This window comes from Serratia sp. Sp408 (assembly GCF_057180665.1).
The window spans coordinates 1-57,671 of the sequence record NZ_JBXUFT010000007.1 but is presented as its reverse complement, the minus strand read 5'-3'; the positions used below and the strand labels follow the sequence as shown (position 1 = coordinate 57,671).

Here is a 57,671-nt window from a genome sequence, read left to right as displayed (position 1 = left end):
TATCCTGCTGTCCAACGGCGCAGTGATTTCCGGCTTCCCGGCAGCGATCCAGTATCTTGGCAACGGCAGCCTGTTCGGCATTCCACTGGCGCTGTTGCTGTTTCTGCTGGTGGCGGCGGGGCTGTGGATTCTGCTAGAGCACACCACGCTTGGCCGCAGCCTGTATCTGCTGGGCTCCAACCAGCAGGCGACGCAGTTCAGCGGCGTCAACACCGCCCGGGTGCAGATCGCGGTTTATATTCTGTCCGCCCTGCTCGGCTGGGGTGCGGCGCTGCTGATGATGGCAAAATTCAACTCGGCCAAGGCCGGCTATGGCGAATCCTACCTGCTGGTGACCATTCTGGCTTCGGTGCTCGGCGGCATCAATCCGGACGGCGGCTTTGGTCGTATTCTCGGTCTGGTGCTGGCGCTGATCGTGCTGCAAATGATCGAAAGCGGCCTCAACCTGCTCGGCGTCAGCAGTTATCTGACCATGGCGCTGTGGGGCGGCGTGCTGATCCTGTTTATCGCATTACAAAATCGAAAAGCCTAGGTTGTGCTGCGCACTGTTAACCGGTGCAATCTTATACGGAGAAAAATAATGGCGAGTTATTTTATTGGCGTAGACGTCGGAACCGGCAGTGCACGCGCAGGCGTTTTTGACCTGAACGGCCGGATGGTAAGCCAGGCCAGCCGCGAAATTGACATTTATCGGCCAAAGGCGGATTTTGTCGAGCAGTCTTCCGACAATATCTGGCAAGCGGTGTGCAACGCGGTGCGCGACGCCGTCAACCAGGCCGACATCAATCCGATTCAGGTGAAAGGACTCGGTTTTGACGCCACCTGTTCGCTGGTGGTGTTGGACAAGGAAGGCAAACCGCTGACCATCAGTCCGTCCGGCCGCAGCGAGCAAAACATCATCGTGTGGATGGATCACCGTGCCATTACCCAGGCCGAACGCATCAACGCCAGCAAACACCGGGTGCTGGACTTCGTTGGCGGCGTGATTTCCCCGGAAATGCAAACGCCGAAGATGTTGTGGCTCAAGCAGCATATGCCGACCACCTGGGCCAACGCCGGTTACCTGTTCGATCTGCCCGACTTCCTGACCTGGCGCGCGACCCAGGATGCGACCCGTTCGCTGTGTTCGACGGTCTGCAAATGGACCTATCTTGGTCACGAGCAACGCTGGGACAAGAGCTATTTCAAGCAGATCGGGCTGGAAGACCTGCTGGAGCACGACGCGGAAAAAATTGGCAGCGACGTCAAAATCATGGGTGAACCGCTCGGTCATGGCCTGACGCAACGTGCCGCCAGCGAAATGGGCCTGATGGCCGGCACCGCGGTCAGCGTGTCGATCATTGATGCCCACGCCGGCACGCTCGGCACCATTGGCGCCACCGGCGTTTCTGGCGAAGTGGCAGACTTCGATCGCCGCATCGCGTTAATTGGTGGTACCTCGACCGGCCATATGGCGATGTCACGCACCGCGCGCTTTATCGGCGGCGTGTGGGGGCCATATTACTCTGCCATTCTGCCGGAATACTGGCTGAACGAAGGCGGCCAGTCCGCCACCGGCGCGCTGATCGATCACGTGATTCAGTCGCACCCGTGCTATGCAGAACTGCTGTCGCAGGCCAAAGCGCATAACCAGACGATATATGAAGTGCTGAACGCCTTGCTACGCCGCATGGCGGGCGAACCGGAGAAAATCGCCTTCCTGACCCAGGACATTCATATGCTGCCGTACTTCCACGGCAACCGTTCGCCACGCGCCAACCCGACGCTGACCGGCACGCTGACCGGCCTGAAGCTGTCACGCACGCCGGAAGACATGGCGCTGCACTATTTGGCGACCATTCAGGCCATCGCGCTGGGCACCCGCCATATCATCGAAACCATGAATCAGAGCGGTTATAGCATTGATACCATCATGGCCAGCGGCGGTGGCACCAAGAACCCGATTTTCGTGCAGGAACATGCCAACGCCACCGGCTGCGCCATGCTGCTGCCGGAGGAAAGCGAAGCGATGCTGCTGGGCGGCGCCATGATGGCTACCGTGGCGGCCGGGGTGTTCGATACCCTGCCGGAAGCGATGAATGCCATGAGCCGCATCGGCAAAACCGTGACGCCGCAAACCAATGACATCAAGCGCTACTACGATCGTAAATACCGCGTGTTCCACCAGCTGTATCACGATCATATGAAATATCGCCAATTGATGCAGGAGGACGCATGAGCCAACAGGAGTGGCAACGCGCTAGCGAGGCCTGGCAACTGTACAGTCGCGAGCTGGCGCAGCTCGATCAGCGCATCGACGCCGCCGATTGGCAACGCCTGATGACGCTGTTAAGCGGCTGCCGGGGCAAAATTGCGGTAACCGGCGTTGGCACCTCCGGCATTGCGGCGCGTAAAATCGCCCATATGCTGGCCTGCGTCGAACAGCCGGCCATTTTTCTGGACGCGACCGATGCGGCGCATGGCGATCTGGGGTTTTTACGTGCCGACGATCTGCTGATCATGATCTCGCGCGGCGGCAATTCCGAGGAGCTGACGCGCCTGCTGCCGACGCTGGCCGCCAAAGGTGTGACGCTGATCAGCGTCACGGAAAACCCGGACTCCGCCATCGCTCGCGCCGCGCAGCTGGTGATCGCCACCGGGGTGAAAAATGAGGTAGATCCGCTGAATATGCTGGCAACCACCTCGATCGTGCTGGTACTGGCGATTTTCGACGCCGCCTGCGCCTGTCTGATGGTGCGAAGCGGCTACGATAAGGACCGGCTGCTGGCGGTACATCCGGGCGGCAACGTCGGCAAAAGCCTGCGCGAAGAGCATTAACGCTGCCATAAGGCCCGGCACGCCGGGCCCATAGTCCATCAGGCTTTATTGATCGCCGCGATAATCACCAGCCGATCGTTCAACTGCCGCTTCAACTGCGGATCGTCGGTGCCGGCAATTTGCTGTTTTAGCATCGCTTCCTGCTGACGGCGCGCCTGCGGATCGCTGAACAGCAATCCTTTTACGTTAATCGACGCCACGTTGCTGTAACGTCCATCCGCCGTGGTCGGCACGCTGATTTTACCGTCATTCAGCAGTTTTTCGACGATGTGACGTTCACGGTCATAGCCCGTCAGCCCAACCAGTTGCCAGCGCTGCTGCGTACTTCCCTGGTATTGCCCTTGCTTGACCTCGGTCAGATAACGCAGGGTCAGATTACGTATGGTGCCGGCCTCTTCGCCGTACTGCGCCTTGCTGTCGGACAATACCGGAAACTGCATCCCCTCCAGCGCGCCGCCCTGCTGCGTCAGGTGTCCCATGCGGTAACTGTTCATCCCCAGGCGTATCGGCATCTCGTCGGTGACCGGCGTGCCGTCGTTCATTTTCAGCTCGATAATGCGCTGCCCCACCGGCTGGCGCAGATCGATTTTATAGGTGACGCCGTCGAAGAAATCATTGGTGGAGTATTTGGAGGCGCGCCGCTGCGGGTTGAAGCTGTATGTCACGTCGCCGTCGTGCAGTTGATTGAAATAGCCTGCCGACCATTCCATATACTTTTTCAGTTCCTTGCCGCTGAGCTGATAGACGGTAATTTCACCACCGGCGTACTGATAATTAAAGGCAATGTCCTTGGCGGTGATGGTACCGACGTTAAGCTTCGGCCGATCGTTGTCTATCTGCAACGCAATCACCTGCGCCTGTGGCGCGTAATAGCGGCTGGCCTGCTGATACAGCCGGCTGATGCCGGTATCCTGCACGTGAACCTGTGGAATACCCTTCACCGCATCCGGCGGCACCAGATCCTGGCCGGACAGTTGGGCAATCGGCCGGTTGGCATTGGCGCGCAGGATAGTGTGGTACGGCTGATAGATTTGCTCCAGCTTTTTGTCCGACGCAACGCCCTTGATCGGGTAGGTGTAGCTGTCTTTGTTGACCAGCAGGTATTTGCCGTTGTGCTGCTCAAATTGCAGATCGATGCGCGACAGCGCGCGGCCGTACTTATCCGGTTCGGTGACAATCACGCCATTAATCACTTCCTTATCCACCTTGACGTGCATATGGCCGGCAACGATCGCCGCCAGCTCCGGGTTGGCGCGCGCGATATCGCCCACGCCGGTGCCCGGCCGCTGATTCTCGTTGTCGATACCCATATGCGCCACCAGCACGATGGCGTCCACTTGTCCCTGAATCTGCTGAATGACCTGCCTGACCGCCTGCACCGGATCGGTGAAGTTCAATCCCTTCACCCGATCGGTGCCCTTGGCGAATTCGGCGGTCATCGGCGTATCCATGCCGATAATGCCGATCTTCACCCCCTGACGTTCGATGATTTTATATGCCGGCAGATAAGGCTTGCCGCTGTCCCACAGGATATTGCCGGCCAATGCGGTGCCGGTGAACTGATTGAGCGAGGTCGCCAGCGGCTTGAGACCAAAGTCGAATTCGTGGTTGCCCATCACCCAGACGTCATACTCCAGCGCATTAAAACCGAGGATCATCGGGCTGGTTTTTTCGTTTTTAAACGTTTCGACAAAATTACCCTGAATGGTGTCGCCGGCGTCAACCAGGATCACGTTCGGCTGCTGGGCGCGGATCTGCTGGATCTGAGTGGCGATCTGGCTCAGGCTGCCGGCCAGATTTTCGGTGTCGGTGGAATAATCCCAGGGTACGAAGGTACCGTGCAGATCGGAAGTGCCGAGAAGGGTGATATTGACAGGTTCAGCGGCCATCGCGGAGGTTCCCAGGCAAAGCAATACGGCAAGCAGCGTGTTTTTCATTTTTTATCTAATTATAGGCGGGGGAAATGAAAGGGAATCATGCGATCCACTTTGCATTTTATCCAGAGTGTTTTCAGGTTGATTCAGAGAAATGGGAGGTAGCTCAATGAATACTCCTCCCGATATTCGTCAATGCTGTACCAGCGTCGCAAGTACCGGGAGCTCGCCGAAATAATTGGCCTGGCGGCAAGTTGGCGCTGCAGCGTCAAGTATGAAGGGGATCCGGCATATAGATGTCGAAACGGTGATTTTTGGTGGTCGTCGCCGCATGTGCTGGCACGTTCGCCAATGGCGGCGCGTAGTCCGGGCGCTTCACCACGATGCGTTTGGTCGCCAGGCGGCGCGCCGGTGCCAGCAGGCCATCGGCGTCGTCGTCGCTACCCACCAGCGACTGGAATACCCGCATCTCTTTCTTCACCAACGCACTTTTCTGTTTGTGCGGATACATCGGATCGAGGTAGACCACTTCCGGCCGCGGTTCGAGTTCCGCCAGCGCCGTCAGGCTGGAGGCATGCAGCAGCGTCAGGCGCTCACGCAGCCATGGACCGATTTCAGCGTCCTGATAGCCGCGCTGCAGGCCGTCGTCGAGCAGTGCCGCCACCACCGGATTGCGTTCCAGCATGCGTACGCGGCAACCGAGCGCTGCCAGCACGAAGGCGTCGCGCCCCAGCCCGGCGGTGGCGTCCACCACATCCGGTAAATAGTTGCCTTTGATGCCAACCGCCTTGGCTACCGCTTCACCCCGGCCGCCACCAAAGCGTCGCCGGTGCGCCATCGGACCGGTAACAAAATCGACGTAAATCGCCCCGAGCTTCGGCTCGTCGCGCTTGCGCAGCTCCAGCCGTTGCGGCGTCAACACTAACGCCATCAGCGCCTGGTCGTCCGATGTCAGTTGCCAACGATCGGCCAAAATAGACAAGGCGCCGGGATCGGCGCCTGCTTCACACAATAAACACACGCTCACGTGTCGAGTTACCCTTTGATTCCGTAATGGCGCAGCATAGCATCCAGCTGTGGCTCACGGCCACGGAAGCGTTTGAACAGCTCCATTGGCTCTTCCGAACCACCACGCGACAGAATGTTATCCAGGAACGACTGGCCGGTTTCAGCGTTGAAAATACCTTCTTCTTCAAAACGCGAATAGGCATCTGCCGACAGCACTTCCGCCCATAGATAGCTGTAATAACCTGCCGCATAGCCGCCGGCGAAGATATGGCTGAACGCGTGCGGGAAACGGCCCCAGCTCGGCGACGGCACCACCGCGACCATTTTCTTCACCTCGGCCAGCAGCGGCAGGATCTGCGCACCGGTTTGCGGATCGTATTCAAAGTGCATGCGGAAGTCGAACAGGCCAAATTCCAGCTGACGCAGAATGAACAGCGCCGCCTGATAGTTTTTAGCCTCCAGCAGCTTATCGAGCAGAGCGGTTGGCAGCGGCTCGCCGGTCTGATAATGACCGGAAATAAATGCCAGCGCTTCCGGCTCCCAGCACCAGTTTTCCATAAACTGGCTTGGCAGTTCGACCGCATCCCACGGCACCCCGCTGATGCCTGCGACGCCGGCGGTATCGATTTGCGTCAGCATATGGTGCAGGCCATGGCCAAACTCATGGAACAGCGTCGTCACTTCGTTATGGGTAAACAGCGCCGGCTGGTCGCCCAATGGACGGTTGAAGTTACAGGTCAGGTAGGCCACCGGTTTTTGCAACTCGCCGTTGGCTTTGCGCAGGCTGCCAACGCAGTCATCCATCCAGGCACCGCCACGCTTGTTCTCGCGCGCATACAGATCCAGGTAGAAGCTGCCGCGCAGCGCGCCGCTCGCATCGAACAAATCAAAGAAGCGCACTTCCGGATGCCAGGTATCAACGTCTTTACGCTCTTTGGCGCTAATACCGTAAATGCGTGTTACCACTTCAAACAGCCCATCGACAACGCGCTGTTCCGGGAAGTACGGACGCAGCTGTTCGTCGCTGATCGAGAACAGGTGCTGTTTTTGCTTTTCGCCGTAATAGGTAATGTCCCACGCTTCCAGCTGATCGACGCCATAATGCTGTTGGGCAAAAGCACGTAGCTGGGCCAGTTCCTGCTCCGCCTGCGGGCGGGCGCGCTTGGCCAAATCGTTCAGGAAGCCAATGACCTGCTGCGGGGTTTCCGCCATTTTGGTGGCCAGTGATTTGTCGGCGTAGGTCGCGAAACCCAGCAGTTGCGCCAGTTCGTGACGCAGCGCCAGGGTTTCCGCCATCACTTCGCTGTTATCCCATTTGCCCGCATTCGGCCCCTGATCGGAGGCGCGGGTGGTGAACGCGCGGTACATTTCTTCGCGCAGCGCCTGATTGTCGGCGTAGGTCATCACCGGCAGGTAGCTCGGCATGTCCAGCGTCAGCAGCCATCCTTCCTGCTCTTTGGCCTGCGCCATCGCCTGTGCCTGTGCCAATGCGCTGGCCGGCAGACCGCTCAGTTCGGCTTCGTCGGTAATCAGTTTGCTCCAGCCCATGGTGGCGTCGAGCACGTTATTGCTGTAGGTCGAACCCAGTTCAGACAGCCGCGCGACGATCTCACCGTAACGACGCTGTTTTTCCGGCGACAGGCCAATGCCCGACAGCTCGAAATCACGCAGCGCGTTTTCCACCGCCTTGCGCTGCGGCAGGGTCAGTTGAGCGAACGCATCACCTTCCTTCAGATTGCGGTAGGCTTGATACAGCCCTTCGTGCTGGCCTACCCAGGTGCCGTACTCCGACAGCAGCGGCAATGCCTGCTCATAGGCTTCACGCAGTTCCGGGCTGTTTTTTACCGAATTAAGGTGGCCGATAGGCGACCAGATGCGCGACAGGCGATCGTCAGACTCCGCCAGTGGCTGCACCAGATTATCCCAGGTGAACGGCCCCGGCTGCGCGACCACGCGTTCTACCTCGGCGCGGCAATCGTTCAGCGCGGATTGCACCGCAGGCACGATATCTTCAGGGCGAATAGCGGAAAACGGCGGCAGGGAAAACGGTGTCAGCAACGGATTTGTCATAGGGCAGTCCTGATTAGCGTTGGGGCCCGCCGCAACCGACGGGCCTTAAAATGCGTATGATTAACTAACATGGAGCCAAGCGAGGCGAAAATCAATGGTCGGCATTGATGGATAGTGCCTTAAACCACGCGTTAATAGCGCTGTCCGACACCGCTGGAGATGCCGGGTTATCAGAGGGTGCGGCATGAACGCGCCCATCCTGATCCGACAGATAGCTGGCCAGGCGGTGGCCGCGCTGGCATAGCGACAGGCTATCCACCCGCGCGCAACCACCATCACGTTTTTGCCGATACCCCGAGGGTTGCCTTATTCCCTGCGCTAATGCAGTTCAGTTTTTCCCGGCCAGACAGTTTATACTGTGCAGATTATATGCCTTATTGAAAGCTCCTCTCATGGAGCACAAGGAACCGTCACCAGCCATGTTAAGTTATCGCCACAGTTTTCACGCCGGCAACCATGCCGACGTGCTGAAGCACACCGTTCAGAGCCTGATCATCGAGTCGCTGAAAGAAAAAGACAAACCGCTACTGTATCTGGACACCCACTCAGGTGCGGGGCGCTATCAGCTGAGCGGTGAGCACGCCGAACGCACCGGGGAATATCTCGAAGGTATTGGCCTGCTGTGGCAACGTGACGATATTCCGCCAGAAATGGCCGCCTACATGAGCGTGGTGCATAATTTTAACCGCAGCGGCACCTTGCGTTACTACCCGGGCTCACCGCTGATTGCCCGCCAGTTGCTGCGCCCACAGGACAAGATCCACCTGACCGAGCTGCACCCTAGCGACTACCCGTTGTTGCGCAGCGAGTTTCAAAAAGACGAGCGCGCCAAGGTACAGCGCGCCGACGGCTATCAGCAGTTGAAATCACAGTTGCCCCCGACATCGCGCCGCGGGCTGATCCTGATGGATCCGCCTTACGAACTGAAAACCGATTACCAGGACGTGGTTAAAGGCATTCAGGAAGGTTATAAGCGCTTTGCCACCGGCACCTACGCACTGTGGTATCCGGTGGTGCTGCGCCAGCAGATCAAGCGCATGCTGAAAGATCTGGAAGCCACCGGCATTCGCCGCATTCTGCAAATCGAGCTGGCGGTGAAGCCGGACAGCGATCAACGCGGCATGACCGCCTCCGGCATGATTGTCATTAACCCGCCGTGGAAGCTGGAACAGCAGATGAAAAACGTGCTGCCGTGGCTGCACAAGGTGTTGGTGCCATCGGGCATTGGTCACCATCTGGTGAACTGGGTGGTGCCGGAATAATCCTGCATGGCGCGCACTGCGCGCGCCTGATTCCTGCCTATCACAGCCATTGACGCAATCTTTGCGACAAACCCGCATCAGGCGTTAAACTCTTACGTGCTTCAAATTACACAACTCATGGAAAACCCAGATGACGAAACATTACGATTATCTAGCAATTGGCGGCGGCAGCGGCGGTATCGCATCGATCAACCGGGCAGCCATGTATGGCCAGAAATGCGCGCTGATTGAAGCCAAAGAACTGGGCGGCACCTGCGTTAACGTGGGTTGTGTACCGAAGAAGGTGATGTGGCACGCGGCGCAGATCGCCGAGGCCATTCATCAATATGGTCCGGATTATGGTTTCGATACCACCGTCAACGCGTTTGACTGGAAAAAACTGATCGCCAACCGTACCGCCTATATCGACCGTATCCATACCTCTTACGACAACGTATTGGGTAAAAACAAGGTTGATGTAATCAAAGGCTTCGCCCGCTTTGTTGACGCTCATACCGTGGAAGTCAACGGCGAAAAAATCACTGCCGATCATATCCTGATCGCCACCGGTGGCCGCCCAAGCCATCCGGATATTCCGGGGGCGGAATACGGCATTGATTCCGACGGTTTCTTCGAGCTGGACGCGCTGCCAAAACGCGTTGCCGTGGTCGGTGCTGGCTACATCGCGGTGGAAATCGCTGGCGTGCTGAATGCGCTTGGCGCTGAAACCCACCTGTTCGTGCGTAAGCACGCGCCGCTGCGCAGCTTCGATCCACTGATCGTGGAAACGCTGGTAGAAGTCATGAACACCGAAGGGCCGACCCTGCACACCGAATCGGTGCCGAAAGCCATCGTCAAGAACGCTGACGGCAGCCTGACGCTGCAACTGGAAAACGGCAAGGCATGTACCGTCGACAGCCTGGTATGGGCGATTGGCCGCGAGCCGGCTACCGACAACCTGAATCTGGCCGTGACCGGGGTGAAAACCAACGCTCAGGGCTACATCGAAGTGGACAAGTTCCAGAATACCAGTGTGAAAGGCATCTATGCGGTCGGCGATAACACCGGCGCGGTTGAACTGACGCCGGTTGCGGTCGCCGCCGGTCGCCGCCTGTCCGAACGCCTGTTCAACAACAAGCCGAACGAGCATCTGGATTACAGCAATATTCCAACCGTGGTGTTCAGCCACCCGCCAATCGGCACCATCGGCCTGACCGAGCCGGAAGCGAAAGAGAAATACGGCGAAGACCAGGTCAAAGTGTACCGTTCTGCGTTCACCGCCATGTACAGCGCCGTGACCCAGCATCGTCAGCCGTGCCGCATGAAGCTGGTATGCGTCGGCGCAGAAGAGAAGATTGTCGGGATCCACGGTATCGGCTTCGGCATGGATGAAATGCTGCAAGGCTTTGCCGTCGCAGTGAAAATGGGCGCCACCAAGCAGGACTTTGATAACACCGTGGCGATCCACCCAACCGCAGCGGAAGAGTTCGTCACCATGCGCTAACGCGGCAAAGCGGCCATCGGTCGCTGTCGGTGTCTCAACGGTGTGACACCGCTTTCTCTCTAGGCCAACGGCTACGGCAGTTGGCCTTTTTTATCAGCCTGTCCCGCCTAAAACCCGATAATAACTGATGTCAAACACTGCCAGCGGCAACAAGGTAATTATTGTGGTGATTAATAAAAACTTCATATAATAAAAATGACATTATAGAAAAATGAAAGAAATAATATTTATCGGCAAGCCAGTTTGATTTCAAATGCTTAAAGCGTTTTTTCTGTCTTTTACTTTTTGACCAGCGCTGAGGTTAATCCTAATCATTCGGTAACGTTACCTGATACGTTGACAATAAACGGTTGTTGGTTAAGTTTGTTGGTGAATATATCCACTCTCAAACAGGAAGAAAAATGGCAATCGATACTTTTTTAAAGGTTGAAGGTGTTACCGGTGAGTCCCATGATTCCAATCACAAAAACTGGACCGATGTACTGTCATTTACCTGGGGTGCCTCTCAGCCAGGCAATATGTCGGTTGGCGGTGGCGGCGGGAGTGGCAAAGTCAATTACCGCGATTTGGAAGTCCAGGCGCTGATCGATAAATCCACACCGGCCATTTTAAAATTCTGCTCCAGCGGCAAACACGTCAATAAAGTTGAAGTCTCTATTTGTAAGGCCGGTGGTAGCCAGGTGGAATATGCCCGCATTGTGCTGGAAGACGTGCTGGTGACATTGGCCGATTTTACCGGCGTCGGCCATACCGATAATATTCTGGTGAAATACCGCTTCCAGGCGTCGAAAGTCAACCTGCATTATTGGGAACAGACGGATAAAGGCACCAAGGGCGCGGAAACCAAAGCCGGTTGGGATATCAAACAAAACAAAGAAATATAACCTGACCACGGGGGGGTTCTATGGCAGACCCAACACTGGATATCGAATCCGTTTTAAAAGGCAGCCTGCTCAGCCAGGATGACCTGCGGATCATTCTCGCCTTTATTAACGAGCTGGACGAAGAGACGCTGGCGCAGTTCGAAAACGATACCGACTCCGGCATCATGAACAACTTCATGGAGTTACAGCGCGCCAACCAGCGGCGGGAATCGTTGGAGGATTACGGCGCGCCACGCGACGATGAAGCGAGCATCGGCTTGCGCAATATGAATGGCAACGTGTTGCAAGACAACCCGTCGGTTTTCAACAGATACAACACCGCGCTCAAGGGCTACGGCGGTAACGTCTATGACGATACGCAAAAAAGCAATTACTCCATGGCCGCCGCAGCGGTAGGTGCCATTGGCGCACTGTCGGGTTCCGGCGCCGTTTTTGCCGCCACCGCCGCCGCCCAGGCCGGCCAGACGCTGATGACCAATATCTATGTCCGTTACGCCATGACCGCCGTTGGCACGCTGGGAATTTCGAGCGGCTGCGTGCTGGCGGTACGCAACTTTCTGTCTGACCGCCAGGTAGGGCAAAATAAGAAGCTGATAGACGCGATGAAAAAGATGGCGAAAAGCAGAAACAAGCTCACCACCTTTTTCAATGAAACCCGCGTCAAAATCCTCAAAGATGAGGAAAAAGCAAAAAAAAGCGCCATGACCTATATGAGCCGGCGCCCACTCGATCTGGCCAACGGTGGGGATGTCAGAACGCGGATGGAACGGCTGTTTTCTACCGTATTGCTGACCGATACCGCGCCGATGAAGGCGAAAATCCTGTTGCTCAGCAATGAGCAGTACGTTTCTTTAACCGATGATAGCAATCGCCCGACCTATATCTCCAAAAGTGACCTGAAGCTGATGGGTGAGATTTCGGGTATGTTCTAAATCGTCCCTTGCCCTGCTGCATCGAATAGCACGCAAAAGGGTGCTATTCTAACAGCAGGATGCTGTGGATCCCGTCCCAATGGCCGGCTTTGCTGGCCGTTGTCTTTTCTGTGACATCCTCCGGCATGACTCGCTGTTTTTGTCGCCGTTTAGCCTGCTAAATTTATCCATTGACTCTTGCCTGCCGTTGCGGAGAACCCCCCGATGCTGTCAACCATAATCAGAACTATTACGTTGGCGTTATTGGCCCTGATCGCTAGCCAAACCTCCGCGTTGAGTTTTACCCTGGAAGTATCAGGCAATATCAGCCGATTCACCGACCCGGTGAACAAACGTTATGTGTTTACCGACCAAGAGCTGTTCGCCATGCCCATGAGCAGTATTGCCACCACCACTTCATGGACGCCAAAGCGCAAATTTGACGGCGTGGCGGTGGCGGATATTCTGGCCAAGGTCGGCGCCAGGGGGCAAACGCTATCCATGCATGCGCTCAATGATTACTACATTGATATCCCGCGTTCGGACGTGGAGAAATACCATATTATTCTCGCCTACAAAATGGACGGAGAAATGCTGAAGATCAGAAACTTCGGGCCCCTGTTTCTGGTCTATCCGCGCGACGCCGCCGGCGCCGAATTAAATTCGCCTTTATATAACTCGCGCTTTATCTGGCAGGTCAACAGGATTGTGATCAAATGAAGTTAACCCAGTTCAAAAGCGGCGGCCGTCTGGCTATTCCGGCCATCTTCGCCGCACTGTTTCTTGTCGCTTCAACCATCACGCTCTATTACTACAGCGCGACGTTGTCGAAGAAAGGGTTATATGCCATCGCCGGTACGCAGGAGAATTACTCGTGGTCGATCGCCAAATTCTCGATCAAGCTGGCAGAATTTGAAACCTTCGTCGAGCAACAGAAAAATTCGCCCAAGGTTGATATTGAGGCGCTCAGGCTGCGTTTCGAAATCCTGTATTCGCGTTTTTACGTGCTGGAAACGGTCTCCGAGTCCACCCAGCCGCTATATCGCGAACCGGGTTATCCGCAGGTCATTCAACACATGCTGAAAGAAATGGATCGACTTGATCGGCTCATCAGCGCCTCGCCGCTCGATCTGTCCAACATCTCCCAAGCCATGCAGCACATGAAACCCTACGCGATCGAAATGGCCAACCTGGCTGACCATGCGGAAGTGAAACAGCGCACCGTGGCGTATGATGATTACATCGAAAAAAGGCTGATCATTTTTTATGGCCTGGTGATTATCATGTTCTCGGTGATTGCCCTGGTTGCCATTACGCTTATCGTGCTGCGTCAGCAACGTATCACCATTGAGCAACAGGCGAAGGCTATCGAAGCGGAGAAAGCGACCCGCACCAAAAACGCCTTTCTGGGAGCCATCGGCCATGAATTGCGCACTTCGCTGCAAAGCATCATGTCGGCCATCGATGTGTTGATGAACACCAAGGTTTCAGCCGAGCACGTCGATACCTTCCAGCGCCTGGAAACGGCAGCCCAGCAGATTGAAAGTCAGATGAAAGATCTCACCGACTACGCGCATCTGGACAGCGGCATGATGGAGCTGCGCATCGTGCCGTTCAACGCCGAGCGCCTGATCCAGGAAACGGCAGATGAAATCGGTATGCTGACGCGCAAAGCGCATATCAAGCTGCTGTGCGAAGTGGATTTTAGCCACGCGCAGGTGTATTCCGACCCGCTGCGCATACGCCAGATTCTGGTCAATCTGCTGACCAACGCCTATAAATACACCGAAAACGGCTCTATCACCGTGCATGGCTGCCTGCGACGCCAGCCGGGCGGTAATGCGCTGATCATTGAAGTGACCGATACCGGCATCGGTATCGAAGAAGAAAAACTCGGGCAGATCTTCCAGCCGTTCACCCAGCTCGACCAGTCACATACCAAACAATACGGCGGCGTCGGCATGGGGTTGGCGATCGTGCAGGGCCTGGTCTCGCTGCTGCAGGGCAGCGTCACCGTTTACAGCGAACAGGCCAAAGGCAGCACCTTTATCGTCAGCATTCCGGTTGACCTCGGCGACGCGCAGCCGGATCAGGCGGAACACCCGTTGACGCCGGCGGCCACCCGACTGAAAGAGCAGCAGGTTCTGGTGGTGGATGACAATAAATCGGTGGGCGACGCCTTCGCCGCGCTGCTGGATAAGCTGGGTTATCGCCATGAACAGTGTGATTCACCGGAGCGCGCGCTGCAAAAGCTGCTGCGGCGCCCTTATGATGCGCTGTTGCTGGACTTGCAGATGCCCGGCATCGACGGCGCGGCGCTGGCGAAAAAGTTGCGTAACCAGCGCGGCCCGAATCGGCATATTCCGATCATCGGCATCAGCGCCTATACGCCGGAGTTGCTGACCGCCGAGCAACGGGCGATGTTTGATGACTATTTAATGAAGCCAGTACGCATGGACGCACTGTCCAACGCACTGGCGGCGCTGTTCGCTAAAGGTTGAAACAGCGTTGCAATGCGGCTTCAATCACGTGAAGCCGCACCGGTTTCTCGTACGGCCCCAGTACGTCGTAATCACGCATCGCCTGCGCAATCTCGGATTCGCGCAGACCGGTGCCAAGCTGGCCGGTCAGCACCAATACCGGCGCGTCGGGGTTGTCGGAGGCACGAATGGCTTCGATGCACGGCACCGCCGTTTCCTGCCCTATCAGCCAATCCACCACGTAACCGTCGAACAGGCTTTTCGATAACGCCTGACAAAACGCCGCCACGTCATAGAACGCCACCGCATGGAAACCGCGGCTATTGAGGTATTTTGTCAGCTCATCGGCCGCCTGATGGGAATCGTCCAATACCGCAATGCTCAGTCGCTCGTCATCGGCACTGTGCGGGCGGATCTCAATCAGCTCGACGCAATAACGGTTGCCGGTCGGCGCATCATCAACGCGATAAATCACCCATTGATCGTCATGCTGCAACGCCACGTAATCCGATAACCGCCCGCCATTCAGTTCGTGACCAATATAGGCGACACAAGGCAGTTCGACGCCAGCCACAGAAAAGATGGCATCCCGTGCAATAGTTTGCGCAGGGGCGTCACTGTCCACATTCATATCGACGATTGCCGCCGGGGTTTCATCCAACGCCGCTGCCACGCTGTTGATCTGTTCCAGCGTCCAGGGGCTTTGCCCCTTCAGTTTGCGGTGCGCATGCGAAAAACTCAGCGCCAGAATGCGGCTGAGTTCTTTTGCCTGTTGACGCTTGCCTATCCCATGATGAAGAAAAAGCGCTCTGACCCGGTTTGCAATCGACTGTGAATCGAATTTCTGGTGATTGTTATCCATTTTTTCCTTCGATTTTTTTCTAATTTTTCAGTCGCTTTGGAGTAAATAGGTGTTCAAGCTTGATACAATGTTAGCATCATATGCAATCTTATTCTCAAAACATTGCTTGACATACCAACTTCGATAGTCAAACATGGTATCAGAAGCTACACACAGCAACACACTATAAAAATAATACAAGAAACACAGTTATAATAACCATAATGACACCAGGGAAATCTGTTCAGGTGGTCGGTTCTGAAGAAAAACACGACAGAACAACGACATACCGTCAGGAGTAAAAGCCTTTAGCGCTAATAATAAAGATGTACCCCCCATTTTAACCGGTCCCCGTCAGGGGACCGTTTTTTTTTGCCGTCTCAACGTCAGGAAAGATCGATCTGTAATGCAATGCAATGTTCTCGACCAATCGTCAGGCCAGGTCCCAAGCGCCGTATCACCAGCCCCAGGTGTCGCATCATACGTTCAACCCCGAGTGTCGTCACCGTCACATAGGCTGTTAATTGCTGCTGACGTCCATACGCCATCATCTGTTCGATCATCTGCCGCGTCACACTGGAAAATCCCAGCCCACGATCGTTGGGTGCACAGTTGATAAAACGTGACAGTTCCCACACCGCTTCACTGCACGGTGGCTGATGGCAGCCCAACAAAGAGGGGAAGGTATTTTTCAGCATATAGGGTCCGGTGGTGGGCAGCATTCGCCAGCAACCGTCGATCCGTTCACCGTCCTCATGCAGCAACAGCAGATAAAGGGGGTTCAACGCATCGTAAGCATCGATCTCCATACCATCGTATAGCACCACATCCCAACGCTTTTTATAATAGAAGGTGTCGGCACGTAATTGGTGCATATGCTGCAACAGGTTGGCATCGATAGCCGCTCGAGCCGCGATTAACGTTTTCATCATGCTCCTGACTCTGGGATAAAGATAAAACTATTATCGATATTAGAATTAAGGAGAACTATCTGTTTAGATAGTTGACATTCCGATCATCATTATCGCGCCGTTATTATATATTCCCTGGTGTAACTCCGGGTATTATAAGGTCAACGACCCGCTGGCAATGGCTTTGATGATTGCCGCGCCACGAGAACTGACGTTAAACTTTCGACGAATATTTTTGAAATGAAAGTTCACGTTGGCCTCCGAGCAATTCAGTATGCGTGATATCTCCCACGTGGTTTTACCGATGGTGAACCATTTGCACACTTCTATTTCACGCGGGCTTAATACCGTGGCGGTCAATTTGTTTTTCTCATCAAGTAATCGAATGCAATGATGCAACAAAATATCCCGCAATATATAGAGCTCCCCCCATCGCTGCTGCATTAACTCGCGATAGTCGCGCTGACGTTGCCGACCCAGCGACAGGCTCAAGATCCCCTGTTCTCCCTGTACGCCATGCAGTGGAAACGATACGCCATGCGCCAGTCCATAATACGACGCCTCCTGCCAAAAAGGCGCCGTTTCCGCCGTTATCGGGCACGCCTGCCATTCCAGCGGAAACAGCCCGCCCAGGCAGTGTGCAACGGTCGGGTCGGTATTGATGTATCCCAACCGCGTATAGGTTTCGCGCCATGCCGGCGGATGGTTGGTCAACACCACCGCCTGGTTTATGTCGCGCCCGTGGCCAGTCACACCCAGCAAATACCCGTCAAAACCAATCGCCTGACATCGCTCTGCCAATACTTCATCAAGCTGACTAAAATTATCAATCCGAAAGCTGGCATAGCGATTGTATATTTCGTTCATTTTTCCTCCATAACGCTTAACATCAGACAATAAAGGACCTTCCCTTAGCATTATCCTTATGTTTGATCATGAATAATGAACATCGCTGCCGCAAAAGAGTGACGAAGGTAATAAAACAATATAAATAATTCTTCTTCCACCGACCGTGGCTGTTTGGTTAATAACCCTAGCGCATAAAAATTATATTTCTAGCTTCACCACCCTATCAAATTAGATAGTTGTTGGCTGCCGTAGACAAGTCAATAGTTAATTCGCTAATCGAGCACGTCAGATTATTCGCCACTGCCTATTTATTATGGCGTCGCAATGATCGCCGGCGTGAGCTTATCAATAAATATATCGAATTAACGACGGGAGTATATTATGAAAGTGTCTGCTATGGCGCTGGCGTTCAGCCTTGCCTTTTTCGGTATCTCTGCCAATAACGCGTTTGCCCTGGTGGAAACGCCAAGCAAAACCACCACGCCGGCAACGGCCTCAGACTTGACCAAACGTTATTACAACACCGCCAAAGATTGTGGCAGTGATTCAAAACCGGCATTTTTGTGTTCGGGGGTTATTTTTCGCGGCACCCAGCACTCTAACCAATACAAGTTTTGGCAACCCAGTCCCAAATCGGTACAGCAAGGCGGCGTATCATTTTCCTATCTACGCCAGGACGCCAAGTTTCAACGGCTGGCATATGGCTACAATAACGGCTTTATTCTTTACCCTATTTTTGGTGCGCCAAAAGAGCGACTAGACATTGAAGTCATGTGTGCCTTCCCAATCGATGCAGCAACCTTCGAACGCGACGCCAAAGGCTGCGGACAGAATCAGTATTCCCCGGTCACCAGCCGCGCCTGCCAGAGTCAGGGCATCCAAAGCGCTCAACAGTGGTTGCAGCACTATAACGCAACCGGCGTCAGCAACCGTCACCGCCATCAGTGTGGCTTTGACGTGAGCGATAATTCACGCAGCAACACCGCCGTGGCCTTTGATCAGACGCTAAAATCAATGAAACTGATCCAGGCCGAATCGATAACCCAGCAAAACGAACTGCGCTTGGCAACATGGACAGAACATGACCCGGCAAGACTGCCGATCGAAGCCCTGTTTTATATCAATGACGGTTTGAAGAACGCACAGCTTGATCAACAGGACTATAAAAACGCCACCGGCAAGTTCCTGCCGATCATTAAAATGACGCTGCCGCGCAGCGTCAATGAAGAAGCTACCTTCCACTTTGTGAAAACCGATCAGGTGGTTCAACCGTAATTCAGCGTATCGCAGGGGCTGCTAAGCGGCCCCTTGTTGTTCAATGTGGATTGCAGCCGGCTTTTTCCGTCGCTTCGTACCCGACGTCTTTACGGTAGGGATCCAAATTCCAGACCTGTTTTTTACGCGCGATGGAATAATGACAGGCGAACTGATCGCGCATTCCGCGGGTATTGCGCCAATATTTATCCTTGCCGAATTTATTCACCAGTTCGGCAAATGCCCGATCCGTTTCTCGTGAGTAAATACTGCGGCCACAATCGGTTGGGATCACCGCCAACGTCATTTCGCCGTAGCGTTCGATCCAGCTGGCAGATTTTATATACCGTTGGCAATTACGATATGGATAATCCGCGCTGGCCGGCCAGGCGAAGCAACTGGCCAATACGCCACTGAAAAACCATGCCCATTTTTTCATGCTGTGTTTCCTGTTTCGCCAAATAAAAACGGGGCCAGCTCGCTGACCCCGCCCAATCATGCCAATCAGAAACGCCAGGTAAAACCGGCGTTGACGCTGTTATCCTGGTAATGATCGGACAACAAGCCCCCATAGCCCAGCGATAGCGCGGCATTGGCGCTCACCGCCACTTCCGCACTGGCCTTGATCACCGCACCGTCGCGTGATGCCGACACGCTATTGACCACGAACGGCGCATTACTGCCGTTAAACTTCAGGCCTGTATCCCGATCCAGATCGCCGTACTGATGCTGCCAACCCAGCTCACCCCGTAATGCCACCGCCGTTTCACGACCGACCTGCCACTGATGGTCGGCGCGCAGACCGAGCGTCGACACCGTTGCATCGGTGTGTTGCTTGTCGCCATGCAATGCCGCGGCGCCGCCATCCTCGCTAATGCCGTTGTTCTGGAAGTTGATGTACGCCAGGTTGGCGAACGGCTCCAGATTGACCCAACCGGTTTTCACACTGTAACCGGCTTCGACGAACAGTTGCTCGGTACGTGCGCTGTATTTGGCGGTTTCACGATCGGACTGCAAGCCGTAATTCACCGAACGAGCGGTATCGAAGCGATGCCAGGTATATGCCCCGCCGGCACGCAGCGCAAAATCACCGAACTGTTTGCCGCCGTACGCCGCCAGATGATAATTGTCGCTGTCGGCGTTCGAGCCGTAGCCACCGTCGAGAGAGGTGCGGGTATAACCGGTCGCCACCCCTAAACGCCATTCGTCGGCATAGGCGCTATCGAGCCCCAGCAATACGCCGTAGGTCGAGGCCTGATAGCCGGTGGCATTGGCATCGCCGGACGCATGATCCCATGCTCCCAACAGTTGCGCCCAGGCACCGCCGTCGTCAGCCTTGATGTCCGGCGAGCTGGCCAACCCCTCAGCCTGACGCAGGCGGCCGTTCAGCGCGTCACGCAGGTAGCGGCTGTCGTTGATCTGCGCCGCGGCAATATCGGCATGGATTTGCCCGGACAGCTGACGGAACGCCTGCCGCGCCCGATCGGTGCTGTCAGAAGACAGGATGCTTTGGTACACCGGGTTGCCCACCGCCAGGCCGTCAGCCGCCGAGGCGACCGCACGCTCGTTGGCCGTTGCCGCCACGCTGGCGAAGGTGGTGGCATTACGCGCGACGCTGGCAGTCAACCGAGTGCCCTGCGTTGCCAGATTGGCATCCAGGAACGGAGAGGTGGTGCTTGCCGAGCTAAATTGACCGCTAATCCCATCGTCGGCCTGCAAAATGGTGTAGGAACCAAGCAGATTCGCTGCCGCGGTGCCCGACAGCAGGTTCTGCTGTTCCAACAGCAGTGCAACCTCGCCGCCGTTGAGGGTGGCCGATCCGCCGCTGTGGATGCGATCGCTGCTGCCGTCGGTGGCGGTTTCGACCAGATAGCGCGAGCCGGCTTCGAAGCTAACATCATTGGTGACATTCAATGTACCAATGGAATTGCCCGGTGCCACGGTAGCGCCACGGTTGGCGGTCAGGGAACCAATGCGGCCCGAGCCGCCCAGCACACCACCGTTCTGCACCGAAACATCCGACACCACCGTGCCGTTGATCGCCAGCAGGCCCTGATTTACCAGCGTCGGGCCGGCGTAGCTGTTATTGCCAGTCAGCACCAGCGTACCAATCCCCTGCTTGGTCAAGCCGCCGTGGCCGGAGATGTCATTGCTCCACACGTCCAGGCCGCAATGCACGTCGTCACACACCCGCTCCGTCGGCTTGCCCTTATCGATAACCGCGCCAATACCCGGCAGGTCAGCAACGAACTGGCCCGAGCCGTACGCCACATCATCGCCAGCCGGCACGCGGAATTGCTGAGGAATATCGGCCGCGGTGTAGAACATTCCCGGGCCATTAATCGCTTTGCCCAGGTTGATCATCCCCCAACCATACAACGCATCAATACCCGGATCGCCCATATCGGTAGCGGTGGTTTTCAGTACCGAAGCGACCTGGGCACCGGTCATGTAGGGGAAACGTTCCATCAGCACCGCGATGCTGCCGGCCACATGCGGCGCCGCCATCGAGGTACCGCTGTATTTGGCATAACCGGTAGTGAGATTTTCCAGGCTATTGCCTTCGATTATCGAGCTGTAAACGCGGGTGCCCGGCGCCGAAACGCAGAAACTGGCGGTATAGCCGCAGCGCGAAGAAAAGGTGCTGATGCTGTAATCACCGTTGTTGGCCGGATCCTGCAAGCTGGCAACCGACAGCCAGTTCGGCGCGATATCCGGCACGAAGTACGCCAGACCGGCCATGGCGTCGGGATTATTCAGATTGTCGTCATTGCCGGCGGCAAAGATGGTGACGATGCCGCTACGGGCCGCATCGATCGCCCCCTGGTAGGCGCCGCCCTGCCTGGTGCCGAGGATTTTCCTGATCTGATCGAACTGTTTACCGGCATCATCCACCGTGAAGTGTGGGTAGGCCGGGTCCTTGCCGCCCTGCTCGAATTTTTCGGTGATGCCGATACCCCAGCTGTTGTTGATGATACGTGCGCCGCTGGCAATCAACGCATCCCAACCGGCCTGATAAACCGCGCCATCGTTGCCGAGGATAATGCCATCCTCAGGGCCGGGATCGCCGTTTTCCGCGCTGATGATCTGCGCATTGAACGCTACGCCATGCATTTCTCCGCCGTCACGGTTGCCAGCGGCAATACCGCCGACGTGGGTGCCATGCGACCCCAATTCGCCGTCGGAATCGACGCTCGGCGTTCCGTCGTAACGGAATGCATCGCCCTTTTTCACCGGAATATACGGATCGGTATATTCACGAATCCCGCTGGTCACCAAATTTATCACCTTGCCTGAGCTGGCAAACTCCGGGTGCTGGGCATACACCGGCTGGTCGAATATGCCCAGTTTTACCCCTTTGCCGGTATAGCCGGCAGCGTAGGCACTATCGGCATGAATAGCTGCCAGGCCCCATTCGGCGTTGAATTCATTGCTACGCCAGCTTGCCGCATCACCCGGCTTGCCATTTTCTACATATGACGCCGCCTGCGCCCCGCTGCCTATTACCGCCAGGCAGCAAGCCATCGCACTCAATTTCATTCGATGCTTCATCTGCGGAGCGGAGCGAGCAACGGCCGTTGTCGCGGATTTATTTCCTCTACGATTTCTGTCCATCCCAGATACCATCCATTGTTGGTTTGCAAATGTTTTATTGATTTAGTGTGTGACGATTTCGCGACACCAAATAAATAAAGCACAACAATGAAAATCTCGCCTATTGCCGACGAAGCACAATAAATATCCAGGAAAATTTCCGCGTAAAATAATAGATAACGCACGGGATAAGACATTGCAGGCGTGGATCGATTCTCAGATCGAGTTGCTGTTGATTTTCACGAATATATGAAAACGCAATCGATTGAATAATAACAATAAATTAATCCAAGAAGGCCGCAAAACCCTATTGTCTGCGGCCCATCGGAAAAAGCGGTTCCTGATACTATTATCAGTAAAAATTATAACTACATAAGCGCTTTGCTTAGTGAAATATGCTAGTTTTCGCGGCGGTTGGCGACGAAAAATGGATTATCCTGCTGGCTATTTTTTGCTGTTGCGCACGTCTTCTTCCGCCTGACGAATAATCGCTTTTGCCATCCATTGCGTGACATCCTGAATGCCATGCAAATCCAGTCCCCAAATATCCTTCAATACCAGAAAAACCTCAGAGCCATAAATCAACGAGAAGGAATGAATAACCCGCTGCAACGCCTCCGAGGGTAATTTATCTTGCAATGGCTCAACCGCAAGCTTCAGCAGACGCTTGCGGTTGCCGCGCACAAATTTTTCGCCCGGCGTCGCGTTCGCCCACTGTTGTAGCGAAAGTTGCAATGCCGCGCGTAAAGCGCCTTCGTGCCGTTCCATTTGCGGATAGGCAAAGGCCAGTAATTGCTGAATGCGTAGCAATGCGTCGTTGTCGCGTGGCTCCCATTGTAAAATCGGACCCAGGCTTTCCGCCACCACCGCGGCAATCAAGGCGCTTTGTGTCGGGAAATAGCGGTATGCGGTGGCACGGGAAACTTGCGCATGGGCGGCCAACTCGGTAATCGAGGGGAAAGCGCCGCCGTCGTAGAGTTCCATTGCGCTGGCAAGCAGCAACTTACGGGTTCTGGCCCGAGTATGCGTTAAAGATTCGTCCCGCGGCGCGGGGAAAGCGGTAAGTGGCACATCAACCTCGCACTTCTCATGCCTTCCAGCTCCGGAATCGACATGTTTATAAAACGAAACTGGCGGATCCTGGCTCCTCCAGCAGCGCAAAAGCGACTTTAAAAAACCCAAAATGAGACGGCAGTCTCACTTTTGATTAAATTAAGCTTGCATAAATGATACTACCGTCTCATTATGTATATAAATTCATCGGCTGTATCTAATTGTCTCAACACCAGGGTTCCAACTTTAATAATAAGTTATCATTAGAAACAAACAGTTCGGTCAACATCCGGACCTTTCCAGGAACAGACGATGAGAAATGCCCCAGCTTTTGTCTATATTGCTACCACAGCAGATACCAAAGGACAAGAGTTGGCGTATGTGCGTAGCTTGATTGACAACCTCGGTTTACCCACCATAACGGTCGATCTTTCTACATACAACATGCCAGCACGCTACCCGGCCGATATTTCTGCGGCCGACGTAGCCGCTTTTCACCCGCATGGTGCCGATGCCGTGTTTTGCCGCAACCGCGGCCAGGCCATTGCCGCCATGGCTATCGCTTTCGAACGCTTCATGCTGTCCCGTACCGACGTTGCCGCCCTGCTAGGCATGGGAGGTTCCGGCGGCACAGCCATGATCACTCCAGCCATGCAACAACTGCCCATCGGTCTGCCAAAGCTGATGGTGTCCAGCATGGCGGCGGGCGATGTTTCCGGTTATATCGGCGCCAGCGACATCGCAATGCTGTATTCCGTCACCGATATCGCCGGGCTGAACCGGATTTCACGTAAAGTGCTCGGCAACGCCGCGCACCAGATTGCCGGCGCAGTGCGCTTTCATACCGACGACGAAGCGGCCAGTAAACCCGCCACCGGATTGACCATGTTTGGTGTGACCACGCCATGTATTCAGGCGGTGACTAGCGCCATTGAAGCACAGTGGGACTGCCTGGTGTTTCATGCTACCGGCAGCGGCGGCGGCGCCATGGAAAAACTGATCGACAGCCTGCTGCTAAACGCAGTGCTGGATCTGACCACCACCGAAGTGTGTGATTACCTGTTCGACGGGGTACTGGCCTGTGGTGAAGACCGCTTCGGCGCAATTGCGCGTACCGGCATTCCATGCGTGATGTCCTGCGGTGCGTTGGACATGATTAATTTTGGCCATCCGAAAACCGTGCCGGCGCGCTACGCCGATCGCACCTTTTACAACCACAATACCCAGGTGACGCTAATGCGCACTACGGCGGAAGAAAATGCACATATGGGGCGCTGGATCGGCGAAAAGCTCAACGCCTGCCAGGGAGAAGTGCGTTTGGTGATCCCGGAGGGCGGAGTATCAGCACTTGATGCGCCGGGGCAACCGTTTTGGGATCCGCATGCCTTGGCCGCGTTCGTCCGTGCATTGGAACGCACCATGATACAGACGGAAAAGCGTCGGCTAATCAAAACGCCGTATCATATTAACGATCCGGCTTTTGCTCAGGTGATAATTGAGCAGTTCCACGCGATTACCGCCATATCGTAATAATGTGCCGCGGCATATAAGAAAAAAGATAAAAAGCGGTCGTGTAGACCATAAAAAAGGCCGGATAATCATCCGGCCCATGGTTATGTATTCGTTTATGACGTTAATTATTCAGCAGTAGCCATCTTCTCTTTCATTGACTTCATATGCTCCATCATTTTCTGTTCGCGTTGCTGATAATTTTCGTTGTACTGTTTTTTCTGCTCTGGCGTCAGCAGGTTATACATTTTGTTTTCCGCTTTTGCGCGTTCCAGCATGCGTTCGGACTGCGCCTTGCTGATGGTATCAATCTGCGCCTTGGCTTTGGCTTCGTCAAAGTTGTCGGATGCCACCATGTTGTGCAGTGCCTGGCGCTCTTCTTTCATGCCCTGGCCGCGCTTCTGGTGTGCCTGTTTCATAATGTCACGCATTTGCTGGCGTTGCTGTTCGGTCAGGTTCAGGCCGGCAAACGGGCCGCCCTTGCCAGGGCCATTATGGTGCATCATTTTCATTGGCGCGTTGTCGGCGGCCGGGGCGCTGGTGTCGGCGGCAAACGCCATGGAAGCAGACCCCAGGGCCAGAGTAGAAGCGACAAATAAAGCGGTCAGTTTACGCATAATATATTTCCTTAAAATTTCTTCATCAGGAGCGCTGTACTTAACAGGCTCATCGTGTCGTCGAAGATAATAATAGGCTTATAAATATAGAGAAATGCGAGGGAGTGTAAACTTTTTAAAATGCAAAAAATAATTATTAGGCAAATATGAATAAATTATGGAGGAAGCGTTTTTTTTGCGAAAAGCCAACTGCGATTCAGATAAATCTCCTATAAAAAATCTATTTCCCTTCCTGGAATAATGACAATTTATCACAGCGATTTCTTATCGTCGCGCAACATCACCACTTGGCGATAAAATTCTTCCAACACGCGGTTCTGTTTCTACACTTATAAGCATTCGCCGGGCAGGTAGCGTCGCCGGGCAAAATGAATCGTTGCATCTATAATAGTTTCATTGAATCATTATCTCACGCCAAAAAGCGTGTTATATGATGGGGATATATGCTGTAAGGCCGGACTGGCCTGAAACGGCCGCCGAGGCTTACCCCGCCGTGCCGTTGCTCTTTTGAGGACACATCATGTTTGCAGATCCGGGACCCGTGCTCCTTAACACCCTGTTTGGTACCAGCAGCCCTCACTGGCGGCTGTCTTTTGACAGCAACGCGCTGGAGCTGACCGCCGTGAAAGGCACCACGCATATTGCCGTCACCCTGACGGCCCTGCAGGCGGCAAAAATCCGTCGGCTGACCGGCGTGACCAGCAGCCTGGACATTGCCATCCAGTTATCCGGTGAACCGATCCATTTGCATCTGGTTGGCCGCCGAGTCAATAAATATGAGTGGGCCGGCACCGCTTCGGCCTATACCGATACCAAAGCCGTGGCGCGCGATCTGGTGCACGGTCTGTCGTTTGCCGAGCAGGTGGTATCGGAAGCCAATTCGGTGATTGTCATTGTCGATCAGCACGGCTACATCCAGCGCTTTAATCGCCTGAGCGAAGAATATACCGGGCTGCGCGAGCAGGACGTCATCGGCAAAAACGTCTTCAAGCTGTTTATGAGCCCGGAAGAAGCCGCCGCTTCGCGCCGTAATATTGCCGGCTTTTTCAAAAACGGCTCCTCGTACGAAGTGGAGCGCTGGATCAAAACCGTCAAAGGCGAGCGGCTGTTTCTGTTTCGCAATAAGTTCGTCCACAGCGGCAGCGGCAAGAACGAAGTCTTTTTAATCTGCTCCGGCACCGACATTACCGAAGAACGGCACGCGCAGGAACGGCTGCGGGTGCTGGCCAATACCGACATCATCACCGGGCTGCCCAACCGCAACGCCATTCAGGACAAGATTATCCAGGCGATCGAGGCACGTGCGGCAAGCAGCGTGGGGCTGGTCTATCTCGACCTCGATAATTTCAAGAAAGTGAACGATGCCTATGGTCATATGTTCGGCGACCGCCTGCTGGTTGAAGTTTCACGGGCGATCCTCGACTGCCTGAACCACGGCGAAGTGCTGGCGCGGCTGGGCGGCGACGAGTTTCTGGTGCTGGTCTATCAGGCAGACCGCGTGATGCTTCAGGAACTGGCGCAGCGTATTATCGATCGGCTGAAAACGCCGTTTCGCATTGGTTTGATTGAGGTCTATACCGGCTGTTCCATTGGCATTGCCTTGTGCCCAGAACACGGTGACGATCTTGACGGGCTGATCCGCAGCGCCGATACCGCCATGTATGTTGCCAAGGAATTGGGTAAACGGACGTTTACCGTGTTTTCCCCGGAGATGAACCAACGGGTGGCTGAATACATGTGGCTCGACACCAATTTGCGCAAGGGATTGGAGCAGAACCAACTGGTGGTGTATTACCAGCCGAAAATCGATGCCTACAGCGGCGAGGTACACAGCGTGGAAGCGCTGGTGCGTTGGGATTCTCCCGAACGCGGGCTGATCCCGCCATTACAGTTTATTTCTTATGCGGAAGAGTCCGGGTTGATTACCCCCTTAGGTCAATGGGTGTTGAAGACCGCGGCCCGTCAAGCGGCCGACTGGCAACGGCAGGGGCTGAACCTGCGGGTGGCGGTCAATCTTTCCGCCCGACAGTTAGTGGATGATTCGGTGGTAGAGGATCTGCAACAGGTGTTGCAGGAAAACCACCTGACCCACTGCCCGCTGGATTTTGAACTGACCGAAAGCAGTCTGATCGAAGATGAAAACCGCGCGCGCACCGTCATCACACGGCTGCGACAGTTGGGAGCACAGGTTCACCTGGACGATTTCGGCACCGGTTATTCGTCGCTGGCGCAGCTGGCGCGCATTCCATTGGACGCCATCAAGCTGGATAAAAGTTTTGTGCGCGGCGTCAATCTGAACCCGGTGTCGCAATCGCTGGTGCGCGCCATTGTGGCGGCAGCCGAAGCGCTGCAGTTTCGCGTCATCGCCGAAGGCGTCGAAACCGAAAGCGAAAACCACTTCCTCGACTGCGTTGGGGTCGACGAAAAGCAGGGTTTTCTATTTGCACGCCCGATGCTACCGACGCAGCTTGAAGATTGGCTGCGTCGTTACCGCCCGCATCCAGCACCCCTGTAATGCGGGCGGGTGTTGGTCAGCCGGCACGCTGCAGGGTTTGCGTATGCCGATCTTGCAGCATCACCAAACGTTCAATGTATTGCCGATCCTTTGGCTCAATGGTGAACGCCGCATGTACCCAATCTTCGGTGATATCCATCAGCTCGGAACGGGTCAGTTGCAGCACTCGCTGCCGCGCTCGCAGCATGGCGCGCATGCCGTTCAGCTTGGGACGGATGGTGTCGATAAAGGTGCGCGTTGCCAGATACCCCTCCCCCGGCTGGAACAGCCGATCGACCAGTCCGCGGCTTTCGAACCATTCCGCGGTGTGTGCGTCGCCACTCCAGATAAGCTCCTCCGCCAGCCGCATGCCGGCTTTGCGCGCCACCAGCGAATAGCCGCCCATACCGGGGAACAGATTGAAGGCAATCTCTGGGAATCCCATACGCGCATTGTTCTGCGCCAGCAAGAAATGGTGAGCCAATGCCGCTTCAAAACCGCCGCCCAGGGCGCTGCCCTCCACCATCGCGATGCTCACCGCTCCGGTATCGAAGCCGCGCGCCGCCGCGTGTACGCAGTCGATACAGGCTCGCGCGTAGGCGGTCATCGCCGCACGATTACGGGTTTTGATCGACTCGGCGAAGAAGTTCAAATCCCCGCCCACGTTGAACATATTTGGCACCAGTGAGCCGGTAACCCAAAAATCAAACTGCAGTGACGACTCTTTGGCCGCCTGCGCCAACGCCATAATGTCTTCGATTAACGCCTGATTGAAACACGGACGCGGCTCGGCGCGCAGCAACATCCACATAATGTTGCGCCCTTCTTCGTAATAGGCCGAAATCTGCGACAGATTGCCTGCCTCGGTGAACAGGCGGCAGGTGGGGTGATCGAGTAATTTCATAGAACCTTCCAATTTAACCAGTAACAACGATGAAACCGCTCCAGCCCTTACGGCTGTCGTTCGGTAGCGCAGTGGTAAACCACATGGCTACACCATCAGTAAACGCTTTCGTGGCGCTGAAAGAGAAAAATTGGCGGAAAAAATCGGCTGACTCGACGACAAGGGATCGGATTATTACCTATATGTGTGGCAGGAAAAGCCTGGGGGTTAAACAGTTAGCCGGCAAACCAGAGAAATCCCCTAATTCACCGTTGCAACGGCCAAATCGACGGGCGGTTTAGCTATAATCAGTGACAGACCGTCTTTTTATCGTTAAGGAAATCGTGACGTAATGCCTATAGGATCAGATAAAGAACCTCGTCAGCCCGACAGTGAAACGCCAGCCAAGCCGCTGATCGACCTCAAAACCGGCAATCACAGCATTGACCAGGGCATCTCCGGGTTTTCCCGTCTGGTTGAGCGCATCAAGGCCTGGCCAAGCATTGCCCACCTGCTGCGTGCCACCGAACGTTTCAACGATCGGCTTGGCAGCCAGTTTGGTGCGGCCATTACCTACTTTTCGTTTTTATCGCTGATTCCGATCCTGATGGTGTCATTTGCCGCCGTCGGCTTCGTGTTAGCCTCCAACCCGGATTTGTTGGCTGAACTGATCAACAAAATCGTCGGCAGCATCAGTGACCCGACGCTGGCCAGTACGCTGAAAAACACCGTCAATACCGCCATTCAACAACGCACTACCGTCGGGCTTACCGGGCTGGCGCTGGCGCTGTACTCCGGTATCAGCTGGATGGGCAACCTGCGTGAAGCCATCCGCGCTCAGTCACGTGACGTTTGGGAGCGTAATCCGCAGGATCAGGAAAAAATCTATTTCAAATATACCCGCGATTTTATTTCGCTGATCGGCCTGGTAGTGGCGCTGATCATTACGCTGTCGCTGACGTCGATTGCCGGCTCCGCGCAGGCTGCCATCGTCAATGCGTTGGGGTTGGGCGATATAGAATGGCTGCGCCCGGCGATGACGCTGATCGCGCTGTCGATTTCCATTTTTGCCAACTATCTGTTGTTCTTATGGATATTCTGGATGCTGCCGCGCCATAAGCCAAAGAAGAAAGCGCTGCTGCGTGGCACCTTAATGGCGGCAATCGGTTTTGAAGTGATCAAGTTCGTCATGACCATGACATTGCCACAGGTGGCCAAATCGCCCTCCGGCGCGGCATTTGGCTCGGTAATTGGCCTGATGGCGTTCTTTTACTTTTTTGCCCGCCTGACGCTGTTCTGCGCCGCCTGGATCGCCACCGCACAGTACAAAGAGGATAAGACGCTACCCTCAACACGGTAGCCGGGCCACCTGGCAACGTGAATATACCGGCCTTTCGCATCAGTCCGGTATATTGCTTCAATAGAAAGGCAAAAAACCAGCATAAAATACCAATCAGAAAGCTGTGGAACGGCTAAACCAGAATAACAAACTACCCAGTAACTTTTCTTTGCCGGTTTTTCAGCGATAAACACTGCCTGAAAGTACATCTGCCACGTTAAAATCTACAAATCACCATACTAATAAAACATTAGTCTTATTAACCGGTTATCGTACACGCTGTACAAAGTTGCGCCGTTGAAAAGGCATTTTGCTGTGTCTAAGATGGCCTTTTAGATAATCAAAATATAAGAAACAACTATGCAAGCCTCCATCGCACCAACCGTCGACGCCGATGATGCGTCCACGCCAGTCAATTCTCGGGGAAAGGTGCTGGTCGCCTCTTTGATCGGCACTGCCATCGAGTTCTTTGATTTCTATATTTACGCCACCGCGGCCGTGCTGGTGTTCCCGCATATTTTCTTCCCGCAGGGCGATCCGACCACCGCGACACTACAATCGTTGGCTACCTTTGCCGTGGCCTTCGTGGCACGCCCTATCGGTTCAGCGCTGTTCGGCCACTTCGGCGATCGCGTCGGCCGCAAGGCCACGTTGGTCGCCTCGCTGCTGACCATGGGGATTTCCACCGTGTTAATCGGCCTGTTGCCGAGTTATGAAACCATCGGCATCCTGGCGCCTATGCTGCTGGCGTTGGCGCGTTTCGGCCAGGGGCTGGGACTGGGTGGCGAATGGGGCGGCGCGGCGCTACTGGCCACCGAAAACGCCCCACCGCGCAAACGCGCGCTGTACGGTTCATTCCCGCAGCTCGGCGCACCTATCGGTTTCTTCTTTGCCAACGGCACCTTCCTGCTGCTGTCCTGGTTGCTTACCGACCAGCAGTTTATGGATTGGGGCTGGCGCGTCCCGTTCGTGCTGTCAGCGGTCTTGGTATTGATCGGTCTGTATGTGCGGGTATCCCTGCATGAAACCCCGGTGTTCGCCAAAGTGGCCAAAGCTGGCAAACAGGTAAAAATCCCGCTTGGCACCCTGTTAAGCAAACATATGAAAGTCACCATCCTCGGTACCTTCATCATGTTGGCCACCTATACGTTGTTCTACCTGATGACGGTGTATTCCATGACCTACGGCACCACCGCACAACCGCTGGGGCTGGGTTATTCGCGTGAAAGCTTCCTGTGGATGCTGATGCTGGCGGTGATCGGCTTTGGCGTGATGGTGCCAATCGCCGGGCTGCTGGCCGATGCATTCGGGCGCCGCAAGACCATGATCGTCATTACCCTGCTGATGATCGGCTTCTCCTTCCTGTTCCCGGTGATGCTTGGCTCCGGCAACCAGGTGCTGGTGATGGCGTTCCTGCTGTGCGGCCTGAGCATCATGGGGCTGACGTTTGGCCCGATGGGCGCACTGCTGCCTGAACTGTTCCCGACCGAAGTGCGCTATACCGGCGCTTCGTTTTCGTATAATGTCGCCTCGATTCTCGGCGCCTCGGTAGCGCCGTACATCGCGACCTGGCTGAACGCCAATTACGGTCTGTTTTATGTCGGCATGTATCTGGCGGCGATGGCAAGCCTAACGCTGCTGGCCCTGCTGCTGATGAAAGAAACCCGCCACAAGCCGCTGTAAACCCCGCTCGGCCCCGCCGGTGTGCGGGGCCACTCTCCCTACCGCACTGTTTTTTGTCACAAAAGCCGTTTATCCTGCCATTCTGCTCAATAACGCGAGTGTTATCATGTCGCTGCGTCGCTGGTTTTTATTACTGTTCATGCTACTGGCACTGGCCGTTGTGGCGATCTACTGGTGGCTGAAGCCTTCACACCCGGATGCTCTGTGGCGCATCGTTAGTCAGCAATGCCTGCCGAACCAGCAACAACGACACCATCCCGCCCCCTGTACGCAGGTGGATCGGGCAGCCGGTTTTGTGGTGTTAAAAGATCGCAACGGCCCGTTGCAGTACCTGCTGATGCCGACAGCGAAAATCACCGGCATCGAAAGCCCGCAGTTGCTGGCAACCACTACCCCTAACTTTTTCCAGCAAGCCTGGCAGGCACGCCGGTTTATGGCGCAGAAATATGCCAAACCGATTGATGATGCAGATATTTCTCTGGCGATTAATTCCGAATATGGCCGCACGCAGAACCAGCTGCATATTCATATTTCCTGCCTGTCACCGGCGATAAAATCCCGGCTGACACAGTTGGCTCCCGGCGTCGGCCAACGCTGGCAATCGCTGCCCGGTGGCCTGCTGAATCATGATTATCTGGCGCGTCGGGTAACGCCAGAACAGTTGGCGCAACAGGGGGCATTCCGCCTGCTGGCCAGCGGAGTCGCCGACGCCGAGCAACATATGGGCCGCTTTGGGCTGGCGATGACCGCGCTGCCCGACGGCGATTTCCTGCTGCTGGCCACCGAACGCAATCTGCTGCGCCTCAATCTGGCCTCGGCGGAGGAGATTCAGGATCACCACTGCCGGCTATTGTCCCCGGCGCCCTGAGCGCCGTTATTTTTTTCCCTTCATTTGGCGCAGTATCTGCCCGCACTGGTTTTCATCGCCCCCGTCGCTGGGCGACACCAGCGCCAGCAGCGCGGCGGCAGGTGCCACTACCACGCCGAGCGCCACCGCGGCAGCACCACGGGCAATCAACGGTCCCGGCTTCACGCCGGCATCCGGGTTCTTGAAGGTTCCGCGCACATAGAGCGGCGAGCGCAACGTCAATACGCGCATACCCTTGCTTTCCGGATTGATGGACAGATCCATACGCTCGCTGGCGAAGTTGGCATTGCCGGTAATGTTGATAATCGCGTTTTCAGTATCGAATACAAATAGCCGTGGCGCAGCAACGCCGTTACGCACCTCAACGTCGGCCGCAGCACAGTTGATGCCCACCTCGTCGTCGCCGAATATCTGCGCCACCAGATAGTTGCCGACGTTCAATCCCAGGATCTCCATCAGGCTGCGGCTGATGACGCCGTCGTTAATCAACAGCCGCAAATCGCCACTGCTGCTGCCGAGCAATGCCGCCACCGAGTTACCGCTGCCGCGTAGTTTAGCGTCCCCGTTCAGTTCTCCCAGGCTGCGCTTCATCGACTCGACGTTCGGTAACAGCTGCTTAAGCTGGAATTTGCGCGCATGCATATCCACCCGTCCCTGCATGGGTTTTTTACTGCCGTCGAGCCGTACGGTGGAATTAAGATTGCCGCCGGCAACGCCAAAGCGCAGCGGATCCATCAGCAATACGCCGTTATCCAGTTTCAAATGGGTAGACAAATCGCTGAGCGGTAAAGAATTACCATGCTCGATACGCCTGGCGGAAAAACGCACGTCGGCATCCATCACATCCCAGCTGTTGCTGTCAAAGCGCTCTACCGGCAATACTCTGTCTGACGGTTGACGCGTTTTTTCACCACGATTGGCTTTTTCAGCGTTGGTATCGGCGCCGATCAACGGTGCCAGATCGGCAAAACGCAGCTGTTTGGAAACCACCTCTCCGGTCAGTTTCGGCCGAGGTTTACTGGCGACGTAGCGTAAATCGCCATGAATATCGCTGTCGCCGATTTTGCCGGCGAAGTTCTGGTACTGATATACCGCACCGCCCTTGTCATGCAGTTTGGCCGTCAGATGGCCGTCGGTGGCGTACGGCGGCGTGTTTGGCAGCAGTACGCCGGTCAGAGGATAAAGATTACCCAGGCTGTCGCCGGAGAATTTCAACTGCACATCCAGCCCTGCCAGCTTTAACGGATCGCTCAACGTGCCGGCCACCACCACGCGGGTCGAGCCGGAACGGACGTCGGCCTGCAACGGGAACGGCAGTTGCGCATTTTGCAGCGACAGCATGCCGCCGATCTTACCGCTGCCGCTCAACGGCTCGCCGTTATATCTGCCCTGGACTTTCCAGCCAAAAACATAATCCGGCGTTACCGCTTCACCCTGCTGCTTTTTACCGGTCACTTCACTGAACGGCAGCGGCTTGCCAAGCGGATCGATCTGCGCACGGAAATCGGCCTTCAGCACGGCATCTTTATAATCAAGCTGGCCGCGATCGAACACGATATCGTGAATGTTCACCGACCAGTCGGAGGCCGCTGCCTGCGGGTCGCTGTCGCTATTCGCCAGATGGAATGTCCAGTTGTTTTCGCCATTGGCCAAGCGCTGCAATCGCGCGTTCGGTTGCTTCAACCAGATACGCGGGATCGACAGCTGCTTACCCAGCAGCGCCAGCGGCGCAATGCTGGCATCCACCCGCTGTAGCGTCACCATATGCTCGCCGGGAATCGCCGCCGGGTTGCCAAGCACAATATCTTCGGCGTGGATATGCGGCCACGGCACCCAGGCACGCCAACCGCCTTCGTCCTTGTTGCGCGTCCATGCGACGCCCAGGTCGCCGCGAATGGCAAACGGCCGTTGTAGTTCGGCAGAGACCTTCTCATTGATGGCGGGCTTAAGGCGGTTCCAGTCGAACGTGGCGATCAGCACGACCAAAGCTACCGCCACCACCATCACTACCCCGCCCAGCCAACTAAAAACTTTTCCTGTTTTGCTCATAACGGATTCCTGAACGCACTCGTCAATCGTTGGATTTGCCTGGCAGAATTGATTAATAACTCTTATCAAGCCTAGTTGATGACCAGTAAGAATTCACGCTGAAGGCGGCGGATGTAACATCGCCAACCGCCGATCGCGCGAATATGTTGGCCGCCGGTTTTAGCAGAAAAAAGAGATCGCGGGACATTTTACGACCACGATCAAAATAAACTAAAACACTGTTTTATTTGTATTGACTCACTGCCGCGTTGCCATGAGACTGAGGATATTGCTCAGTAACCAGACGTGTTTTTAACGCAGGGAATCCCATGAATCACAAAAATCTTGCCGTGATCGGTGAATGCATGATCGAACTGTCGCAGAAGGGCGACGATCTCAGCCGTGGTTTTGGCGGCGATACGTTGAATACCGCGGTCTATGTCGCCCGTCAGGTCGCGCAGCAGGCGCTGAATGTGCATTATGTCACCGCTCTGGGTAACGACAGCTTTAGCGACGAAATGCTGCGCACCTGGCAGCAGGAAAGGATCGGGACTTCACTTATCCAGCGCATGGACAACAAACTGCCGGGGCTTTACGTGATTGAAACCGATGAGACCGGCGAGCGCACCTTCTACTATTGGCGCAACGATGCCGCCGCACGCTACTGGCTGGAAGGCCCGCAGGCGGACAGTATTGTGTCGCAACTGGCGCGGTTTGATTATCTCTATCTCAGCGGCATCAGCGTGGCGATCCTCAATGCAGGCAGCCGGGCAAAACTGCTGACGTTGCTGCGCCAATGCCGCAGCAACGGCGGCAAGGTGATTTTCGACAATAACTATCGCCCGCGCCTATGGCAAAACAAGGAAGAAACCCGGCAGGCGTACCGCGATGTGCTATCTTGCACCGATATTGCATTCCTGACGCTGGATGACGAGGATTTATTGTGGGGGCAGCAGCCGGTAGAACAGGTGGTGAGCCGCACCCGTGGCTTCGGCGTACAGGAAATCGTAATTAAACGCGGCCCAGAGTCGTGCCTGGTATTCAGCGCTGAAGGCGGCGAATACGACGTGCCGGCGGTGAAACTGGCCAAAGAGAAAGTGGTGGATACCACCGCCGCCGGAGACTCCTTCAGCGCCGGTTACCTCGCAGTGCGGCTGAACGGCGGCAGCGCACAACAGGCAGCACAGCGCGGACATCTGACAGCCAGTACGGTGATTCAGTATCGTGGGGCCATTATTCCGCTGGCGGCCATGCCAGCGTGATGCCAAACCGCGCATCAAGGCGATCGGCGGCCTTCTGAGGGGGCGCCGTAGCCATACTGCGACTGCGGGTCGGGGAGGATCGTTCGCCAAAGCACAGCCGTCTCCCTCACCATTAATTGTGCAAAATAGCATGAGAGAGATTGACTGTATCGTTTGATAGCGAAGATAATACTGCTAGATAAATTTTCCCTGGTGTTAGCCAATTGGCAACCTGATCTAAAAGGTCAGGTTTTTTTTCGAATCTTTATACTTTCATTTTATGAACGCAGTATATGTTTTCTTCATTCCGTCGGGTAGTTAGACTTAGGTCTAGGTTTGGGCTATACTTTTGTTAGTACAGGGACGTTATAGTTTCACTTGAGGTAATTAGATGGCTATTTTATTTTCCAATAATGACATCATCAATGACACGATAAAAAGTTATCTCGATCGCAAGCTGAAAATGTACGGTGATATAAAATATTCCTATCTGATTCTTAATAAGAAAAACCCCGCCGAGATAAATATAATTTCTAATTACCCTGATGAGTGGGTGAATATTTATAAAGAAAATAACTATCAGCACATTGATCCCGTGGTGATTATCGCGTTCAATAAAATAGCGCCATTCTCATGGGATGAGAACCTTGCTATCAATTCCAGTTTAAAACTTTCAAAAATATTCAACCTATCCAGGAAATATAATATTATTAACGGCTTTACCTTTGTCCTGCACGATCCTAATAATAATCTGGCCATGTTATCCATCATGTTGGATGAAGAAAAAAGCAACGAGATAGAAGAAAATATCGAAAGTAACAAAGAAAAACTGCAAATGCTGTTAATTTCCGCCCATGACAAGCTCATCTCTCTATACCGAGAGATGAGCCAGAATAAAGATGAGAAGATATATAACGATAAAGAAATATTCTCACATCGTGAGAATGAAATTCTTTATTGGGCCAGCATGGGGAAAACTTACCAGGAAATCGCACTTATACTGGGTATAAAAACTGGCACTGTAAAATTTCATATTGGCAACGTAGTCAAAAAACTCGGCGTATTGAATGCCAAGCACGCGATAAGACTCGGCATTGAGCTGCAGCTCATCAAACCGGTCATTCAGTGAAAGCCAACGATAACGGCCAATGTGTCAAGTTATTCTCGGCAAGGCTCTCATGCTGCTTTATTCGGTTAATCAGTTCCGCCTGGTTTTGGCTGTCGGTCGGTAGAAACAGCAGATAGATGGGCTTTTCCTTTTCTGACAGCCCTTGCTCAACCACAGAAATCCCCCAACCAGAACGTTTTAATATTGTCAGCATCGGATGACTGACGATGGTGAATATGCCTTCATAACCCGCATTGATTGAATAGTTAATCATGGCAAGAAACAGAATGGAACTGATAGGGAATCGACTATCAAACATCGATTTGACCCTTTTTTTATCCACAAAGAACCGGCTGGACTCCAGATAATTCCCTACTGGAATGTCGATCTTGTCAAAATAGCTGAAAAAGGTGCCGGTTATCATATTAGGATATTTCGTTTCTATAAATCTTACACTACAGATCACCGAACCATTATTGACGCCTAATAGATAGTTGGTGTTATTATTATCATAATCGTCAAATTCCATACCATTATTGCAATTTACCGCCCAATCGAGACGATCTTTGAAGGTTTCTTTGCGCAGTGTAAATAATTCTTCCGATACGTCATTGGCCAACAAACTATAATTTACATCAAATATCTCTAACATATTCCCTCCGTTAACGGCATGTTTGCATGTCAAATACAACCACACAACAATTTTTCTTATATCCAGCGGCGTTAGTCGACTTCATTATATAATTTGACGTTTATGTTAGCTATTGTACAGGCACTTCGTATTGTAGGAGCACTGCACAACCAAAGCCGCAGCTGATTCGTCCGCAAGGGGGTTGATATTACATGATGCACATGGAAGGAAGAAGACAAGACGCGCATTGGCGCTATAAATGACAAAAGCCGGCAAATGCCGGCTTAAGATGTTTTTAGCCGGGCGTCAAACCACGCCCGGATGCTTCGGCTAGCAATTAGCCGGCCACGGCGATGCGCTTCATATCGGTCATGTAACCACGCAGTTTACGGCCCACCGATTCGATCGGATGGTTGCGAACCGCTTCGTTAACATCGCGCAGTTGCGCGTTGTCGACGCTGGTGCCGGCCACTGACTGGCCCAGATCGCCTGCCTGCAGGGTGTTCATAAAATCTTTCAGCAACGGTACCGCCGCGTAGGAGAACAGGTAGTTGCCATACTCTGCAGTATCGGAGATCACCACGTTCATTTCATACAGACGCTTGCGCGCAATGGTGTTGGCAATCAGCGGCAGCTCGTGCAGGGATTCATAGTACGCGGATTCTTCGATGATCCCGGAATCAACCATGGTTTCGAACGCCAGTTCAACGCCGGCTTTCACCATGGCCACCATCAGTACGCCGTTATCAAAGTATTCCTGCTCGCTGATTTTGCCTTCGAACTGCGGGGCGTTTTCGAATGCGGTTTTACCGGTCTCTTCACGCCAGGTCAGCAGTTTCACATCGTCTTCCGCCCAGTCCGCCATCATGCCGCTGGAGAATGCGCCAGAAATGATGTCGTCCATATGTTTTTGGAACAGCGGCGCCATGATCGCTTTCAGTTGCTCGGACAACGCATAGGCACGCAGTTTCGCCGGGTTGGACAGACGATCCATCATCAGGGTGATACCGCCCTGCTTCAGCGCTTCGGTAATGGTTTCCCAGCCGAACTGGATCAGTTTTTCGGCATAGGCCGGATCGCGACCTTCGGCCACCAGTTTGTCGAAGCACAGCAGCGAACCCGCCTGCAACATGCCGCACAGGATGGTCTGCTCGCCCATCAGGTCAGATTTCACTTCGGCAACGAAGGATGACTCCAGTACGCCAGCACGGTGGCCACCGGTAGCCGCAGCCCAAGCCTTGGCGATGGCCATGCCTTCACCTTTTGGATCGTTTTCCGGGTGAACGGCGATCAGCGTCGGTACGCCAAAGCCGCGTTTGTACTCTTCACGTACTTCGGTGCCCGGGCACTTCGGCGCCACCATTACCACGGTGATGTCTTTACGTACCTGCTCGCCGACTTCAACGATATTGAAGCCGTGAGAATAGCCCAGTGCCGCGCCGTCTTTCATCAACGGCTGCACCGCGCGCACCACCGCAGAGTGCTGTTTGTCCGGCGTCAGGTTAACCACCAGATCGGCCTGCGGGATCAGCTCTTCGTAAGTCCCAACCTTGAAGCCGTTTTCGCTCGCCTTACGCCAGGAAGCGCGTTTTTCTTCAATCGCTTCCTTACGCAGGGCATAGGCAACGTCCAGACCCGAATCACGCATGTTCAGGCCCTGGTTCAGCCCCTGGGCACCACAGCCGACGATCACCACTTTTTTCCCTTTCAGGTAGCCGGCTTCGTCAGCAAATTCGTCGCGCGCCATAAAACGGCATTTACCCAATTGCGCCAACTGCTGACGCAGGTTCAAGGTGTTGAAATAGTTAGCCATGGTGGTACTCCAGTTAGATGTTGTGTCTTGCATGTTATTTTCATTCCCCGCCCTGTCTGTGCGGAGATTCGTTAAACTCAATGTATAACAGGATCTGCGTTGCTCAAATTGATATATTAACAATGTCATATTGCAATTTATGCAACGTAATCACCGCGAGCGTACAACTATGGATTTACGTGATTTAAAGCTGTTTCTGCACCTGGCAGAAGGCCGTCATTTCGGTCGTACCGCCAAGGCGATGCACGTCAGCCCGTCCACGCTTTCGCGCCAGATACAGCGGCTGGAAGACGAACTGGGGCAGCCGCTGTTCCTGCGTGACAACCGCACCGTGCAGTTGACCGACGCCGGGGAACAGCTGAAAGTTTTTGCCCAGCAAACGCTGTTGCAATACCAGCAGCTGAAACATGCACTCGGCCAGCACGGCCCTTCGTTGAGCGGCGAGCTGCGGCTGTTCTGTTCGGTGACCGCGGCTTACAGCCACCTGCCGCCGATTCTGGATCGCTTCCGCGCGCAGCATCCGCTGGTCGAAATCAAACTGACCACCGGCGATGCCGCCGATGCGGTCGACAAAATTCAGTCGAACGAGGCCGATCTTGGCATCGCTGGCCGGCCGGAAAGTTTGCCCAACAGCGTGGAATTCACCAAAATCGGCGAAATTCCTCTGGTGCTGATCGCGCCGGCGTTGCCGTGCGCGGTGCGTGCCCAGGTATTTGCCGAACAGCCGGACTGGGCCAATATTCCGTTTATCCTGCCGGAGCACGGGCCTTCGCGTAAACGCATCGAGCTGTGGTTCCGCCGTCAGCGCCTGAGCAACCCGCTGATATACGCCACCGTCGGCGGCCATGAGGCCATCGTTTCCATGGTGGCGCTGGGTTGCGGCATCGCCCTGATCCCGAGCGTGGTTGTGGATAACAGCCCGGAGCCAGTGCGCAACCGCATCTCGCAGCTGGACAATATTTCGATGGTCGAGCCGTTCGAACTGGGCGTTTGCGTGCAGAAAAAGCGCCTCAGCGATCCGTTGATCGACGCGTTTTGGCGGCTGCTGTAAACGGTTAAAATTTACCGCCGCTCCTGACCCCGCCAGACGGCGGGCCAGTCAAAAACGCATTTATAGGTCCGCCGGATCGACCTGTTTCATCGCCTCCACCTTCATCAGCCACTGGTAGAGCGGTTCGAGTTGTTGAAACGCGTCGGTCAGCAGCGGCACCATATTGGCGCTGAACAGTTTTTCGACCTGATTATCGCTGACCATCACGGCAAAGGACTTACGGTGATACCAGGTCGAGATTTCCGCCGCCAGATCCTTCACCAGCAACCGTTTATAGCGCTCGCCCACCAGTTCAAACGGCGGTTGGCAGCAGGCTGCCACCTCAAGAAACTGTTGCGGTTGGCGCCGTAGCGTATGGCGGAACAGATCCATGGTTTGCTTGTTGGCGCTGTAATAGCCCAGGCCGTAACGCAGCAGATCGGGCCCAATTTCGAAGAAATATACCGGCGCGTCTTTCCAGTCTTTGCTTGGCCGCTTGAACGTCAGCCACATCCGGCTGCGATAGCGTGATTTGTCATGGGAAAACCGGGTATCGCGATGAATGCGCGACAGCGTTTTACCGATCGCCGGGCGGATTTCGAACTGCGGATCAATCATCAGCATTGCAGGAGCCAGGTCGTTCACCAGCGTGCGAAACGGCGTCAGCAACTCCCGTTCATAGACATCGCGCTGTGCCTCAAACCAGTCTTTGTCGTTTTCAACCCGCACCTGTTGCAGGAAATTCAGCCCCTGCTGACTAAAACCGTTGAACCGCTGCGCCATATCTCTCCCCACCGTTTTCCGTTATCCGCCATTTGCCAGCGCCGCCAGTAACATGATCTCCAGCATGAAGTGGTAATTCATCATGCACCCCTAAACGCCATCAGTGTTGGCAGTATAGAAATGCACGACAAAATCACAATAACGCCCCCCATCAACAGGCTTATGCGTCACGGTTACTGATCACGCCGACTTAGCCCTGCAAAAAGAAGCGAAATGCCGGGTTAGTGGTTTCATCATGACAATCGTAGCCCAGCGCCGCCAGGTGCTGTTCAAACTCCGGTTCGGTTTGCGACAGTTCAAAGCCCGCCAGCACGCGACCGAAATCAGTGCCATGGCTGCGATAATGGAACAGCGAGATATTCCAGTGGGTGCCCAGGGTATGAAGAAACTTCAGTAGCGCGCCCGGCGACTCCGGAAACTCGAAGCTGTACAGACGCTCGCGCAACGGCTTGGAGGGGCGCCCACCCACCATATAGCGCACGTGCAGCTTGGCCATTTCGTCGTCGGACAGATCCACCACCTGATAGCCACCGACCGCCAGTTCGCTGATGATTTCCTGGCGTTCCGCATGGCCGCGCGTCAAACGCACGCCAACGAAAATGCAGGCGTTATCAGCATCGGCATAGCGATAGTTGAACTCGGTCACCGCCCGGCCACCCAGCAGTTGGCAAAACTTGAGGAAGCTGCCCTTCTGCTCAGGGATAGTGACCGCCAACAGCGCTTCACGCTGCTCGCCCAGTTCGCAGCGTTCAGAGACGTAACGCAAACCGTGGAAGTTGAGATTGGCGCCGGACAGCACATGGGCCAGCCGTTCGCCCTGGATGTCATGCTGCTGCACATACTTCTTCAAGCCGGCCAATGCCAGGGCGCCCGAAGGCTCGGCGATGGCGCGTACGTCCTCGAACAGATCCTTCACTGCCGCGCAGATGGCATCGCTGTCAACGGTGATGACATCGTCGAGATATTCGCGGCACAGCCGAAAGGTTTCATTGCCGATGCGTTTCACCGCCACGCCTTCGGCAAACAGCCCAACGCGTGGCAGATCGACCGGCTGCCCGGCGTCCAATGCCGCACGCAGGCAGGCGGAGTCTTCGGCTTCGACGCCAATCACCTTGATCTGCGGCATCAGCTGCTTGATCAACACCGCCACGCCAGCCGCCAGCCCACCGCCACCGACCGGCACGAACACGCGATCCAGGTGCGCGTCCTGCTGGAGCAATTCCATTGCCAGCGTTCCCTGACCGGCAATCACCGCCGGATGATCGAACGGTGGCACAAACGTCATGCCCTGCTGCTCGGAAAGTTCGATCGCCTTGGCTTTGGCTTCGTCAAAATTGGCGCCATGCAATAGCACTTCGCCGCCGAAACCGCGCACCGCGTCCACTTTGATATCGGCAGTCGACACCGGCATCACAATCAGCGTCTTGATGCCAAGGCGGCTGCCGGAAAGCGCCACGCCCTGCGCATGGTTGCCGGCCGACGCTGTCACCACGCCGCGCGCCTTTTGTTCTTCATCCAGCCCGGCGATCATCGCATAGGCTCCACGCAGCTTGAAGCTGTGCACCGGCTGCCGATCTTCGCGCTTGACCAGCACGGTATTACCGAGGCGCGCGGAGATTTTATCCATCGCCTGCAACGGGGTGACTTGCGCCACCTCGTAAACCGGCGAACGGAGCACCGCGCGCAAATATTCGGCGCCGCAGGGGGCGTCGGGTAGGGGTTGTGATACCGCCATGGTGCTTAGCCTCCCAGCTTGCTCTTGTCGCGAACCGCACCCTTGTCGGCGCTGGTCGCCAGCGTCGCGTAAGCACGCAGTGCATAAGACACCTGGCGCTCACGGGATTTTGGCGTCCAGGCCGCATCACCACGTGCCAGTTCGGCTTCACGGCGGGCCGCCAGTTCGCGATCCGCCACATCCAGCACGATGCCACGGTTTGGAATGTCGATATCAATCATGTCGCCGTCCTGCACCAGCCCAATGATGCCGCCGCTTGCCGCTTCCGGCGACGCATGGCCGATAGACAGACCGGAAGTACCGCCGGAAAAACGCCCGTCGGTGATCAGCGCGCAGGACTTGCCCAGCCCCATGGACTTCAGATACGTGGTCGGATACAGCATTTCCTGCATCCCCGGCCCCCCCTTCGGCCCTTCATAGCGGATCACCACTACGTCGCCCGCCACCACGTTGCCGCCAAGGATCGCGTCCACCGCATCTTCCTGGCTTTCATACACTTTGGCCGGGCCGCGGAAGGTCAGGCTGTCCTTATCCACGCCAGCGGTTTTCACGATGCAGCCATCTTCGGCCAGATTGCCGTACAGCACCGCCAACCCGCCGTCCTGGCTATAGGCGTGCTCGCGGGTACGAATGCAGCCTTCCTGGCGGTCGGTGTCCAGCGAGTCCCAACGGCAGTCCTGCGAAAATGCCTGGGTGGTGCGGATACCCGCCGGGCCAGCCGAGTACATTTTCTTCACGCTTTCGTCGCTGGTCAGCATGACATCATAGGCATCCAGCGTTTGCGGCAGGTTAAGACCCAACACGTTGCTGACGTCGCGGTTCAGCAGTTCGGCGCGATCCAGCTCGCCCAGAATGCCGATCACCCCGCCGGCGCGGTGAACGTCTTCCATATGGTATTTTTGCGTGCTCGGTGCCACTTTGCACAGATGCGGTACCTTGCGAGACAGGCGATCGATGTCCGCCATGGTGAAATCGATTTCGCCTTCCTGCGCCGCCGCCAGCAGGTGCAGCACGGTATTGGTCGAGCCGCCCATGGCAATATCCAGCGTCATGGCGTTTTCGAACGCCGCCTTGTTGGCGATGTTACGCGGCAGGGCGGTTTCGTCATCTTGCTGATAATAACGTTTGGTCAGTTCGACGATGCGTTTGCCGGCGTTGAGGAACAGGTCTTTACGATCGGCGTGGGTCGCCAGCAGCGAGCCGTTACCGGGCTGCGACAGCCCCAGAGCCTCGGTCAGACAGTTCATCGAGTTGGCGGTGAACATGCCGGAACAGGAACCACAGGTTGGACAGGCAGAACGTTCAATCTGCTCACTGTCGGCATCGCTGACATTCGGGTTGGCCCCCTGAATCATCGCATCGATCAGATCCAGCTTGATGATCTTGTCTGACAGCTTGGTTTTACCGGCTTCCATCGGGCCGCCGGACACGAAAATCACCGGAATATTCAGGCGCAGCGACGCCATCAGCATCCCCGGGGTGATTTTGTCGCAGTTAGAAATGCACACCATCGCATCCGCGCAGTGCGCATTGACCATGTATTCCACCGAATCGGCAATCAGTTCGCGCGAAGGCAGCGAATAAAGCATGCCGCCGTGGCCCATGGCAATGCCGTCATCCACCGCAATGGTGTTGAACTCTTTCGCCACGCCGCCGGACGCTTCGATCTGTTCGGCAACCAGCTTGCCCAGATCGCGCAAATGCACGTGGCCTGGCACGAACTGGGTGAAGGAGTTGACCACCGCAATGATCGGCTTGCCGAAATCGGCGTCGGTCATGCCGGTCGCGCGCCATAATGCGCGGGCGCCCGCCATATTGCGGCCGTGGGTGGTGGTGGCTGAACGTAACTTAGGCATGCTCTTTTCACTCCAATATAGGCTGTTTTGTCCGAGCGGCGAACGAACCGCGCGGACATGATGTCTGTCTGTCTATCGTTATGGCTTATGCGTTGATTGGGTCTAACCAGCCGTATTTATCTTCGGTTTTACCGGTAAACAGGCCAAAGAATGCCTGCTGGATCTGTTTGGTGACTGGGCCGCACTTGCCAATACCGACCTGAATGCCGTCAACGCTGCGAACCGGCGTGATTTCCGCTGCGGTACCGGACATGAACACTTCGTCGGCCAGGTACAGCGACTCGCGTGACAGCACCTGCTCACGCACTTCAAAGCCCATGTCCTTCGCCAGCTTGATGATGGCGTCACGGGTGATGCCCGGCAGGGCCGATGAGGTGAACGGCGGGGTGAACAGCACGCCGTCTTTGACTTCAAACAGGTTTTCACCCGCACCTTCGGAGATATAGCCGTGCACATCCAGCGCAATGCCTTCCTGATAGCCGTGGCGGCGCGCTTCGCTACCCACCAGCAGCGAGGACAGATAGTTGCCGCCGGCTTTGGCGGCGGTTGGAATGGTGTTTGGTGCGACACGTTGCCAAGAAGAAACCATCGCATCGATGCCTTGATCCAGCGCTTCTTCACCCAGATATGCGCCCCAAGGAAACGCCGCGATAATCACGTCTGTCTTGTAGCCGGCCGGCGGATTCACCCCCATACCCACGTCGCCGACAAACACCAGCGGACGAATATAGGCGCTAACCAGATTATTTTTGCGCAGCGTGGCGCGGCAGGCTTCCATCAGTTCATCTACGCTTTGCGACACCGGCATGCGGTAAATTTTTGCCGAATCATGCAAACGCTGCATGTGTTCACGGTGGCGGAACACCACCGGGCCTTTGTGCGAATCGTAGCAACGCACCCCTTCAAACACCGAAGTGCCATAATGCAGCGCGTGTGACATCACGTGCACTTTGGCGTCAGCCCAAGGAACCATCTCACCATTGAACCAAATATAATCGGCTTTGCTCGTCATTGTTCTTTCCTTCTTTCGCTTTAGGCGCGTATTTGTTGTGATGTTTGCTGCTGGATATCGACTCGGGAGACATCCATCAGTTTGCTTAATTGTGATGACAGTAAGTCCACCGGACGCTGGCTGGCAACGGTCAATTCAATGTTGATATTGTCGCTATTCAGGCCCGCAGCCATATTCATAGCACAAACCTGAAAGCCGCGATGACGCACGACGCGCAATACGCGCTCTAACATTTCTGGGCGAAAGCGGGCCTGGATCGAGAGTTGATGCTGCATCATGATACTTTCTCCAACATGGTTTCGTTGCCTGCGCCCGGCGGTACCAACGGCCAGACATTTTCGAGTTCATCAATGGAAACCTGCAACAGATAAGGCCCTTCGCTGTTGAGCAAGGCGTCGAGTGCGTCTGCGACCTGGTCTTTACGGGTAATGCGCTGGCCGGGGATGCCGAAGGCGCTGGCCAGCATCAGGAAGTCAGGGTTATCGGACAGGTTGGTTTCACTGTAACGCCCGTCAAAGAACAGTTGCTGCCACTGGCGAACCATGCCCAACCGCTGGTTGTCCAGTAACACGATTTTCAGCGGTAACCCTTTGCGTTTTATGGTGCCCAGTTCCTGCACGTTCATCATGAAAGAACCATCCCCCGAGATGCAGATCACCATGTCGTCCGGGCGTGCAACCTGAGCCCCCACCGCCGCGGGAACGCCAAAGCCCATGGTGCCCAGGCCGCTGGAGGTGATGAAGTTCTCCGGGCGGTCGAAGCACATGTGCTGTGCGGTCCACATCTGATGCTGGCCGACGTCGGTTGTCACCACCGTGCTGGCCGGCATGCACTCGGACAGCTGCTTGAGCAACAGCGGCGCGTAGATCGGCTGGCCGGGATGATCGTAACGCCAGCGGTGCTCCTGTTTCAGTTCGGCGACCCGCTGTTGCCAACCGGCAATCTGCAGCGGTTGCTGCAACGCCGGCAACAGCGTTTTCAAATCCCCCTGCAGCGCCACGTGCGCCTGACGCAGTTTGTTCATTTCCGCCGGATCGATATCCATGTGGATTACCTTGGCATGCGGAGCAAAGGCATTCAGCTTGCCGGTAACGCGATCGTCAAAACGCGCGCCGACCGCCACCAGCAGATCGCATTCCTGCACCGCCAGGTTGGCCGCCTTGGTGCCATGCATGCCCAGCATGCCGAGGTAATACGGATGCCGGGCATCAGGAGCGCCCAGGCCCTTCAGCGTCGCGACTGCCGGGATGTGCGTCACGGCGATAAACTCGCGCAGCGCCGGAACCGCCTGCGCCATGCCAACGCCGCCGCCGACGTACAACACCGGCTTTTTCGCCTGCGCCAGCAGCGCGGCAGCCTGTGCCAATGCCTCGGCCGGGTGGGAAAACGCATCTTCGACCGGCATCAGGTGTGGCGGTAAATCGCCTTGCGCCAATTGAATGTCTTTTGGGATATCGATCAGAACCGGCCCGGGGCGGCCGCTGGCAGCGATAGCAAACGCCTCAGCCATGATGCCCGGCAAGGCCTCCAGCGACTCCACCAGGAAACTGTGCTTGGTGCAGGCCAACGACAGGCCCAGCACGTCGATCTCCTGGAAAGCATCGGTGCCGATCAGCTGCGAGCCTACCTGGCCGGTGATGGCGACAATCGGTACCGAGTCCAGCAGGGCATCGGCCAGACCGGTGATCAGATTGGTGGCTCCCGGGCCGGAGGTGGCGATACATACGCCGGTTTTACCGGTGGCGCGCGCATAACCGATGGCAGCCATGGCAGCGCCTTGCTCGTGGCGGCACAGCAGATGTTCCACCCCACCGTCATACAACGCATCGTAGACCGGCATGATGGCACCACCCGGATAGCCGAATACCGTATCAACACCCTGCGCACGCAACGCTTGAACCACCCACTGAGCACCATTCATGGTTATTCCCCCGCCATCTTGCGGGATTTGCAGGATTTTATTCTGTTGTACATTCTCTGCTCCTCACTTCACTTTTCTCTTGCCAATAAAAAACCCCCGGACCTGACGGTGCGGGGGTTCTCTTGCGATTCCGGCTTGTTTTCTAAGCCATTCTTCGTCCAAGTGCAGCCCCGCACGGTGGGATAATAATCACCACCACGCTAATCACGACTAGGCTAATCACTTGGGCAAAGGCTTTCATAATAGGGTTGTTCACTGTGCTCGTGTCGAACTAATACCTACAGAGGTACCATAGTCACGCGCGGCGTGACAACACTTTTTTTGCGTTATTATTCGACGCAGTCTGGTCATACCTCAAGCAAAGCGCTGCGTTTTCAAACGTTAGCGTGCACTTTCGGCGCGTCGACCGTACCGGCGATCGCTTTGCCGCGCGTGTCCCTGCCAAAAAACACCAGCACGGCAATCACGATAGCCACCGTACCGGCAATGATTGCCATCGCCATGCCGTAGTTATGGCCATGACGTTCGGCGATGGTGGCCTGTAAGGTCGCATTGACCGAAGCAATCAAATTACCCAACTGATAGACAAATCCAGGCAGCACGGCGCGCGTATTGCTCGGCACCAGCTCATTGAGATAGGTCGGCACCACGCCCCAGGCGCCCTGCACCATAAACTGCATCAGAAACGCCCCGATCCCCAGCATCAGAGAACCGCTGGAAAAAGCCCACAGCGGGATCACCGGTAGCGCCAACAGCGCAGCGATGATAATCGCCTTCTTGCGGCCGATTTTTTCCGACAGTACGCCAAACAGCACCCCACCGATAATTGACGCGATATTGTAGCTAATGGCGATGATACTGACGGTTTCAGGAGAGAAACCATGCTGAACTTTCAAAAACACCGGGTACATATCCTGCGTGCCGTGCGAGAAGAAATTAAACGCGGCCATCAGCAACACCAGATAAATACACAGCTTCCAATGGCTCTTGAGCACCGGCAGTAACGCGGTGCTTTCCTTGCGTTCTCGCGCCGCCAGCCACACCGGTGATTCCTGAACAAAATAATAAATAAACGGCAGCAGCAGAATCGGCAGCGCACCGATGACAAACATGCCACGCCAGCCAACCACATCAAACAGCAGGCCGTAAACCACTGCCGCCAGCAAATAGCCAAACGGGTAGCCTGCCTGGAAAATACCCGACATCAGGCCCCGTGAGCGATCCGGAATGCTCTCCATCGCCAACGACGAGGCCACGCCCCAGATCCCTCCCATCGCGACCCCGTACAGCACGCGCAATATCAGGAATACCGTCAGCGATGGCGCAGCGGCAGAGAGCAGCTCAAAAATCGAGAAAAAGACGATATTGAGCATCAGAATCGGCTTGCGCCCGTACTTTTCCGCCGCGCGCCCAAACAGCAATGCGCCAATCGGCCGCACCGCCAGCGTCAATAAAATGGCCAGCGTGACTTCTTCCATACCGACGTGAAACGCCTGTGCGATATCACTGAGCAGGAAAACCAGTACGAAGAAATCAAAAGCATCGAGCGTCCAGCTGGAAAAGCTGGCGATGGCTGCATTACGTTGCAGCGAGGTCCAACCAAACATAACGTTATCCCTACCGTTGAGTACCAAGTCAGTGAGGTTCTGTGGCTGCCGCGTCTGAATGCGCGGCGGTCAGGTGCTGTTAAAAATATGAGTATTATTTTAAACAATTGTTAAATACACCCATTAACCCTCGGGTTGCAACTTGATTAGCATGCTAATTTGTTGCAGCGCTCATGTAAGTGTTAAGAGGTATTGCGATAGCCTGCGAGACAAAGCGCAAAAAACGCGCTTCTTATTGAAATTGATTAATTTTACTGGAAAAGACTCCGCAATCTTGGCCATAGGGCACGGCATGCCGCAAGGTTAACTGGCACGCTATGACTCTCAGCAAGGAGAGCTCTATGTCGCTAGCGGTTGTCTATACCCGCGCCCTTTATGGCGTTCAGGCCCCATCGGTCACGGTGGAAGTGCATATCAGCAACGGGTTGCCCGCGCTGGCGTTGGTAGGATTGCCTGAAACTACGGTCAAGGAAGCGCGCGATCGGGTGCGCAGCGCGTTGCTCAATAACGGCTTCACCTTCCCGGCCAAGCGCATTACCGTCAATCTGGCACCGGCGGATTTACCCAAAGAAGGCGGACGCTACGATTTACCCATTGCGCTAGCGATCCTCGCCGCCTCCGAACAGCTGCCTGTCGATCGGCTGGCTGAATATGAATTCCTCGGCGAACTGGCGCTGTCCGGTGCACTACGGGCGGTCCACGGCGCCATTCCGGCGGCGCTGGCGGCAGAACAGGCCGGGCGAAGCCTGATCCTTGCCAGCGAAAACAGCGGTGAAGTGGGGTTGATTCCCGGCGGCAGGGCTCGGGTAGCCGGCCACCTGCTGGAGGCCTGCGCGTTTTTACAAGGCCAGGGCAATCTGCCGCCGGCTATCGCTCCACCGGCTGCTCCCGTCACCACGCACGGCGATCTCAGCGATATCATCGGCCAGCAGCAAGCCAAGCGTGCACTGGAGATCGCCGCTGCCGGCGGCCATAACCTGCTGTTGCTCGGGCCACCGGGCACCGGCAAAACCATGCTGGCCAGCCGATTGACCAGCTTACTGCCACCGTTGACCGATTGCGAGGCGCTGGAAAGCATCGCCGTTACCAGTCTGCTGCATCACCCTGCCTGCTCACTGCCGTGGCGGCAGCGGCCGTTTCGTGCGCCACACCACAGCGCGTCAATGGCGGCACTGGTCGGCGGTGGTTCGCTACCGCGCCCGGGCGAGATATCCATGGCGCACAACGGCGTGCTGTTTCTGGATGAACTGCCCGAATTTGAGCGACGGGTGCTGGATGCACTGCGCGAACCGCTCGAATCAGGCGAAATCGTGATTTCCCGCGCCAGCGCCAAAGTGCGTTTTCCTGCTCGCGTGCAGTTAATTGCCGCCATGAACCCAAGCCCTACCGGACATTATCAAGGGGTACACAACCGCACGCCACCCCAGCAGATATTGCGCTATCTGGGCCGGCTGTCCGGGCCGTTTCTCGACCGTTTCGATTTGTCGATAGAAGTGCCGCTGTTGCCGCCCGGCATGCTCAGCCAGCAACGCAGCGCCAGTGAAAGCAGCCATCAGGTGCGGGCGCGGGTGCTGCTGGCGCGTGAACGTCAATTACGTCGAGCGGGTAAAATCAATGCCTTGCTGAATAACCGCGAAGTGGATCGGGACTGTCGCCTGCGGCCCGAGGACGCCAGCTACCTTGAAGCGACGTTGATCGCATTGGGATTGTCGGTACGTGCCTGGCACCGCATTTTAAAAGTGGCGCGTACGCTGGCCGACCTGATGGATGACGACATCGTCACTCGCCGCCATGTCAGCGAAGCATTGGGCTATCGCTGTATGGATCGCCTGCTGATGCAATTACACCGCAGCCTGGAATAAAAAATGGGGCCGAAGCCCCATGATGTCTAATCGTCGCTGTCGGTATAATCTTCCACCGCATCCGCCTGCGGTTTGCCGCCAGACAGGGTATGGAATTTTTTCGGGCGGCGAGTGCGCGCCAGATATTTAGACCATACTTTTTCCTGCTCGGTTACCGGCTCGCGTTCACCGCGGCACACTGCGACGAACAGCTGTTCTTCTTCAGTGGCTGGCTGACGTTTTCCGGCGTCCAGCTCATTGAACGCATATCCAAAGCGCTCTAGCAATTGCGCTTCTTTAATGGTGAAATCGCCGTGACGGGAGAACCCGCGGGGATAGTGTTTATTATCAAAAAAACGATTGGTCGTGGTGAAGCTATCCGCCATCTGACACGCTCCTAATTCTCTCATGGCCGTGCTGTTTATGGCGCGGAGTATTAGATAGGCTTGACATTGTGTAAAACAAAACATTTAAATCTTAACGACAAAAATTTTTGGAGATAGCTGTGGATACCGAATTACTGAAAACCTTTTTGGAGGTCAGTAGAACGCGTCACTTTGGCCGGGCCGCAGAATCCTTGTACCTGACGCAGTCGGCGGTCAGTTTCCGTATCCGTCAGTTGGAAAATCAATTGGGTGCAAATTTGTTCACCCGTCATCGCAATAATATTCGTCTGACGCCGGCCGGAGAACGTCTGCTGCCGTATGCAGAAAGCCTGATGAGTACCTGGCAACTGGCAAAAAAAGAAGTGGTGCGATCGCTGCAACACAGCGAACTGTCGATCGGCGCCACCGCCTCATTGTGGGAGGCCTATCTGACGCCGTGGCTGCAATCGCTTTATCAACAGCGCGAAGCGTTACAGTTGGAAGCCAGAGTGGCGTTGCGACATTCGCTGGTAAAACAGCTACATGAACGGCAGCTCGACTTGCTGATTACCACCGAGCCGCCAAAAATGGATGAACTGGCAAGCCAGCTGCTGGGTAACTTCTCACTGCGACTGTTCGCGTCTTCGCAGCGCAATCGGCAAGCACCGATGCCCTACATCAAGCTAGAATGGGGCGCGGATTTCCATCAACAGGAAAATCGCATGCTGGACAGCGATACCATGCCGGTGCTGACCACCACGTCGGCACACCTGACGCGGCAGCTGTTGGAAACCACCGGCGGCTGCGCCTTTTTACCAAGCCAATGGGATAAGACCTATCCGCATCTGGAGGCGACTCCCGACGTGCCCACCATCGTCCGCCCGCTGTATGCCGTCTGGTTGCAAAACAGCGATCAGCAGCCGCTTATTCGCCAGCTGCTGAAAATACCTTTAAATACCGCAGCATAACGCGCTATGACGGCTTCAGCGTTGGATGACGGGGTCTTGAGCGCCTTGAGAGCCAAAACGCGCTCAATGCCTTCTGAAGGCCAATAAAGCAGAACAACAGGATGCCGATGACGATTTTGGTCCACCATGAGCTGAGCGTGCCGTCGAAGGTAATATAACTCTGGATCAATCCTTGTATCAGTACGCCGAACAGCGTACCAAGAATGGTGCCGACGCCGCCGGTCAGCAACGTACCACCAATCACCACCGCGGCAATGGCGTCCAGCTCTACGCCGCTGGCTGCCAACGCATAACCGGCCGAGGTATACAGCGAAAAGACAATCCCCGACAGCGCTGCCAAGGTGCCGGACAGCATATAAATCAGCACCGTCGTGCGTTGCACCGGCACGCCCATCAGCCCCGCGGATACCCGGTTGCCGCCAATCGCATACACGTTATGACCGAAACGGCTACGATGCGCCAGCACCATCCCCACGGCCACTACCAGCAGCATCACCAGCGCCAGCAGGGTAAAACGCCCACCGCCCGGTAACTTCCAGGCATAGTTGGCCAGCGTGGCATACAGCGGATGATCGATGGGGATCGATTCCTCGGAGACAATAAAGCTCATGCCACGCACAAAAAACATGCCAGCCAGCGTGATGATAAACGCCGGTAATTTCAGCGCATCAATGATCCACCCCATCAGCGCGCCAAACGATGCCCCTAGCAATAAAGCAATGGCAAACGCATACAGCGGATCGATACCATAGCTGCCAATCAGCTTGGCAAGCAGTACGCCAGTAAAGGCAATGACCGAACCGACCGACAGATCGATACCGCCGGACAGGATAACAAACGTCATGCCCACCGCGACAATGCCGAGGAAAGCGTTGTCGGTCAGTAAATCGCACCACACGCGCGTCGAAGCAAAGCCGGGGAACTGGCTCAGACAAAAGCCGTAGCCCAGCAGAAATACCGCAATGGTGATCAATAACGGCAAATTGCGCTTCATCATGTCTTGGGTCTCCGCAGCAGGCGGCGCCACGACAGGCTGGGTGATTGCACCATCAGCACCGCCAACACCACCAACGCTTTCAGCACCAGGTTAAATTCCGGCCGATAACCAGATAACAGAATACCGGTGTTCATGCCCTGGATAATTAACGCACCGATGACCGACAACACCAGGTTGAAACGACCGCCAAGCAGCGAGCCGCCGCCTATCACCACCGCCAGTATCGCGTCCAGCTCCAGCCACAGGCCGGCGTTGTTGGCATCGGCACCGCGAATGTCCGCCGTCACGATCACCCCGGCCACCGCAGCGCACAGCCCGCAAATCACATATACCGCCATCACCACCCATTGGGTGCTGACACCGGCATGATGTGCCGAGCGCAGGTTGATACCCACCGATTCGATAAACAGACCAAGCGCGGTTTTACGCGTCAGCAGCCAAATCAATAACAGCATCAGCGCGGCAATGATAATCGGCATCGGCAAGTACATCAGCGAGCCGCTGCCCAACTGTGCCAGCCCGGCACGTTCAAAGGTGACAATCTGACCTTCGGTGATCAACTGGGCGATACCGCGTCCCGCGACCATCAGCATCAGCGTCGCCACAATCGGCTGGATCTTCAGTACCGCCACCAGAAAGCCGTTCCATAGTCCGCACAGCGCACCTGCGGCCAACGCCGCCGCCAGGACGTAACCCAACGGATACCCTGCGCTGGTCAGCGTTGCCGCCGTCGCACCGGCAATCGCCATCACCGCCCCGACCGACAAATCGATGCCACCGGTGGCGATCACCAGCGTCATGCCCAATGCCAGCAGGGCAACCGGCGCACCACGATTAAAAATATCTATCAGGCTGCCGAACAGCCGCCCGTCCTGGATATGAATAGAGAAAAAATGCGGGGCGACCAGGCTGTCGATCAACAGGATGGCCAACAGGGCGCCGACCTGCGTTGCGCCGGCCGGTAATACCCATCTGACTTTACGAGGCTCACCGGTCATGAAGAAGCTCCTTTGGTTCATATCGTCTCCTGCTGCACGGCGATCGCCTGCATAATGGCCGGCACGCTGATCGCCTCATGATCCAACTGGGCGACATGCCGTCTGTCGCGCAGGACGACGATCCGATCGGCATAGCCTGCCAGCTCTTCCAGTTCAGAAGAGATCACCAGCAGCGCCAGACCTTCGCTACACAACCGTTCGATCAAGCGAATGATTTCCGCATGCGCTCCCACATCGATGCCGCGGGTCGGCTCATCCAGAATCAAAAAACGCGGATTGGTCGCCAGCCAGCGGGACAGCAACACCTTCTGCTGATTGCCACCGGAAAGATATTGGATTTGCTGTTCCGGCCCTGGGGTACGAATGCCCAACAGTTGAATAAAGCTTTCGGCAATACGGGTTTGCTCGCGCAATGGGATCGGGCGCAGCCAGCCACGCTGCGCCTGTAAGGCCAGAATAATATTTTCGCGTACCGTCGCGGCTCCCACGATGCCATCGGTCTTGCGATCCTCCGGGCAATAGCCAAAACCGAGGCTGGCGGCTTTACGCGGTGAGCGAATAGCGGCGGCGCTACCTGCAACCTTTGCCGTACCGCTGTCCTGCGCCTTGATGCCGAAAATCAGCTGTGCGGTTTCGGTACGCCCCGATCCCAGTAATCCCGCCAGACCGACGATTTCGCCCGGGCGTATCGACAGATCAAACGGCTCCACCAGACCGCGCCGCCCATAACCGCTGAACTCGACCAACGGTGCCGCGGTTACCGCCTCGTGTTCGCCTCGCTTCAACAGCCCTTCATCGAAACTGTGGCCCAGCATCATTTGCACCAGTTCGATACGCGGCAGATCGGCGACGGCTTTGGTGCCGACCAGCTTGCCATTGCGCAGCACGGTAATGCGATCGCTAATGCGATATACCTGATCGAGGAAGTGGGTAACGAAGATCATGCCCAATCCCTGGGCTTTAAGCTGGCTCAGAATGGCCAACAGCATGGTGACTTCCTTCGCGTCCAGGCTGGCGGTCGGTTCATCGAGGATCAACACCTTGGCCGAAAGATCGACCGCCCGAGCGATCGCAACGATCTGCTGAATGGCGATCGAGTAGTTCCCCAGCGGCTGGCTGACGTCCAGCGGCAAACCATAGCCTTGCAGTAGTTGAACCGCCTGCTGTTGCAGCCGGCGTTGATCAACCAGCCCGAAACGCGTCGGCTCGCGGCCAAGAAACAAATTGGCGGCCACCGACAGGTTCGGCAACAGGTTTACTTCCTGATATACCGTACCGATACCTAATGATTGCGCCTGCGCGGTACTCTGCGGCGCAATCATCGTTCCATCCAGCCAGATGTCGCCGGCAGAACGTGAATAAACGCCGGTCAATGCCTTGATTAACGTTGACTTGCCGGCGCCATTCTCACCGAGCAATGCCATCACTTCACCACTGCGCACGGTCAGATCCACCTGATCCAGGGCTTTTACCCCCGGGAATTCGACGGAAAGTCCTTTAATCGCTAACAAATCGTTGGCCATCATTCACGCCCGCCGCTGGTTAGTAACCCATGCTCTTTTTCATGTCGAATTCCTGCTTGGCAGTATCCGGCTGCAGCAGCTTCGATTCGGTCTGGATGAATTTAGGCGGTTGAGTGCCGTCTTTTTTCATCGCCAGCAGTGCGTCAAATGCCGGGCCAGCCATGTTTGGCGTCAACTCTACCGTCGCATTGGCTTCACCGTTCATCATCGCTTTGAAGATATCCGGCACCCCGTCGATGGAAACAACCTTGATTTGTGAACCCGGCTTCAAGCCGGCTTCTTTGATCGCCTGGATGGCGCCAATGGCCATATCGTCGTTATGCGCATAAACCGCACAAATGTTCTTGCCATTCTGTTCCGCCTTGATAAAGCTTTCCATCACTTCTTTGCCCTTCGAGCGGGTAAAGTCACCGGATTGCGAACGGACAATCTTCACGTTGCTGGCCGCGGCGACCCCGTCGGCAAAACCTTTTTTACGGTTAATTGCCACGCTGGAACCAACCGTGCCTTGTAGTTCCACCACGTTGCAGGGGTTGCCGGCCACTTCTTTCACTAACCAATCACCTGCCACTTTGCCTTCATGTACGCTGTCAGAGGCAACTGCCGCGGTATACAGCGATGGGTCGCTCACTTCAATCATCCGATCCAGCAGAAATACTGGGATTTTGGCTTCCTTGGCTTCCTGCAATACCGGAGTCCAGCCGGTGGCGACCACTGGCGCAATGAAAATGGCGTCAACGCCCTGAGCGATAAACGATCTCACTGCCTTGATCTGGTTTTCCTGTTTTTGCTGTGCGTCGGCAATCTTCAGCGTAATCCCGCGTTTTTCCGCTTCCTGTTTAGAAACTTTAGTTTCTGCCGAGCGCCAGCCGGATTCTGAACCGATCTGGGAAAAGCCCACCACAAGAGGGGCTGCCTGAACGGTTCCCATCAAGATGCCGCTCACGGCGACCGCTAACAATAAACGCTTGTGCATGTTGTTCTCCTGGCTCCGCTCACGATGACTACACGGGCAGAGATGATGTTGTTGTTTTCACACTGGTGATGTTGAGCGCTAAATAATGCAGGCGCCCATTAGGTTTAGACCAAATTGACGCAGGAATAATGAGCGCCGTCACAACGCAGGAGAACAATCAATTTGTACATGAATTCAGCTAAAAAAGTCTAAATTGGGAACGTTTCCGAAAGGAGGATCAGGCAAGCTTTCAATGCGGTGGGCAAGATGGCAGGGAAGCAGAAAGCAAAAAAAACCCTTTGCTTTCGCAAAGGGTTCTTAATATGGCAGGGGCGGAGAGACTCGAACTCGCGACACCCGGTTTTGGAGACCGGTGCTCTACCAACTGAGCTACGCCCCTATATCACGCTTACCATTACGCCTGCTGGGTAAGCAGGCATAATGTAAATAAGTGGCGGAACGGACGGGGCTCGAACCCGCGACCCCCTGCGTGACAGGCAGGTATTCTAACCAACTGAACTACCGCTCCACCGGTTCTGTTACGTTGCTTCTTGCGAAGCCGGCAAACCTTCTGG

The 57,671-nt window shown here is 55.5% G+C and carries 47 protein-coding genes and 2 tRNA genes (1 of these 49 running past the window's edge); 20 read left to right on the top strand and 29 right to left on the bottom strand.

The genetic code is table 11. From position 1 onward, the window contains the following. The 3 genes in view from AC2AXP_RS18315 to AC2AXP_RS18305 are tightly spaced (at most 48 nt apart) and all read left to right on the top strand, a layout consistent with a single transcriptional unit that may run on beyond the window. On the top strand, positions 1-532 hold the 3' portion of the coding sequence (locus AC2AXP_RS18315) for an ABC transporter permease (protein WP_004956417.1). 422 nt of this gene lie to the left of the window's left edge; only the last 532 of its 954 coding nucleotides appear in the window; the start codon falls outside the window, past its left edge; its stop codon occupies positions 530-532. 48 nt (positions 533-580) lie between these two features. Next, entirely contained in the window at positions 581-2,218 is a 1,638-nt protein-coding gene (locus tag AC2AXP_RS18310) for an FGGY-family carbohydrate kinase (RefSeq protein ID WP_198773693.1), read from the top strand. Then, the gene (locus AC2AXP_RS18305; protein ID WP_004956420.1) at positions 2,215-2,817 is read left to right on the top strand and encodes a KpsF/GutQ family sugar-phosphate isomerase; all 603 of its coding nucleotides are present in this window, start codon (positions 2,215-2,217) and stop codon (positions 2,815-2,817) included. Before AC2AXP_RS18310 ends, AC2AXP_RS18305 begins: the two co-directional genes overlap by 4 nt. A 38-nt stretch (positions 2,818-2,855) precedes the next feature. On the opposite strand, the gene AC2AXP_RS18300 is transcribed toward AC2AXP_RS18305, so the two are convergent. From AC2AXP_RS18300 to prlC, 3 genes are all read right to left on the bottom strand, one after another. Beyond that, on the bottom strand, positions 2,856-4,754 hold the full coding sequence (locus AC2AXP_RS18300) for a bifunctional metallophosphatase/5'-nucleotidase (RefSeq protein ID WP_102991052.1): 1,899 nt from the start codon (positions 4,752-4,754) through the stop codon (positions 2,856-2,858). Positions 4,755-4,959: 205 nt separating this feature from the next. Next, the gene (gene rsmJ, locus AC2AXP_RS18295; RefSeq protein ID WP_039991384.1) at positions 4,960-5,718 is read right to left on the bottom strand and encodes a 16S rRNA (guanine(1516)-N(2))-methyltransferase RsmJ; all 759 of its coding nucleotides are present in this window, start codon (positions 5,716-5,718) and stop codon (positions 4,960-4,962) included. Positions 5,719-5,726: 8 nt separating this feature from the next. Continuing rightward, positions 5,727-7,769, bottom strand: a complete 2,043-nt coding sequence (gene prlC / locus AC2AXP_RS18290; protein ID WP_004956424.1) for an oligopeptidase A — start codon at positions 7,767-7,769, stop codon at positions 5,727-5,729. Positions 7,770-8,188: 419 nt separating this feature from the next. On the opposite strand from prlC, the gene AC2AXP_RS18285 reads away from it, so the two are divergent. The 6 genes from AC2AXP_RS18285 to AC2AXP_RS18260 all read left to right on the top strand — a co-directional run bounded on the left by AC2AXP_RS18285 (position 8,189) and on the right by AC2AXP_RS18260 (position 14,810). Continuing rightward, on the top strand, positions 8,189-9,031 hold the full coding sequence (locus AC2AXP_RS18285) for a 23S rRNA (adenine(2030)-N(6))-methyltransferase RlmJ (protein ID WP_039991385.1): 843 nt from the start codon (positions 8,189-8,191) through the stop codon (positions 9,029-9,031). 130 nt (positions 9,032-9,161) lie between these two features. Continuing rightward, the gene (gene gorA, locus AC2AXP_RS18280; protein WP_004956429.1) at positions 9,162-10,514 is read left to right on the top strand and encodes a glutathione-disulfide reductase; all 1,353 of its coding nucleotides are present in this window, start codon (positions 9,162-9,164) and stop codon (positions 10,512-10,514) included. Positions 10,515-10,915: 401 nt separating this feature from the next. Further along, a complete protein-coding gene (locus AC2AXP_RS18275) occupies positions 10,916-11,398 on the top strand; it encodes an Hcp family type VI secretion system effector (RefSeq protein ID WP_004956430.1) in 483 nt (160 codons plus the stop codon). A gap of 20 nt (positions 11,399-11,418) precedes the next feature. After that, complete coding sequence (locus tag AC2AXP_RS18270; protein ID WP_004956431.1) at positions 11,419-12,330, top strand: hypothetical protein; 912 nt, start codon at positions 11,419-11,421, stop codon at positions 12,328-12,330. 204 nt (positions 12,331-12,534) lie between these two features. Continuing rightward, the gene (locus tag AC2AXP_RS18265) at positions 12,535-13,029 is read left to right on the top strand and encodes a putative pterin-binding protein (RefSeq protein WP_004956432.1); all 495 of its coding nucleotides are present in this window, start codon (positions 12,535-12,537) and stop codon (positions 13,027-13,029) included. After that, positions 13,026-14,810, top strand: a complete 1,785-nt coding sequence (locus AC2AXP_RS18260) for an ATP-binding response regulator (protein WP_004956433.1) — start codon at positions 13,026-13,028, stop codon at positions 14,808-14,810. The genes AC2AXP_RS18265 and AC2AXP_RS18260 overlap by 4 nt, the downstream gene beginning before the upstream one ends. Here the strand turns inward: AC2AXP_RS18260 and AC2AXP_RS18255 are convergent. From AC2AXP_RS18255 to AC2AXP_RS18245, 3 genes are all read right to left on the bottom strand, one after another. Then, the gene (locus AC2AXP_RS18255) at positions 14,800-15,651 is read right to left on the bottom strand and encodes a helix-turn-helix domain-containing protein (RefSeq protein ID WP_004956434.1); all 852 of its coding nucleotides are present in this window, start codon (positions 15,649-15,651) and stop codon (positions 14,800-14,802) included. The two genes, AC2AXP_RS18260 and AC2AXP_RS18255, sit on opposite strands and share 11 nt — an antisense overlap. Before the next feature lie 365 nt (positions 15,652-16,016). Beyond that, positions 16,017-16,562: an acyl-homoserine-lactone synthase gene (locus AC2AXP_RS18250; RefSeq protein WP_484381855.1), complete on the bottom strand. Its 546-nt coding sequence runs from the start codon at positions 16,560-16,562 to the stop codon at positions 16,017-16,019. A 132-nt stretch (positions 16,563-16,694) separates the two neighbouring features. Continuing rightward, entirely contained in the window at positions 16,695-17,408 is a 714-nt protein-coding gene (locus tag AC2AXP_RS18245) for a helix-turn-helix transcriptional regulator (protein WP_004956436.1), read from the bottom strand. A 363-nt stretch (positions 17,409-17,771) separates the two neighbouring features. On the opposite strand from AC2AXP_RS18245, the gene AC2AXP_RS18240 reads away from it, so the two are divergent. Then, a complete protein-coding gene (locus AC2AXP_RS18240) occupies positions 17,772-18,665 on the top strand; it encodes a hypothetical protein (protein ID WP_004956438.1) in 894 nt (297 codons plus the stop codon). A gap of 40 nt (positions 18,666-18,705) precedes the next feature. Here AC2AXP_RS18240 and AC2AXP_RS18235 read toward each other — a convergent pair whose 3' ends face one another. The 3 genes from AC2AXP_RS18235 to AC2AXP_RS18225 all read right to left on the bottom strand — a co-directional run bounded on the left by AC2AXP_RS18235 (position 18,706) and on the right by AC2AXP_RS18225 (position 23,222). Next, entirely contained in the window at positions 18,706-19,083 is a 378-nt protein-coding gene (locus AC2AXP_RS18235; RefSeq protein ID WP_004956439.1) for a DUF2599 domain-containing protein, read from the bottom strand. 65 nt (positions 19,084-19,148) lie between these two features. Then, entirely contained in the window at positions 19,149-22,169 is a 3,021-nt protein-coding gene (locus AC2AXP_RS18230; RefSeq protein WP_039992465.1) for an autotransporter outer membrane beta-barrel domain-containing protein, read from the bottom strand. A gap of 513 nt (positions 22,170-22,682) precedes the next feature. Beyond that, a complete protein-coding gene (locus AC2AXP_RS18225) occupies positions 22,683-23,222 on the bottom strand; it encodes a TetR/AcrR family transcriptional regulator (RefSeq protein ID WP_004956441.1) in 540 nt (179 codons plus the stop codon). Between the two features lie 381 nt (positions 23,223-23,603). On the opposite strand from AC2AXP_RS18225, the gene AC2AXP_RS18220 reads away from it, so the two are divergent. Beyond that, positions 23,604-24,821 (top strand): Tm-1-like ATP-binding domain-containing protein, encoded by a 1,218-nt coding sequence (locus AC2AXP_RS18220; protein WP_004956442.1) that lies wholly within the window; start codon positions 23,604-23,606, stop codon positions 24,819-24,821. A gap of 107 nt (positions 24,822-24,928) precedes the next feature. Here AC2AXP_RS18220 and spy read toward each other — a convergent pair whose 3' ends face one another. Further along, a complete protein-coding gene (gene spy / locus AC2AXP_RS18215) occupies positions 24,929-25,417 on the bottom strand; it encodes an ATP-independent periplasmic protein-refolding chaperone Spy (RefSeq protein ID WP_004956443.1) in 489 nt (162 codons plus the stop codon). Between the two features lie 520 nt (positions 25,418-25,937). Between spy and pdeR the strand changes: the two genes are divergently transcribed. Further along, positions 25,938-27,932 (top strand): cyclic di-GMP phosphodiesterase, encoded by a 1,995-nt coding sequence (gene pdeR / locus AC2AXP_RS18210; RefSeq protein WP_198773687.1) that lies wholly within the window; start codon positions 25,938-25,940, stop codon positions 27,930-27,932. A 16-nt stretch (positions 27,933-27,948) separates the two neighbouring features. Here pdeR and AC2AXP_RS18205 read toward each other — a convergent pair whose 3' ends face one another. Then, positions 27,949-28,815, bottom strand: coding sequence for a crotonase/enoyl-CoA hydratase family protein (locus tag AC2AXP_RS18205; protein WP_004956448.1), 867 nt, complete (start codon positions 28,813-28,815; stop codon positions 27,949-27,951). Positions 28,816-29,146: 331 nt separating this feature from the next. Between AC2AXP_RS18205 and yhjD the strand changes: the two genes are divergently transcribed. From yhjD to AC2AXP_RS18190, 3 genes are all read left to right on the top strand, one after another. Beyond that, the gene (gene yhjD / locus AC2AXP_RS18200; RefSeq protein WP_004956449.1) at positions 29,147-30,154 is read left to right on the top strand and encodes an inner membrane protein YhjD; all 1,008 of its coding nucleotides are present in this window, start codon (positions 29,147-29,149) and stop codon (positions 30,152-30,154) included. A 339-nt stretch (positions 30,155-30,493) separates the two neighbouring features. After that, on the top strand, positions 30,494-31,816 hold the full coding sequence (locus AC2AXP_RS18195; RefSeq protein WP_484381854.1) for an MFS transporter: 1,323 nt from the start codon (positions 30,494-30,496) through the stop codon (positions 31,814-31,816). Between the two features lie 106 nt (positions 31,817-31,922). Continuing rightward, positions 31,923-32,684: a CDP-diacylglycerol diphosphatase gene (locus tag AC2AXP_RS18190; RefSeq protein ID WP_039991389.1), complete on the top strand. Its 762-nt coding sequence runs from the start codon at positions 31,923-31,925 to the stop codon at positions 32,682-32,684. A gap of 6 nt (positions 32,685-32,690) precedes the next feature. On the opposite strand, the gene AC2AXP_RS18185 is transcribed toward AC2AXP_RS18190, so the two are convergent. Next, entirely contained in the window at positions 32,691-34,733 is a 2,043-nt protein-coding gene (locus AC2AXP_RS18185) for an AsmA family protein (protein ID WP_088499837.1), read from the bottom strand. Positions 34,734-35,041: 308 nt separating this feature from the next. Between AC2AXP_RS18185 and kdgK the strand changes: the two genes are divergently transcribed. After that, positions 35,042-35,974 (top strand): 2-dehydro-3-deoxygluconokinase, encoded by a 933-nt coding sequence (gene kdgK / locus AC2AXP_RS18180; protein ID WP_004956453.1) that lies wholly within the window; start codon positions 35,042-35,044, stop codon positions 35,972-35,974. A gap of 370 nt (positions 35,975-36,344) precedes the next feature. After that, entirely contained in the window at positions 36,345-37,082 is a 738-nt protein-coding gene (locus tag AC2AXP_RS18175) for a helix-turn-helix transcriptional regulator (RefSeq protein WP_004956454.1), read from the top strand. On the opposite strand, the gene AC2AXP_RS18170 is transcribed toward AC2AXP_RS18175, so the two are convergent. Next, positions 37,072-37,713, bottom strand: a complete 642-nt coding sequence (locus AC2AXP_RS18170) for an acyl-homoserine-lactone synthase (protein ID WP_004956455.1) — start codon at positions 37,711-37,713, stop codon at positions 37,072-37,074. The genes AC2AXP_RS18175 and AC2AXP_RS18170 overlap by 11 nt on opposite strands. A gap of 316 nt (positions 37,714-38,029) precedes the next feature. Then, a complete protein-coding gene (ilvC, locus tag AC2AXP_RS18165; protein WP_004956456.1) occupies positions 38,030-39,505 on the bottom strand; it encodes a ketol-acid reductoisomerase in 1,476 nt (491 codons plus the stop codon). A 169-nt stretch (positions 39,506-39,674) separates the two neighbouring features. On the opposite strand from ilvC, the gene ilvY reads away from it, so the two are divergent. Beyond that, positions 39,675-40,556 carry an HTH-type transcriptional activator IlvY gene (gene ilvY, locus AC2AXP_RS18160; RefSeq protein WP_004956458.1) on the top strand — a complete coding sequence of 294 codons (882 nt, stop codon included), beginning with the start codon at positions 39,675-39,677 and terminating at the stop codon, positions 40,554-40,556. A 60-nt stretch (positions 40,557-40,616) separates the two neighbouring features. Here ilvY and AC2AXP_RS18155 read toward each other — a convergent pair whose 3' ends face one another. The 8 genes from AC2AXP_RS18155 to AC2AXP_RS18120 form a co-directional block, all read right to left on the bottom strand. Beyond that, complete coding sequence (locus AC2AXP_RS18155) at positions 40,617-41,318, bottom strand: DUF2461 domain-containing protein (protein WP_004956459.1); 702 nt, start codon at positions 41,316-41,318, stop codon at positions 40,617-40,619. 190 nt (positions 41,319-41,508) lie between these two features. Continuing rightward, positions 41,509-43,053 (bottom strand): threonine ammonia-lyase, biosynthetic, encoded by a 1,545-nt coding sequence (gene ilvA / locus AC2AXP_RS18150; protein ID WP_004956460.1) that lies wholly within the window; start codon positions 43,051-43,053, stop codon positions 41,509-41,511. A gap of 5 nt (positions 43,054-43,058) precedes the next feature. Beyond that, positions 43,059-44,909: a dihydroxy-acid dehydratase gene (gene ilvD, locus AC2AXP_RS18145; protein WP_039991390.1), complete on the bottom strand. Its 1,851-nt coding sequence runs from the start codon at positions 44,907-44,909 to the stop codon at positions 43,059-43,061. 85 nt (positions 44,910-44,994) lie between these two features. Continuing rightward, a complete protein-coding gene (gene ilvE / locus AC2AXP_RS18140; protein ID WP_004956462.1) occupies positions 44,995-45,921 on the bottom strand; it encodes a branched-chain-amino-acid transaminase in 927 nt (308 codons plus the stop codon). Between the two features lie 20 nt (positions 45,922-45,941). Further along, positions 45,942-46,199, bottom strand: coding sequence for an acetolactate synthase 2 small subunit (ilvM, locus tag AC2AXP_RS18135; RefSeq protein WP_004956463.1), 258 nt, complete (start codon positions 46,197-46,199; stop codon positions 45,942-45,944). Further along, a complete protein-coding gene (ilvG, locus tag AC2AXP_RS18130) occupies positions 46,196-47,842 on the bottom strand; it encodes an acetolactate synthase 2 catalytic subunit (protein WP_371902139.1) in 1,647 nt (548 codons plus the stop codon). Before ilvG ends, ilvM begins: the two co-directional genes overlap by 4 nt. Positions 47,843-47,984: 142 nt before the next feature. Next, positions 47,985-48,083: an ilv operon leader peptide gene (gene ilvL / locus AC2AXP_RS18125; protein ID WP_015962288.1), complete on the bottom strand. Its 99-nt coding sequence runs from the start codon at positions 48,081-48,083 to the stop codon at positions 47,985-47,987. A 133-nt stretch (positions 48,084-48,216) separates the two neighbouring features. Further along, positions 48,217-49,449 (bottom strand): MFS transporter, encoded by a 1,233-nt coding sequence (locus AC2AXP_RS18120; protein ID WP_004956466.1) that lies wholly within the window; start codon positions 49,447-49,449, stop codon positions 48,217-48,219. Between the two features lie 341 nt (positions 49,450-49,790). On the opposite strand from AC2AXP_RS18120, the gene AC2AXP_RS18115 reads away from it, so the two are divergent. After that, complete coding sequence (locus AC2AXP_RS18115) at positions 49,791-51,311, top strand: YifB family Mg chelatase-like AAA ATPase (RefSeq protein WP_039991393.1); 1,521 nt, start codon at positions 49,791-49,793, stop codon at positions 51,309-51,311. 26 nt (positions 51,312-51,337) lie between these two features. Here AC2AXP_RS18115 and AC2AXP_RS18110 read toward each other — a convergent pair whose 3' ends face one another. Continuing rightward, complete coding sequence (locus tag AC2AXP_RS18110; protein ID WP_039991394.1) at positions 51,338-51,676, bottom strand: MaoP family protein; 339 nt, start codon at positions 51,674-51,676, stop codon at positions 51,338-51,340. A gap of 119 nt (positions 51,677-51,795) precedes the next feature. Between AC2AXP_RS18110 and hdfR the strand changes: the two genes are divergently transcribed. Further along, positions 51,796-52,623 (top strand): HTH-type transcriptional regulator HdfR, encoded by an 828-nt coding sequence (hdfR, locus tag AC2AXP_RS18105; protein ID WP_039991396.1) that lies wholly within the window; start codon positions 51,796-51,798, stop codon positions 52,621-52,623. A 4-nt stretch (positions 52,624-52,627) separates the two neighbouring features. Here hdfR and yjfF read toward each other — a convergent pair whose 3' ends face one another. The 6 genes from yjfF to AC2AXP_RS18075 all read right to left on the bottom strand — a co-directional run bounded on the left by yjfF (position 52,628) and on the right by AC2AXP_RS18075 (position 57,625). Then, on the bottom strand, positions 52,628-53,620 hold the full coding sequence (gene yjfF / locus AC2AXP_RS18100) for a galactofuranose ABC transporter, permease protein YjfF (protein WP_004956470.1): 993 nt from the start codon (positions 53,618-53,620) through the stop codon (positions 52,628-52,630). Next, on the bottom strand, positions 53,617-54,639 hold the full coding sequence (gene ytfT / locus AC2AXP_RS18095; protein WP_004956471.1) for a galactofuranose ABC transporter, ATP-binding protein YtfT: 1,023 nt from the start codon (positions 54,637-54,639) through the stop codon (positions 53,617-53,619). The genes yjfF and ytfT overlap by 4 nt, the downstream gene beginning before the upstream one ends. After that, positions 54,636-56,144, bottom strand: a complete 1,509-nt coding sequence (gene ytfR, locus AC2AXP_RS18090; protein ID WP_004956472.1) for a galactofuranose ABC transporter, ATP-binding protein YtfR — start codon at positions 56,142-56,144, stop codon at positions 54,636-54,638. The genes ytfT and ytfR overlap by 4 nt, the downstream gene beginning before the upstream one ends. Before the next feature lie 16 nt (positions 56,145-56,160). Then, positions 56,161-57,117: a galactofuranose ABC transporter, galactofuranose-binding protein YtfQ gene (gene ytfQ / locus AC2AXP_RS18085; protein ID WP_004956473.1), complete on the bottom strand. Its 957-nt coding sequence runs from the start codon at positions 57,115-57,117 to the stop codon at positions 56,161-56,163. 303 nt (positions 57,118-57,420) lie between these two features. Beyond that, positions 57,421-57,496 (bottom strand) — tRNA-Trp (locus AC2AXP_RS18080). Positions 57,497-57,548: 52 nt separating this feature from the next. After that, positions 57,549-57,625, bottom strand: a tRNA-Asp gene (locus AC2AXP_RS18075). Positions 57,626-57,671: the final 46 nt, after the last annotated feature.

Excerpts from the sequence above, each read along its gene's own strand:
- AC2AXP_RS18310 (WP_198773693.1), top strand. The coding sequence starts at position 581 with ATGGCGAGTTATTTTATTGGCGTAGACGTCGGAACCGGCAGTGCACGC.
- AC2AXP_RS18305 (WP_004956420.1), top strand. The coding sequence starts at position 2,215 with ATGAGCCAACAGGAGTGGCAACGCGCTAGCGAGGCCTGGCAACTGTAC.
- AC2AXP_RS18300 (WP_102991052.1), bottom strand. The coding sequence starts at position 4,754 with ATGAAAAACACGCTGCTTGCCGTATTGCTTTGCCTGGGAACCTCCGCG.
- prlC (WP_004956424.1), bottom strand. The coding sequence starts at position 7,769 with ATGACAAATCCGTTGCTGACACCGTTTTCCCTGCCGCCGTTTTCCGCT.
- AC2AXP_RS18285 (WP_039991385.1), top strand. The coding sequence starts at position 8,189 with ATGTTAAGTTATCGCCACAGTTTTCACGCCGGCAACCATGCCGACGTG.
- gorA (WP_004956429.1), top strand. The coding sequence starts at position 9,162 with ATGACGAAACATTACGATTATCTAGCAATTGGCGGCGGCAGCGGCGGT.
- AC2AXP_RS18275 (WP_004956430.1), top strand. The coding sequence starts at position 10,916 with ATGGCAATCGATACTTTTTTAAAGGTTGAAGGTGTTACCGGTGAGTCC.
- AC2AXP_RS18270 (WP_004956431.1), top strand. The coding sequence starts at position 11,419 with ATGGCAGACCCAACACTGGATATCGAATCCGTTTTAAAAGGCAGCCTG.
- AC2AXP_RS18265 (WP_004956432.1), top strand. The coding sequence starts at position 12,535 with ATGCTGTCAACCATAATCAGAACTATTACGTTGGCGTTATTGGCCCTG.
- AC2AXP_RS18260 (WP_004956433.1), top strand. The coding sequence starts at position 13,026 with ATGAAGTTAACCCAGTTCAAAAGCGGCGGCCGTCTGGCTATTCCGGCC.
- AC2AXP_RS18255 (WP_004956434.1), bottom strand. The coding sequence starts at position 15,651 with ATGGATAACAATCACCAGAAATTCGATTCACAGTCGATTGCAAACCGG.
- AC2AXP_RS18250 (WP_484381855.1), bottom strand. The coding sequence starts at position 16,562 with ATGATGAAAACGTTAATCGCGGCTCGAGCGGCTATCGATGCCAACCTG.
- AC2AXP_RS18245 (WP_004956436.1), bottom strand. The coding sequence starts at position 17,408 with ATGAACGAAATATACAATCGCTATGCCAGCTTTCGGATTGATAATTTT.
- AC2AXP_RS18240 (WP_004956438.1), top strand. The coding sequence starts at position 17,772 with ATGAAAGTGTCTGCTATGGCGCTGGCGTTCAGCCTTGCCTTTTTCGGT.
- AC2AXP_RS18235 (WP_004956439.1), bottom strand. The coding sequence starts at position 19,083 with ATGAAAAAATGGGCATGGTTTTTCAGTGGCGTATTGGCCAGTTGCTTC.
- AC2AXP_RS18230 (WP_039992465.1), bottom strand. The coding sequence starts at position 22,169 with ATGGCTTGCTGCCTGGCGGTAATAGGCAGCGGGGCGCAGGCGGCGTCA.
- AC2AXP_RS18225 (WP_004956441.1), bottom strand. The coding sequence starts at position 23,222 with ATGGAACTCTACGACGGCGGCGCTTTCCCCTCGATTACCGAGTTGGCC.
- AC2AXP_RS18220 (WP_004956442.1), top strand. The coding sequence starts at position 23,604 with ATGAGAAATGCCCCAGCTTTTGTCTATATTGCTACCACAGCAGATACC.
- spy (WP_004956443.1), bottom strand. The coding sequence starts at position 25,417 with ATGCGTAAACTGACCGCTTTATTTGTCGCTTCTACTCTGGCCCTGGGG.
- pdeR (WP_198773687.1), top strand. The coding sequence starts at position 25,938 with ATGTTTGCAGATCCGGGACCCGTGCTCCTTAACACCCTGTTTGGTACC.
- AC2AXP_RS18205 (WP_004956448.1), bottom strand. The coding sequence starts at position 28,815 with ATGAAATTACTCGATCACCCCACCTGCCGCCTGTTCACCGAGGCAGGC.
- yhjD (WP_004956449.1), top strand. The coding sequence starts at position 29,147 with ATGCCTATAGGATCAGATAAAGAACCTCGTCAGCCCGACAGTGAAACG.
- AC2AXP_RS18195 (WP_484381854.1), top strand. The coding sequence starts at position 30,494 with ATGCAAGCCTCCATCGCACCAACCGTCGACGCCGATGATGCGTCCACG.
- AC2AXP_RS18190 (WP_039991389.1), top strand. The coding sequence starts at position 31,923 with ATGTCGCTGCGTCGCTGGTTTTTATTACTGTTCATGCTACTGGCACTG.
- AC2AXP_RS18185 (WP_088499837.1), bottom strand. The coding sequence starts at position 34,733 with ATGAGCAAAACAGGAAAAGTTTTTAGTTGGCTGGGCGGGGTAGTGATG.
- kdgK (WP_004956453.1), top strand. The coding sequence starts at position 35,042 with ATGAATCACAAAAATCTTGCCGTGATCGGTGAATGCATGATCGAACTG.
- AC2AXP_RS18175 (WP_004956454.1), top strand. The coding sequence starts at position 36,345 with ATGGCTATTTTATTTTCCAATAATGACATCATCAATGACACGATAAAA.
- AC2AXP_RS18170 (WP_004956455.1), bottom strand. The coding sequence starts at position 37,713 with ATGTTAGAGATATTTGATGTAAATTATAGTTTGTTGGCCAATGACGTA.
- ilvC (WP_004956456.1), bottom strand. The coding sequence starts at position 39,505 with ATGGCTAACTATTTCAACACCTTGAACCTGCGTCAGCAGTTGGCGCAA.
- ilvY (WP_004956458.1), top strand. The coding sequence starts at position 39,675 with ATGGATTTACGTGATTTAAAGCTGTTTCTGCACCTGGCAGAAGGCCGT.
- AC2AXP_RS18155 (WP_004956459.1), bottom strand. The coding sequence starts at position 41,318 with ATGGCGCAGCGGTTCAACGGTTTTAGTCAGCAGGGGCTGAATTTCCTG.
- ilvA (WP_004956460.1), bottom strand. The coding sequence starts at position 43,053 with ATGGCGGTATCACAACCCCTACCCGACGCCCCCTGCGGCGCCGAATAT.
- ilvD (WP_039991390.1), bottom strand. The coding sequence starts at position 44,909 with ATGCCTAAGTTACGTTCAGCCACCACCACCCACGGCCGCAATATGGCG.
- ilvE (WP_004956462.1), bottom strand. The coding sequence starts at position 45,921 with ATGACGAGCAAAGCCGATTATATTTGGTTCAATGGTGAGATGGTTCCT.
- ilvM (WP_004956463.1), bottom strand. The coding sequence starts at position 46,199 with ATGATGCAGCATCAACTCTCGATCCAGGCCCGCTTTCGCCCAGAAATG.
- ilvG (WP_371902139.1), bottom strand. The coding sequence starts at position 47,842 with ATGAATGGTGCTCAGTGGGTGGTTCAAGCGTTGCGTGCGCAGGGTGTT.
- ilvL (WP_015962288.1), bottom strand. The coding sequence starts at position 48,083 with ATGAAAGCCTTTGCCCAAGTGATTAGCCTAGTCGTGATTAGCGTGGTG.
- AC2AXP_RS18120 (WP_004956466.1), bottom strand. The coding sequence starts at position 49,449 with ATGTTTGGTTGGACCTCGCTGCAACGTAATGCAGCCATCGCCAGCTTT.
- AC2AXP_RS18115 (WP_039991393.1), top strand. The coding sequence starts at position 49,791 with ATGTCGCTAGCGGTTGTCTATACCCGCGCCCTTTATGGCGTTCAGGCC.
- AC2AXP_RS18110 (WP_039991394.1), bottom strand. The coding sequence starts at position 51,676 with ATGGCGGATAGCTTCACCACGACCAATCGTTTTTTTGATAATAAACAC.
- yjfF (WP_004956470.1), bottom strand. The coding sequence starts at position 53,620 with ATGATGAAGCGCAATTTGCCGTTATTGATCACCATTGCGGTATTTCTG.
- ytfT (WP_004956471.1), bottom strand. The coding sequence starts at position 54,639 with ATGAACCAAAGGAGCTTCTTCATGACCGGTGAGCCTCGTAAAGTCAGA.
- ytfR (WP_004956472.1), bottom strand. The coding sequence starts at position 56,144 with ATGATGGCCAACGATTTGTTAGCGATTAAAGGACTTTCCGTCGAATTC.
- ytfQ (WP_004956473.1), bottom strand. The coding sequence starts at position 57,117 with ATGCACAAGCGTTTATTGTTAGCGGTCGCCGTGAGCGGCATCTTGATG.